Below are 45,860 nucleotides of genomic sequence, written 5' to 3' on the forward strand. Positions count from 1 at the left end.
CGATCGGGAGCGGGCCGTGGGACCGGTCGGGGCGGGACTCGTGGGTGGACGTGGACCGGGTGCTGCGGCTGCATGAGGCGGGGATGCGGAGGGAGGCGTGTGCCTTGGACCGGATGCGGTTCAACTCCGTGGTGCACAGGTTGCGGGAGCGGTACGGATGGGTTTAGGGCTGTTCGGAATGTGCGGGCCCGCTGAACGCACCCGCGCGGCGGAGCCGCATGTGTCGCGGCCCCGCGCCGGTCAGTAGCGCGTGAACGCCCGCTCGAAGGCGCTCCGGATCACTGCTCCCTGCGTGCGGTCCAGCACCCCGAACACCACGTGCTCGAAGTGCCCCTGGAAACGGCCCTCGACCAGCAACGCTCGAAACGCCTCCGCCACCTGCCCCGGATCGTTCCCGAACACCCCGCACCCCCACGCCCCCAGCACCAGCCGGCGGTAGCCGCACGCCGCGGCCGTCTCCAGAACCCGTTCGGCGCGGGCGGCGAGGGACCGGGGCAGCTCGGGGGCCCGATCCGGCGTCGTACGTCGTACCACCGACGCGTTCGGCGCGGCGGCGGTCAGGAATCCGGCGGTGTACGGCTCGTCCAGGAGCCGTCCCCGGTCGTCGCGGAAGACGGGCACGGCCGGTGAGTGGATGACACGGTCCGTGTAGAACGGGTCGCGGTGGTGGTCGTAGAACGCGCGCGCCTCACGGACGCACGCGTACAGCGCGGAGGCCCGGCACAGGGCCTCCTCCTGGGCCTGCGCGCCGTTCAGGAAACCACCCCCGGGGTTTCGCGCGGAGGCGAAGTTCAGGACGGCGACCGGCGGGGCGTCGGCCCGGACCAGCCGTCGCGCGGCCTCCAGGCTGCTCTCCCCGGTGACCTCGATCCGCGTGGGGGCGGGGGTGACCCGCGGCGTCTGGACCGGGTCCGGGCCGAACAGCCGCGTTCCGGCGCGCGCCGCCGCGACGGCCCCTGCGATGGACACCTCGTGCCCGTCGGCCGTGCGGTACACGCCCTTGGCGACGATCTCCTCCGTGTCCCGCGCCAACCCGCGCAGGCGCGCGCTCATGGCGCCTCCCCCGTGTGCGCCATGAGCGCGCCCCGAGTCGTCTCCCCCGCCGTGCTCATGCAGGCATCCTGAGCGATGCTGGTCCTACGCCGCAACGGAGTTTCCTGGTCCGGAACGGGCCGTGAAGGCTGCGGAAACGCGTCGCCGAGTCCCCTGGAGAAGGGGTTTTCGAATTCGGTTCGAATACGGAAAGACACGATGTGCACCCTTGTGCGAACCGGCGTGAGGGTCTTGGGTGAGACGAACCTTGCCGGTCCGGGCCCGTCCGGCACCGGACCGACGGCTGGGTGAAACCTCAGGAGGATCCCGACATGTCCGATTCACCTGGTGACTGTGCGAGGCGACGCCCCGCCGTCACCGAGGTCGAGGTCGAGGCGCTGGTCCGTGGCATCTGTTTCAAGACCGGCCCGCCCCGCACCCTCGGTGTCGAACTGGAATGGCTCGTCCACGAGCTGCGCGACCCGCGGCTCCCCGCATCACCCGAACGTCTCGAAGCGGCCTACGCCGCACTGCGGACCCTGCCCCTCTCCTCGGCGCTCACCGTCGAACCGGGCGGCCAGCTGGAGCTCAGCTCGGCGCCCGCCACCTCTCTGACGGAAGTCATCGGGTCCGTCTCCTTGGACCTGGCCGCCGTCCGCGCCGTACTGCGCGAGGCGGACCTCGCCCTGAGCGGCATCGGCCACGATCCCTGGAACCCTCCCCTCCGTTACCTTCACGAGCCCCGCTACGACGCGATGGAGCAGTGCCTCGACCGCTACGGACCCGAGGGCCGGGCCATGATGTGCTCCACCGCGTCCGTCCAGGTGTGCCTGGACGCCGGGTACGAGGAGCCGGGCCCGCTGGGCTACGGGCGGCGCTGGTGGCTGGCGCACCAGCTGGGCGCGGTGCTGCTGGCGGCGTTCGCCCACTCCCCGGTCGCCGGTGGCCGCGCCACCGGCTGGCGTTCCACGCGGCAGTCCATGTGGGCGGGGATGGACCCCGGCCGGACCAGCGCTCCCCCGCTCAACGGCGATCCGCGGGCGGCCTGGGCGCGGCACGTGCTGGACGCGCCGGTGATGTGCGTCCGGGCCGACGAGGGCCCCTGGGGCGTCCCGGAGGGCATGAGTTTCCGGGACTGGACCCGGGCACAGGATCCGCCAGGTCGTGGGGATCTCGACTATCACCTCACGACCCTCTTCCCACCCGTTCGGCCCCGCGGTCACCTCGAACTGCGCATGATCGACGCCCAGCCCGGCGAGGACGGGTGGATCGTGCCGCTCGCGGTGACGGCCGCCCTGTTCGAGGATCCAGGGGCGGCGGAGATCGCCTACCGGACCGTCAAACCCCTCGCCGAGCGGGCGGGGTCGCTGCCGGCTCCGTGCAATCCGCTGTGGATCGCGGCCGCCCGGTCGGGTCTTGCCGACCCCGAGCTGCACGAGGCGGCGGTCGTCTGCTTCGAGGCGGCCGCCGGGGCACTGCCCCGGCTGGGCGCGAGCACCGAGGTGTGCGCGGCCGTCGCCGCGTTCATCGACCGCTATGTGGCCCGGGGCCGCTGCCCCGCCGACGATCTGCTCGACCTGTTCCACGGGAAGGACATCCGCACATGACCGTCCCCGAGACCACCGAGACGACCGAGACGACCGATCCGGAGACGCTTCGCGAGCGCGCGCTTCAGGCGCTGACCACGGCCCGCGCCCGTACCGCGCTGCTCACCTCCTGCGTCGAGGACCCCGAGCTGACCGCACAGCACTCGCCACTGATGTCCCCACTGGTGTGGGACCTGGCGCACATCGGCAACCAGGAGGAGCTGTGGCTGCTGCGGACCGTCGCGGGGCGTGAGGCGATGCGGCCCGAGATCGACGGGATCTACGACGCGTTCGAGCACCCGCGGGCCGAGCGGCCCTCGCTGCCGCTGCTGCCGCCCGCCGAGGCCCGTCGGTACGCGGCCGAGGTGCGGGGCCGGGCGCTGGACGTGCTGGAGAGCACCGCGTTCCACGGCACCCGGCTCACCGAGGCGGGTTTCGCGTTCGGGATGATCGCCCAGCACGAACAGCAGCACGACGAGACGATGCTGATCACCCACCAGCTCCGCAAGGGCGGCGCGGCCCTGACCGCGCCGGATCCGGAGCCGGTGCCGCTGTTCACGGGACCCTCCGAGGTCCTCGTGCCCGGCGGCCCGTTCATGATGGGCACGTCGACCGAACCCTGGGCGCTGGACAACGAGCGGCCCGCGCACCGACGGCTGGTCCCGCCCTTCCACATCGACACCACGCCGGTCACGAACGGCGCCTACCGGGCGTTCATCGAGGACGGCGGCTACGACGACGAGCGCTGGTGGGCCCCTCAGGGCTGGAACCACATCAAGGCGCACGGCATCTCGGCGCCCCTGTTCTGGCGTCGCGACGGCGGGCAGTGGATGCGGCGGCACTTCGGCGTCACCGAGGCCATACCGCCGGACGAGCCCGTCCTGCACGTGTCCTGGTACGAGGCCGACGCGTACGCCCGCTGGGCGGGGCGCCGGCTGCCCACGGAGGCCGAGTGGGAGAAGGCGGCCCGCCACGACCCGGCCACCGGCCGCTCGACGCGCTACCCGTGGGGCGACGCCGACCCCACGCCGGTCCACGCCAACCTCGGCCAGCGCCATCTGCGCCCGGCACCGGCGGGCAGCTGTCCGGCGGGCGCGTCGCCGCTCGGGGTGCGGCAGCTGATCGGGGACGTGTGGGAGTGGACGTCGAGCGACTTCCTGCCCTATCCCGGATTCGCGGCGTTCCCGTACAAGGAGTACTCGGAGGTGTTCTTCGGTCCCGAGTACAAGGTGCTGCGCGGTGGTTCGTTCGCCGTGGACGCGGTGGCGTGCCGGGGGACGTTCCGCAACTGGGACTATCCGATCCGGCGGCAGATCTTCTCCGGTTTCCGCACGGCGCGGGACGCCTCCCCGGAGCTCGGCTGATGTGCCGCCATCTGGCGTTCCTGGGTCCCGAGGAGCCGCTCGGCGGGCTCCTCGTGGACCCGCCGCACAGCCTGTACCGGCAGTCGTGGGCGCCGCGGCGGCAGCGGTACGGGACGGTCAACGCCGACGGTTTCGGCGTCGGCTGGTACGCGGAGGGCGACCCGGTACCTGCGCGCTACCGGCGGGCCGGGCCGATCTGGGGCGACCAGAGCTTCGCGGACCTGGCCCGGGTCGTGCGGACCACCGGGCTGCTGGCCGCCGTGCGGGACGCGACCGTGGCGGGGGCGGACGGGGAGGCCGCGGCGGCGCCGTTCGCCGCGGGGACCTGGCTGTTCAGCCACAACGGTGCCGTCGCCGGCTGGCCGCACTCCCTCGCGTCCCTCGTACCTTCCCTGCCCCCGGTGGAGCTGCTGTCGCTGGAGGCCCGCTCCGACTCCGCGTTCGTCTGGGCGCTGGTGCTGAACCGGCTGCGTGGCGGTGACGGGGAGGGGCAGGCGCTCGCCGACACCGTCCTGGAGGTCGCCCGGGCGGCGCCCGGTTCCCGCCTCAATCTGCTGCTCACCAACGGCGAGATGATCGCCGCCACGGCCTGGGGCGACACCGTCTGGTACCTGTCCGAGCCCGGCCGTCGCACGGTCGTCGCGTCCGAGCCGTACGACGACGACCCGCACTGGCAGGAGGTACCCGACCGCACTCTGCTCGTGGCGAGCCGTACGGACGTCCTGCTCACCCCGCTGAAGGAACCCGACGACAAGGCGACGGACACCGCTGACACCACTGGCACGCCCGTTCCCCTACGCCACACGGCATCCGACGACAAGGCATCCGCACCACCCAAGGAGCCCATCGCGTGAGCCCGTTCCAGCTGACCCGCACCCTGCCCGAGGACGCCACGGACGCGGCCCTGCGCTCCGACGTCCTGCGCGGCCTCACCGTCCCCCAAGCTCTCGACTCCGCTCGACCAGGGGGGACCCCCATCCCCAAGACGCTGCCTCCGAAGTGGTTCTACGACGCGCACGGCAGCGACCTGTTCGAGCAGATCACCGAACTGCCCGAGTACTACCCGACGCGGGCCGAGCGCGAGATCCTTCTGGCCCGCGCCCCGGAGATCGCCGCCGCGACCGCCGCCCGCACCCTCGTCGAGCTGGGCTCCGGCTCCTCGGACAAGACCCGGCATCTCCTCGACGCCATGCCCGGCCTGCACACGTACGTGCCCGTCGACGTCAGCGAGAGCGCGCTGCGGCAGGCGGGCGAGGCGCTGATCGCCGAGCGGCCCGGCCTCCATGTGCACGCGCTGATCGCCGACTTCACCGCCGCGCTCACGCTGCCGGACACGCCCGAACCGCGGCTCGTGGCGTTCCTGGGCGGCACCGTCGGCAATCTGCTGCCCGCCGAACGCGCCGCTTTCCTGGCCTCCGTACGTGCCCTGATGTCACCCGGCGACGCGCTGCTGCTCGGCACGGACCTGGTCAAGGACGCGTCGGTGCTCGTGGCCGCGTACGACGACGCGGCCGGGGTGACCGCCGAGTTCAACAAGAACGTGCTGACGGTCGTGAACCGCGAGCTCGACGCGGACTTCGACCTCGACGCCTTCGACCACGTCGCCCGGTGGGACACCGAGAACGAGTGGATCGAGATGCGGCTGCGGTCGCGGCGGGCACAGACCGTGAAGATCACGGCGGTGGACCTCGCGGTGGACTTCGCGGCCGGGGAGGATCTGCGCACCGAGGTCTCGGCGAAGTTCCGCGAGAACGGAGTGCGGGGTGAACTGGCCGCCGCTGGGCTGAAGTTGACCCACTGGTGGACGGACCGGGAGGCCCGGTTCGCACTGTCGTTGAGCATGGCGCGGTGACGACGGGGCGTCGGGTTCGGGTCCGAGCGGGGTCCGGACCCGGCGCCGCTGGGCCGGTTGCCGCCGACGCCTCGCGGGCCGCCGCGCTCTGCGGCACCGTGGAGTGACGCGTGGCACACCGGCCACAGCGGAGAGGAGCACCGTATGTCCGACCACACCTACCGCGTCACCGAGATCGTCGGCAGCTCCGCGGAGGGCGTCGACCAGGCCGTCCGCAACGCCCTCTCGCGCGCCTCACAGACCCTGCGCCTGCTGGACTGGTTCGAGGTCACGCAGATCAGGGGCCACATCGAGAACGGCGAGATCAAGCACTTCCAGGTCGGCCTGAAGGTCGGCTTCCGGCTGGAGGACACGGGCTGACGGTCGGGGACCTGGCGCGCGGTGGTCCTCGCGCCGGGGGCGGCGTGAGCGGTCGCCGCCCCGGGGCACGGGCAGGGGTTCAGGCCAGGTTCGCCGCGGCGGCCTTCTCCTGCTCGACGAGCTCTTCGCCGTGGCGCAGGAAGTCGTCGACCATGCGGTGGAAGAGGGAGGCGAGCTGGCGCAGTTCCTCGGGCGACCAGTTGTCCAGGGCCAGTTGCATACCGCGGGCACCGGCGTCGCGGATGCGGTCGACGGCCTCCTGGCCGGTCTTGGTGAGCTTGATGCGCTGGGCGCGGCGGTCGTCGGGGTCGGGGATGCGGTCCACGTAGCCGGACTTCTGCAGCTGCTGCACCTGGCGGGTGACGTGCGAGGCCTCCACGCCCAGCCGGTTGGCGAGCTCCCCCGGACGCAGCGGCTCGGAGTCGGCCATCTGTCGCAGCAACGCCACTGCGGCCCGGTCGAGCGGCACTCCGGCCAGGGCCATCAGGCGTTCATGCTGCCGGGTACGGGTGCTCAGATAGGTGATGCGAGTGAGGGCACGCTCGATCTCGATCACTTCCGGCGAGGCGGGGACGCTGGGGAGCGGTGGTGTGGCCATACGGCAACTTTACCATCTTGTTGCCTTACTCAAGTAAATTCTCGGGCCGCTGTTCACGCGCGCGTGGGCAGCCTGAGGGTGAAGGTCGTCGCGCCGGGCCCGCTGCTCAGCTCGATCGTGCCGCCGTGCGCCGCGACGAGGGAGCGGGCGACCGAAAGGCCGAGGCCGCTGCCGCCGCGGTCACGGCTGCGGGCCTTGTCGACCCGGTAGAAGCGGTCGAAGACCCGGTCCCGGTCGGCGGCCGGGATGCCCGGCCCGGAGTCGGTGACCCTGACCACGGCCGCCGGTCCGGCGGGGCCGGACTCCTCCACGGCCACTTCCACGGCCACCTTCGTTCCGGCCGGGGTGTGCACGGCCGCGTTGGTGAGCAGGTTGTCCAGTACCTGCCGGATCCGCAGGGGGTCGATACGGAGCCGTAGGGGACCGGGGCCCGTCGTCACGGTCAGCGGGTGGTCCGGGCGGCCCGCGCGGAACGCGTCCGCGGCCTGGCGGACCAGTTCGACCAGGTCGGCATCCTGCGGCCGCAGCGGCGTCTCGACCTCGGCGGCGTCCAGCCGGGCGAGCAGCAGCAGGTCGTCCAGCAGGACACCCATCCGGGCAGCCTCGGCGCGCAGCCGGGCCAGGTGCCGGTCCCGCTCCTCGGGGGCGTTGGCCGCCGCGTACTGGAACAGGTCGGCATAGCCGCGCACCGACATCAGGGGTGTGCGCAGTTCGTGCGAGGCGTCCGCGACGAAGCGGCGCAGGCGCTGCTCGGCCTCGGTGCGCACGGCGAGCGCGTCGTCGATGTGCTCCAGCATCGTGTTGAACGCGGTGCGCAGTTCCTCGACCTCGGGGCCGCCCTTGCCGCCGTCGGCGCGCACCGGCAGCCGCGCCGAGTCCGTCGTCAGGTCGTGCGAGGTGATGCCGCGGGCCGTGCGCGCCATCTCACCGATCGGCTTCAGACCGCGCCGCAGCAGCGACCGCCCCAACACCACGAGCGCCAGCAGCGCCGGCGCGAAGGTGATCACCTGGACCGTGATCAGGCGCCCGACAGTGTCCTCGATGTCCTTCATGGGCGCGGCGCTGACGAGGACCACCCCGGGTTCCACCTCGCAGGCCCGCAGCCGGTACAGGCCGTCGCCCTTGAGGGACTCGGTGCGGATGACCTCCGTGTCCGCGGCGATCTGGGCCCGGGCCACCATGGTGAGGTCATCGACGTCCCCGGGTATGTCGGCGGGGTCCTCGGGCCTGCGCAGTGTGGGTATGCCGTCCGACACGTCGTAGACGGCGTAGTACCAGCGGTAGTACTTCTTGCCCTGGAGCGTGCCGCTGTCCGCGATGCTCTTGGACTGGGCGATCTGAGCGAGCTTCAGCTGCTCGTTGAGCTGGGCCGACAGATAGTCCCGCATGTACGTCGTGAGGGCCGTGCCGACGACGGCGAACACGGCCAGCGAGAGCACCCCCAGGCCCAGTGCCAGGCGGGTGCCGAGGGGCATCCTGCGGTAGGTCCGCTTCAGCCGGTCGATCACTCGGTGACCCGCCGCACCACGTAGCCGACGCCGCGGACGGTGTGGATGAGCGGCGCCCCGTCGTCAACAGTGTCGTCGGTGTAGTCGAGCTTGCGGCGCAGCCGGCTGACCACCAGCTCCACCACGTTGGAGCGCCCTCCGAAGCCGTACTCCCAGACGTGGTCGAGGATCTGCGCCTTGGTGAGCACGGTGGGCGACCTGCGCATCAGATAGCGGAGAACCTCGTACTCGGTGGGGGTGAGCGTGAGCAGCCTGTCGCCGCGCCGGACCTCGCGGGTGTCCTCGTCCATCGTCAGGTCGGCGACCTGGAGCAGGGACCGCTGGAAGCCGGGGCCGGCGCTGCGGCGCAGCACGGTGCGCAGCCGGGCCATGAGTTCCTCCACCGCGAACGGCTTCACCAGGTAGTCGTCACCGCCGCGGGTGAGGCCCGCGACCCGGTCGGCGACGCCGTCCCGCGCGGTCAGGAACACCACGGGCACCATGGTCCCGGAAGCCCGCAGCCGGTCGAGCACGCCGAAGCCGTCCAGGTCGGGGAGCATCAGGTCGAGCACCACGATGTCCGGATCGAACTCGGCGGCGTGACGCAGCGCCTCCTCGCCGGAGTTCGCCGTGACCGCGTCCCAGCCCTCGTAGCGGGCGACGGTCGCCACCAGGTCGGCGATGGGCGGGTCGTCGTCCACCACGAGGAGTCGCACTCTTTCCACATGCTCATACTGCTTCACGTCCTCCATGAGGCCACGGCTGCCCCCCGGTTGGACCGGCCGGGAGCACATCGCTAAGAACTTGAAAGTTGACCGACAGCGAAACGACAGCTCCCACCAGGCAGGCTCGGTGTTCCAGGAGCCGAGCGAGGAGTCTGTGTCCGTGACGACTGTCCCCAGCGTCCAGCCGCCGCCGACGGCGATACGTCCCAGGGTGGTGGCCCGCACGGGCCTGTACGCCGTGCTGGCCGCCAACGCGGCCGTGGTGGCCTACTTCTTCGGCCGGGCCGGGTTCGCCTCGAACGCCCTCATCGTGCTGGGCCGGCTGACCGGCCTGTACGGCGCACTCCTGATGGTCTTCCAGCTGCTGCTGGTGGCCCGGCTGCCGTGGCTCGACCGCCGCATCGGCATGGACCGGCTGACGTCCTGGCACCGCCGGGTCGGCTTCGGCATCCTGTGGACGCTGCTCGCACACGCCGTGTTCCTCACCTTCGGCTACGCCGAGTCGTCCTCCCTGGACCCGGTGAACCAGCTGGTCGACCTCGCCGAGACCGTCGAGGGCGTGCTGCGCGCGGTGGTCGCGCTGGGCATCATCCTCGTCGTGGGCGCCGTCTCGGGCCGCCTCGCCCGGCGCCGACTGTCCTACGAGACGTGGCACTTCATCCACCTGTACACGTACGTCGCCGTGGTGCTGGCCTTCACGCACCAGGTCGCGGCCGGTACGACCTTCACGTCGTCGTCCGCGGCCAGGACGTACTGGTACGCCGTGTGGGGCGTGGCCCTCGCGTCGGTGTTCGTGGGCCGGCTGGCGCTCCCGCTGTGGCGGAACTGGCGTCACCGGCTGCGTGTCACGGCCGTGGTGCCCGAGTCGGACAACGTCGTCTCGGTCTACATGACCGGCCGTGATCTCGACCGGCTGCCCGCGCGGGCCGGCCAGTTCTTCCTGTGGCGCTTCCTGACCCGGGACCGCTGGTGGCAGGCCAACCCGTTCTCGCTGTCGGCCGCGCCCGACGGCCGCACGCTGCGGCTCACCGCCAAGGCGGCCGGCGACGGCAGCGCCGCCCTGCGGCACGTGAAGGTCGGCACGCGCGTCTTCGCCGAGGGCCCCTACGGCGCCTTCACCGCGATGCACCGCATCCGGCCGGAGGCCCTGCTCATCGCCGGCGGCGTGGGCGTCACCCCCATCCGCGCGCTGCTGGAGGAGCTGCACGGCCATGCCGTGGTCATCTACCGGGTGGCCTCGGACCGGGACGCCGTCCTCTACGACGAGCTGCGGGAACTCGCCCACGCCAAGGGCGCCGAGCTGCACCTGGTGACCGGGCCGGTCAGCCCCGACAAGCTGGCGCCGGGCGAACTCCTGAAGCTCGTGCCGGACATCACGGACCGGGACGTCTTCCTGTGCGGACCGCCCCCGATGATGAACGCCGTCCTCGGCAGCCTGCGCGAGCTGGACGTGCCCAAACCACAGATTCACTTCGAGCGCTTCAGCCTGGCGGGCTGAGGGAGACGAGGAGAACACCGTGAAGCGAGCACTGTCTGTCCTGGCCCTGACCATCGCGGGCCTCGTCCCCGTGTGGCGTTACGCGCCCGCGGACGGCACGACGACCACGGGGTCCGCCGCCCCCGCCTCGACGCCTTCCGCGTCCACCGGCACCTCGGACTCCTCGGGCCAGGTGGTCGCGGGTTCCACCGTGAACACCGAGAAGGGCGCCGTACAGGTCGAGGTGACCTTCGCGGGTGACGAGATCAGCTCGGTGCGCATGCTGAAGCAGCCGAACCACCCGCAGACCACAGCCGCGGTGCCGAAGCTGATCGAGGAGACCCTGGAAGCGCAGAGCGCCGACATCGACACCGTCTCGGGCGCCACCGTCACCAGCGAGGGCTACAGGGAGTCGCTCCAGGCCACGCTCGACGCGATCGACGCGAAGGGCGCCTGACGTGCGGCGCGTCGAACACGTCATGGGGTTCCCGGTGTCGCTGCGGGTCGACGACGCGGACGTCCCCGAGGCGGCGGTGGACGCGGTGTTCGCCTGGCTGCACGAGGCCGACGCCCGGTTCAGCCCCTTCAGGCCCGACAGCGAGGTGTCCCGGCTGGACCGGGGCGAGCTGTCGGGCGAAGCCCTCAGCACGGACCTGCGGGAGGTCCTCGACCTGTGCGAGCACTACCGGACGGCGACCGGCGGCGCGTTCGACGTGCGGCTGCCCGGTCGCGGCCTCGACCCGTGCGCGGTGGTGAAGGGCTGGTCGGTGCAGCGGGCCGCGGAGCTGCTGACGGCGGCGGGCGCGGAGAGATTCTGCCTCAACGCCGGAGGTGACGTGGCCGCGGCCGACGGTCCGTGGCGGATCGGCGTACGGCACCCCGAACTGGCCGACCGGCTGTGCACGATGCTGGAGATCACCGACGGAGCGGTGGCGACCTCCGCGCGCTACGAGCGCGGCGACGGGCGCACCGGCCGTCCCGCCACCGGCCTGCTGAGCATGACCATCGTGGCGCCCACTCCGACCGAGGCGGACTCGGTCGCCACGGCGGCGTTCGCGATGGGTACGGAAGGCATCGAGTGGGCCGCCTCCCGCGAGGGCTGCGAGGTGTTCGCGGTGGACGCCGAGCGACGGGTGTTCCGTACTCCGGGGCTGCCCGTGGCGGCCTGAGGCTCCTGGGCTGTCCGTGGCGGTCTGAGACTCCGGGGCTGCCCGTGGTGGCCTGAGGTGATTGCCCGGCTCACCAATTCTTGACGCCATCAATCATCGGACAACAGAATGATTGACAATGGCAAGAAGGCCGGGTGTGCAGATCGGGCAACGCCGTGCGGCCGCGAAGTCAGCCCGCTCGAAGGAGTCGTATGTCCCTCCTGGCCCGGCCGGCGGTGGCCTCCTTCGCCGCCAGGATGATGCAGCGCGCCTTTTCGCTGGCCGGCCGACGGGCCGGCGGGCCCGGCTCCACGGCCTCCTGGCTCCAACGCCTCCCCGAGTTCCCGCGCCACACCCGCGAGTTGACGATCCCGACCTCCGTCGCCCCGGCCCCGGCCGTGGTCCACATGCCGGGCTCCCCCGAGGGCGCGCCCCCACCCGTCCACGTCAACTTCCACGGCGGCGGGTACGTCATGCCGGGGGCCGAGATGGACGACGCACTGTGCCGCTGCCTCACCGCGGAAGCGGGCGTCGCCGTGATCAACGTGGACTACGTCGTCGCCCCGCAGCATCCGTTCCCCGCCCCGCCCCGCCAGGCGTACGAGGTCGTCCGCTGGGTCGCCGAGCACGGCGCCGAGCAGGGCTGGGACGGCAGCCGGCTCACCGTGGGCGGCCAGAGCGCCGGAGGCGGCCTCGCGGCAGCGGTGGCCCGTCAGGCCTTCGAGGAGGGCGGACCCTCGATCGCGCTCCAGGTGCTGCACTATCCCCCGCTCGACCTCGCCACCGGCGCCCGCGACAAACGCGCCGCCATCGCCAGGCCGATGCTGCGCCCGTGGATGGCGGACGTCTTCGACAGCGCGTACGTGCCGGATCCACGGCGTCGTTCCGATCGCCTGGTCTCCCCGGCGGGCGCCGCGGACACCGTCGACCTCACGGGTATCGCCCCGGCGTTCGTCATCACGGCGGAGTACGACCTCCTCCGCGCGGAGGGCGGGCGCTACGCCGAGCGGCTCGACCGGGCCGGGGCCCTGGTCGCGCACCACGACGTCCCCAAGGCCGACCACGGCTACGACCTCAAGGACTCCGAGGCCGCCCGCCAGGTCTACGCCCTGATCGCGGACCACGTGCGGCGGGCCACCCGCGCGGGGGCCGACGCGGACGGGTGAGGCGGCGGCGAGCCGGCTTTCAGTGGTGCTCGCGTGCTTGTGCGGGCGCGTCTCGCGCCCAGCGGTCGGTGGTGACGTACAGCTCCGGCGAGGAGGCGGTGCACCGCAGATTCAGGAGCGTGCCGCCAGGACGCTGACCGCGTTCGCGGCGACGATCGCCGCGATGCTCGCCCACTCAGGGCCGCCCAGGCCCTGCCCGAGGACGACCCAGCCGACGGCGGCCGCGAGGACCGGGTTGACGCTCATGAAGAGACCGAAGGCACGGGCCGGTACGCGGCGCAGGGTGAACACGTCCGCGAGGTACGGCACGGCGGAGGAGAGGACACCGGCGGCGACGGCGTACACGACGGACCCGGCCGTGGGCGGGTGCTGGACCACGACGACGGCGCCGACCGGCAGGAACATCAGCGCGGAGACTCCGGCGGCGGCAGCCGGTCCCTGTGCCCCGGGGATCCTCCGGCCGACGGTGCGGTTGAGCAGGATGTACGAGGCCCAGCAGACGGCGGCCAGCAGGCCGAGCCCCATCCCCGGATAGTCGGTCGAGGGCTGGGGCCGCATGAGGGTGACGGCTCCCGCGCCCGCGACCACCGCGCAGCACGCGTCCAGCCGGCGCCGGGCCCCGGCGAGGGCGATGGTGAGCGGTCCCAGGAACTCCAGGGTCACCGCCAGGCCCAGGCCGACGCGGTCGATGGCGCTGTACAGGGACAGGTTCATCGTGCCGAACACCAGGGCCAGCAGCAGCACCGGACGCCACTGCCACCAGGTGAAGGCGCGCAACCGGGGGCGGCCGACGGCCACCAGGACGACGGCGGCGACGTACTGGCGTACCGCGACCACGCCGACCGGGCCGAGCACGGGGAAGGCGAGGGCCCCCGTCGCGGCGCCGACCTGGTTGGACAGACCGCTGGCGACCATGGTCACCACCCCGGCGAGTCGCTGCCGGTCGTGTTCCGGTTCCTGGGCCACGGCGGCGGTTGTGTGCGTGGGAGTCACCGGGCCTGCCGCTTTTGCATGCATGTCCCGATCGTGGCCGGCCTCACCGCTTGCGCAAAATGCATCCAGTACTCCATCCATACGCTGGAGTCATGGATGCTGAAGTGATGGATGTGGAACTGCGACAGTTGCGCTGTCTCGTCGCGATCGTCGAGGAGGGCACCTTCACGGACGCGGCCATCGCGCTCGGTGTCTCCCAGGCAGCCGTCTCCCGCACGCTGGCCTCGCTCGAACGGGCCCTCGGGGTACGGCTGCTGAGGCGGACCTCCCGCGAGGTGAACCCGACGACGACCGGTCTGCGCGTGCTGGCGCACGCCCGGCGGGTGCTCGGTGAGGTGGACGATCTGGTGCGGGAGGCCACGTCGGGCCACACCCGGCTGCGGATCGGGTACGCGTGGTCGGCCGTCGGCCGGCACACCCTGGCGTTCCAGCGCCGCTGGCGTGCCACGCACCCCGAGACGGACCTCCAGCTCGTACGCGTCAACTCCGCTACGGCCGGGCTGGCGGAGGGGGCCTGCGACCTCGCCGTGGTCCGCAGGCCGCTGGACGGACGCCGGTTCGACTCGGTCATCGTGGGGCTGGAGCGGCGGCTGTGCGCGATGGCCGCCGACGACCCGCTGGCCCGCCGCCGCGCCGTCCGGCTCGGCGACCTCGGCGGGCACACCCTGCTCGTCGACCGCAGGACCGGCACGACCACCGAGGAACTGTGGCCGCCCGACGCGCGCCCGGCGACCGAGGAGTCGCACGACGTCGACGACTGGCTCACCGTCATCTCCACCGGCCGCTGCTTCGGGGTCACCGCCGAGTCGACCGCCCACCAGTACCCCCGGCCCGGCGTCGTCTACCGGCCGGTGCGCGACGCCGAGCCGATCCCCGTGCTGCTCGGCTGGTGGCGGGACGACCCGCATCCCGCCACCCACTCCGCGATCGAACTGCTCACGGACCTCTATCGCTCCGCCTGAGCCCCGGCCCTACGGGGTGCTCACCGTGCTTCCGGCTGAGAGCCCAGGTCAGGTCGCCGTGGCGGCCCCGGTCCTGGTCAGCCGCAGCACCGTGCCCTCGCCGTTGGCCGAGAGGAGCAGCGCTCCGTCAGGGGTGGCGGCGAGGCCGGCGAAGCGGACGGCCACGCCGGGCATGCCGTCGGCGAACAGCGCGGGCTCGGTGCGGGGTACGACGCCCGGGGGCGGTCCGACCGGCAGGTCCTCCGCCTCGGTCCGGCTCTCCCCCGTGGTCAGGGAGATCGCCCGGAGGGTGCGGTGCCCGGTCTCCACCGTGAACAGTTCGTCGCCCAGGACCGCGAGGCCCTGCGGTGCGCCGAGGCCGTCCGCGACGACCGCCGTCGTGCCGTCCGCCTCGATCCTGAGCACCGCCCCGAGCCGGTCCTCGCTCACGTAACAGCGCCCCGCCCCGTCGAAGGCCACATCCACGGGGTGGTCGAGCCCCTCGGCGAGCACGGTGACGGTGTCGCTGTCGTCGACGGCCACGACCCGGCCGGCGTCCGTCTCGGCGACGACGAGCGAGCCGTCCGGTCCCACCGCGATGCCCAGGGGCCGCTGAAGCCCGGCCGCCCGTTCCCGTGTGGTCCCGCTCTCGGGGTCGTAGGTCTGGACGTTGCCGTACTGCGAGGTGAAGTGCAGCAGTTCGCCGTCGGCGGTGAGGCCGTGGTGGAAGTGCAGCAGGTTGTGCGTGGTCACACCGCCCGGCCCGGTGCCGTCCGGGCCGTCGTCCGGCTCGCCCTCGTGGGTGACCGCGGGGGTCGCCAGCCGGTAGTGGTCGGCCGCGTAGACCGTGCCGCCGAGGTCGATCGTCACCCCGTAGGGGCCGTCGAGCCCGCGGGGCACGATCTCGCGTATCCGGCCGTCGGGGTGCATCTCGGTGACGCCGCCACTGGAGTAGCTGGAGACGAACATCCGGTTCTCCGCGTCGAACGCCGCGTTGTCCAGCCCCACCACACCACTGGTGACGAGGGTGCGGGACCCGCTGCCGTGCAGGTCGATGCGGGTCACGATGCCTTCCACACCGCGCGACAGCACATGCAGGACACCGCCCTGGTCGAAGCGGACCGCGACCGGCTGGTGCACGTCGTCCGCGACCAGTTCGGGTGCGCCGCCGTCCGGGGGTATCCGCCAGACCTGGCCGGTCAGCAACGGGTTCTGCCCGCTCATCATGTGCGGGTAGTACAGGTGGCCGTCCGGGCCGAGCTGCATCGCGTTGCCGAGGGCCAGCCCCTCGGTGAGGACCACCGGGTCGCCGCCGTCCGGGAACAGCTCCAGCAGCCGGCCGCCCGGCTTCATCTCGTTGACGAAGAGCCGGTCGCCGACGCACGTGATGCCGTTCGGGTTCGCCACCTCGCCGGAGACGAGGGTGTACTCACCGCGCGGGCTGCGCCGCCACACCCGGCCGGGCACCAGGTCGGAGATGTACATCGAACCGTCCGCGCCGAAGGCCAGGTCGTCCGGAGACTGGACCGGGCTGTCCATCGGTACGACCACCTCGACGTCCCCGGTGGCGGGCTCCACGGCGCTGATCTGTCCGGCGAGGAACTGGGCGACGTACAGCCGCCCGTCGGGGCCGAACGCGACACCGTTGGAACCCCACAGCCGGTTGGGCGGGTTGAGCCGCATCGCCTCCCAGTGGGTGCTGACGGGCCGGCTGCTGCCGGTCTCGTCGAACCGGCTGGGGTGCGCTGCGGTTGTCTCTGCCATCGTCTCGTTTCCCTGCCGCTTCACTCGGCATCGACCAGGACGTCGCGCATACCGCCGTCGGCACGCCAGCGCCGCAGCAGTTCGTGGAAGGCGACCGGGCCATCACCGAACGACTCGCTGCGCTCCCTCGGCATGCCCTCGTTGTTGTAGTAGCCGGGGGTGCACTCGGCCTGGAACTTGTGCAGATCGGCGGCCTTCTCACGGATCGTGGCCACCCAGGCGTCCTCGGCCTCGGCGGTCGGCTCGACGTAGCGGACCCGCCGCTTGCGCGCCTCGGCGACGACCTCGGCGACGTGCGTGGCCTGCTCGTCGAGGATGTGCACGTAGTTCACGGCGGAGGCGTTCTGCAGCGGGCCGAGCTGGAACAGGTTGGGGAACCCGTGGCTGAAGAACCCGTGCAGCGTCTTCGGGCCGCCGTTCATCCAGGAGTGCAGCAGGTTGACGCCGCCCCGGCCGTGCACCGGCAGCCGCCCGGACAGGATCCCGGAGACGCCGACCTCGAAGCCGGTCGCGAAGATGACGCAGTCGACCTCGTACTCCACCCCGCCGACCACGACGGCGTTCTCGGTGATCTCGTCGACGCCGTGGCTGTCGGTCGTGTCGACCAGGGTGATGTTCGGCCGGTTGAAGGTCTGCAGGTAGGTGTCGCTGAACGTGGGCCGCTTGCACATGTAGCGGTACCAGGGCTTGAGGAGCTCGGCGGTCCCAGGGTCCTCGACCATCGCGTCCACCCGGTCGCGGATCTCGTTCATCTTCTGGAAGTCGGCGATCTCGTACAGCCGCTCCCGCTCCTCGGACGGGACGTCCGTGTACGCGTTGGTCGGGATCAGCTTCTCCTGCAGCCGGGCGCTGCTGGTCCACGAGTCGTCCACCAGGTCCTCGTCCACCCGGACGCCGGTGACGACCTTGAGGAAGTTCTCCATCCGCCGCTTCTGCCAGCCCGGCTCCAGCGTCTTGGCCCACTCCGGGTCCGTGGGGCGCTGGCCGCGGACGTCGACCGAGGACGGCGTGCGCTGGAACACGTACACCTGCTGCGCGTCGGCCCCGAGGTGCGGCACGACCTGGATGGCGGTGGCGCCGGTGCCGATGAGGGCGACGCGCTTGTCGGCGAGCCCCGCCAGGCCGCCGCCCGAGTCACCGCCGGTGTAGTCGTAGTCCCAGCGGCTGGTGTGGAACGTGTGCCCCTTGAAGGTCTCGATTCCGGGGATGCCGGGGAGTTTCGGCTGGCTGAGCGTGCCGCTGGAGATCACCACATGGCGCGCACGCATCTCGTCGCCGCGGTCGGTGGTGACGGTCCACTCCAACTCGGTGTCGTCCCAGCGCAGTTCGGTCACCTGGGTCTGGAAGCAGGCGTCCCGGTAGAGGCCGAAGTGCCGGCCGATCGCCCTCGCGTGCTGCCGGATCTCCTCGCCCGGCGCGTACTTCCACTTCGGGACGTAGCCGACCTCTTCGAGCAGCGGCAGGTAGACGTACGACTCGATGTCGCAGTGGATGCCCGGATACCGGTTCCAGTACCAGGTGCCGCCGAAGTCCCCGGCCTGTTCGATGACCCGGATCGACTCGACTCCGGCCTGGCGCAGCCGCGCGCCGGCGAGGAGGCCGCCGAAACCGCCCCCGATGACGATCACCTCGACGCGGTCGCGCAGCGGCTCCCGCTCGGCGAACTCGGTGTACGGGTCGTCGGCGTAGGAGCCGAACTCGCCGCCGGTGGTGCGCTGGTACTGCCGGTTGCCGTCGGGGCGGATCCGGCGGTCGCGCTCGGCGCGGTACTTCGCGCGCAGGGCATCCGGGTCGAAGCCCAGTTCCTCGGGGGTGAGGGGGGTGTCGGCGGACGGAGTGCGGGGGGTGGACATGCTGTCCTCTTCTCTTGTGTCCTGTGTCCTCGGCTGATCACGGGAATACGCCTGACCGGACGCCGGGCCCGGGCGTGGGCGCGGCGTCCGGTCGGCGTGATGGTTCAGTGCCGCATGTGCCGGCGTACCCAGGCGGCCTGCCCGCCGTCGACGAGGAGATCGGTGCCGGTGATGAACCGCGCCTGCGGACCGGTGAGGTACGCGACGGCCTCGGCGATCTCCCCGGGTGTGCCGGTGCGGCCGGCGCCGCAGTCGTCGAGCATCCTGAGCATGTGTTCGCCGCTGGGCGACTCGGCCTCGGCCTGCGACATCGCGGTGGAGATCACGCCGGGGCTGACGGTGTTGACCGTCGCCCCGCGCTGGTTCCAGGCGAGCGCGGCCGCTTCCACCCGTACGTGGTTGGCGCGCTTGGACACCATGTAGGCGGTGCCCGCGTCGTCTCCGACGGCGGCGACGGCGTCGAGCCCGAGGAGGTCCTCGGCCGGAGCCGTGGCGAGCCCGGCCTCGTCCTCCCGGCTCAGCGAGGCGTAGTGGCCCGCCATACTGGAGATCACCACGAGCGAGGTGCCGCGCGTGGCCACCTTCTCGAACGCGTCGATCACATGGACCGTGCCGAGGAGGTTGACCTCCAGGATCGTCCTCGCCGACGCGGTTGCCGGGGAGACGCCCGCGGTGTGCACGACGGCGGAGAGGCGGCCCTCGCCGGCGGCCTCCTCCGCGAGCTTCTCGACCGAGACGCGATCGGACACGTCGGTCAGTACCCCGTGTACGGCATAGCCCTCGGAGGTGAGCGCGGCCACGGCCAGGTCGAGCTGTGCGCGCGAGGCCTCGGCGAGGAACAGGGTCCGCCCGCTCCCCAGGCGGCGCGCGATGGCCGTGCCCATGCCTCCCGCGCCCGTGACCACGACCACGTCGCCGCGCTCGTCAGTGGGACGATCCGCCATGGCGGCCTCCTTGATGTCAGCGGTCATCGCCGGTGTCTCCTACGGGTACGGCCTCACGCCAGGTCGCGCCGGTCGCGATGGCCTGGCGCCACGACCGGATCGCCTTGGGCGGCATACCGACGGCGAGGGTGCCGGTGAGCCGGTCGCCGGTGCGGTAGGCGGCCACGAACCGGCGCTCCTCCAAGTCCCCTTCCACGACGGCGACTTCGTCGTGGCCACGCAGGTAGCCGTACGCCTGGATCTTCATGTCGTACTGGTCGGACCAGAAGTACGGCACCGGCGCGAACGGCTTACGGGCCTCGGGCCGCAGGAGGTTGCGGGCGGCGGCCATGCCCTGTTCGGCGGCGTTGGTGCGGTGCTCGATCCGCATGGGCACCCCGAACAACGGGTTGTACCAGCGGGCGACGTCACCGGCGGCGTACACGTTCCGGGCGGCCTCGCAGTACTCGTCGCAGTTCAGCCCGTCGCCGATGGACAGGCCGCTGTCGGCGAGCCACTCGGTGTTGGGCAGCGAGCCGATGGCGACCAGCACCTCGTCGGCGTCGACGAGTTCACCGCCGGCGAGCCGTACCCCGTCCTCGGTCACCGCGGTCACGGTGACTCCGGTGCGCAGGTTCACCCCGTGGTCCAGATGGGCCCGCGACAGCACCTGCCCGACCTCGTCGCCGATCGCGTGGGCGAGCGGCACGGGCGCCGGTTCCAGCAGGGTCACCTCGGCGCCGAGCCGCGACGCCACGGCGGCGGCCTCCGCCCCGAGGAACCCGGCGCCGACGACGACCACCCGTGCTCCGGGCTCCAGCCGGTCCCGCAGGGTGACGGCGTCGTCGAGGGTGCGCAGCACATGGGCGCCTTCACCGGGCAGCCGGCGCGGGCGCACCCCGGTGGCGACCACGAGACCGTCGTACGGCACCGTCGAACCGTCCGCCAGACGCAACCTTCGGCCCGGCACGTCCAGCCCGGTCGCGGCGATGCCGAGACGCAGGTCGAGATCGAGGGCGCCGAGGTCGGCCGAGTGGCGCAGCGCCAGCCGCTCGGGGCTCCACTCACCGGCCAGGAGCTGCTTGGACAGCGGCGGGCGGTCGTACGGGGCGTGCGGTTCGTCGCCGATGAGGGTGAGCGTGCCGTCGTAGCCCTCGCGGCGCAGCGTCTCGACCGCCGCGAGTCCTGCGGCCGAGGCGCCCACGACGACGATGCGCCTCACTCCTCCACCAGCCGGATCGCCGCCGCCGGGCAGATGGCCACGGCCTCCCGGACACCGTCGAGGAGTTCCTCGCCGGGCCTCTCCTCCAGCAGGATCGCGACGCCGTCGTCTTCCCGCTGGTCGAACACCTCAGGGGATGCCATGACGCACTGCCCCGACGCCACGCATTTCGGCTCGTCCAGTTCCACACGCATGGTCTGCTCCTCGGTCATCTGTGGGGGGGGTTGGTTTCGTTCCGGGGGTACGTCACCAGCGGACGGGAAGGCACTTGACGCCGTAGGTGGTACCCGTGTGGTTGAACGGCAGTTGTTCTATCGGAGCGGCCAGGCTCAGCGTGGGAACGCGCTTGTAGAGCGTGCCGTAGACGACCTGGAGCTCCAGGCGGGCCAGGTTCTGGCCGAGGCACTGGTGGGGTCCGTAGCCGAACGCGTTGTGCTGACGCGCGGGGCGGCTCAGGTCCAGTCGCTCGCTCTCGGGGAACGCCTGCGGGTCCCAGTTGGCGGCGTGCAGGTCGAAGAGGATGCCGTCGCCCTCGCGGATGACCTGGCCGCCGATCTCGATGTCCTCCTTGGCGACCCGGCGCAGCCCCGAGTGGACGATGGACAGGTAGCGCAGCAGTTCCTCCACGGCGCCCGCGATGAACTTCGGGTCGTCGCTCTCGCGCAGCAGCGCGAGTTGGTCGGGGTGCTGCAGCAGGGCGAGGGTGCCGAGACTGATCATCGTGGCGGTGGTCTCGTGACCGGCGATCAGCATGGCGACGCCCATGTTGACGGCCTCCTGGTGGGCCATCTCGCCGGCCTTGACCCGGCCGGCCATCTCGGACAGCACGTCGTCGCCCGGGTTGTCGAGCTTCTCCCGGAACAACGTGTCCATGTACTGGCCCAGCGCCCGGCTCGCGGCCGACGCCTCCTCGGCCGTGAGGGAGCTGTCGAGGGCGCGGTTGCTGTTCTCCTGGAAGAACCCGTGGTCCTTGTACGGCACGCCGAGCAGGTCGGCGATGACGAGGGAGGGCAGGGGCAGCGCCAACGCCGTGAGCAGGTCGGCGGGGTTGGGCCCGGCGAGCATGGTGTCGATCAGGTCGTCGACGGTCTTCTGGATGGCGGGCCGCATGGCCTCGATCCGCTTGACGAGGAACGGGGCGTTGACCGACCGGCGCAGCCGGGTGTGTTCCGGGGCGTCGGTGTTGGTGATGAGCTTCGGCGTGTGCGGCGCGATCGCGGCCCGATGGGCGTTGACGTGGGGGAAGTCGGGCTCGTGGTCGTCGTTGCTGACGCGGGGGTCGGTGAGCAGTGCCCGCTGGTCGGCGTGACGGGTGATCAGCCAGGGCGTACTGCCGTTCCAGATGCGGACCTTGGCGATGGGTTGCTCGTCCCGCAGGGGTTCCAGGGCCGGCGGCGGAGCGAGCGGGCAGCGCAAGTCCCGGGGCATCGGGTACTCGGGAACCTCCGGGGCCGCGTCGGGCGTGGCGCCGGCCAGGGTGTCGGCCATGTCTCTCCTCGGTGGTGGGGGCTCCGGTCCAAGCGGAGCGCCGGGTGAAGTCGAGGCCTCGATGAACACATGCAAACAGAGTTGCCTGACGCCCCCCGGACCGTTTCCTGACAGAAAGCTGACGTGACCCGGATCACGTCCGCCACCTCGCCGCCGAACCAGCAGAACAGGACAGAAGTACCCAACCAGCCATCCTGACAGGGCAGTTCATACGGCACCCCCGCGCACCCGAGCAGACACCGAAGCCCGCAAGAAGGACCTCCACGAGACCGCCCCCGCCACCCGCCCCGGGACACCGAAGGGCGTACCGCAGGCCACCCCCGCAGTGACGCGTTTGCTACTTGATTAACTTCACACAAGACTCACTTCACGCCTTGCTTCCCGGGCGACCGAGCCAGTAGCCGAATCCGCGGCGGGTGTGGATCAGCGCCGGACCGCCCTGGTTCACCTTGCGCCGCAGCCGGGAGACGAGCTGCTCGATCGCGTTGTCCCCGCGGTACTCGCCCCAGACGTACCGGGCGATCTGCTCCTTGGACAGCACCTTGTGGGCGTTGCCCAGCAGATGGCGCAACAGCCGGAACTCCGCGGGCGTGAGGTCCAGCACCCGCTGTCCGCGCCGTGCCTGACAGGTGACGTCGTCCAGCACCAGATCGCCGTACTCCAGCACGCCCTCCCACCGTGAGAGCACCCTGCCGCGCAGTAACACCTGGACGCGCGCCAGGACTTCGGCGATCCGAAGGGGTTTGGTGACGTAGTCCAGCTCCCCCAGCCCGAGTTCCGGAAGGATCTTGCCCAGTTCGTCGTAGGCGGTCAGGAGGAGCACCGGCGGGCGGTGGGCGACCACGGGGCGGTGCCCCCCGTCGAACGTCTCCAGGTCCGGCAACGTCGTGTCGACGATCACGAGGTCGACCGATTCGTCGGCCAGCTGTGCCACCACCTCGCCGACCGTCGTCGTCGTGCCGGTCCGATAGCCCGCCAGTTCCAGCGTCGTCGAGAGCAGTTCGGACGTACCCGGATCGTCGGCGAGGATCAGAACGCGCTGGCCCTCTCCACGAGCGACCGAGGATTTCTCACTGCTGCTGCCGTACATGGGAAGACCATTCATCCAGGGCTCGTGCCACACACCGGGACGGCGGCGGCCGGCACACACGGGCGTCACTGAAGGCCCCATGGGGGCGCGAGAGAGTGGAAGAGCGAGGGGTACGGCGGCGGTCTCGGAGGGGACGCGGCACGCAGCGCGCCGGAGCGGGGACCTCGACCCCAAAAGCCCGGACCACGACGGCCGTACCAGCCGTCACCGCCCCTCAGAAGCGGCGGCACAGCACCGCGCGCGCCCGAACGTCGACGGGCAACGGGCAGCCGCTCGCATGGTGCGGTACCCCGGCCGTCAGGCGGGAGGCGCGGCCAGGACCGGCGCTTCAGCCGCGGTCGATTCGACATGGGCCAGGAAATCGTCGACCAGGCGGTGGACGAGGGCCGCGAGGTCCTGAAGCTCTTCGGGCGACCAGTCGGCCAGCGACATCTGCATGCCACGCCTGCACACCTCCTGTATGCGGTCGACGGCGTACCGCCCCGTCGGAGTCAGCTCGATGCGCTGGGCACGGCGGTCGTCGCGGTCGACGGCGCGCGTGACGTAGCCGGCCTTCTGGAGCTGCTGCACCTGCCGGGTGACATGGGACGCCTCGACCACCAGCCGGTCGGCCAACTCCCCCGGCCGCAGCGGCTTGGAGTCGGCGATCTGGCGCAGCACCGTCACGGCGGCCCGGTCCAGCGACACCCCGGCCGACGCCATGAGGCGCTCGTGCTGCCGGGCCCGGCCGGTCAGATAGGCGGCGCGGGTCAGGGCCCGCTCGATCTCGATCACTTCCGGCGCGGGGGCATCTGCCAGCGGTGGTGTGGGCATGGACCTCACCTTACTGACATTTGCCTAAGTCAAGCAACAGCTTGCGATTGCTTGACTCAAGTAACTCTCATATGCTTGCCTGACGCAATTAAGAAGCCGGTCGGTCGGCACCGGCAAGCGGCGCGGTGCGGCCCCGTCCGCCCGTACACCGAAATGACCCGTACACCGAAATGAGGAGACAGCATGAACACCACCGGGCTTCAGGACCGCAGTGTCGTCGTCACCGGCGCCGGAGGCGGCATCGGCCGGGCCGCGGCTCTGAGGTTCGCCGAGGAGGGCGCGAAGGTCCTCGTCGCGGACCTGAACCCGGAGGGCGCCCAGGAGACCGTCAAGTCGATCGAGAGCGCCGGGGGCACCGCTCTCGCCGTCATAGGTGACCTGAGCGACCAGACGGTGGTGGACACGGTCGTCGAGCGGGCCGTCGAGGCCTTCGGCGGGCTGGACGTCCTGGTGAACAACGCCGGGGTCATGGACCGCATGTCCGCCCTCGCGGACGTCGACGACGCCGAGTGGGAGCGCGTCCTCAGGGTCAACCTGACCGCCCCCTTCCTGCTGACCCGGGCCGCCCTGCCGCACATGCTGGCCGCGGAGCGCGGCTGCATCGTCTTCACCGCCTCCGAGGCGGGTCTGCGGGGCAGCGCCGCCGGTGCCGCTTACACCGCCTCCAAGCACGGTGTGATCGGCCTGGTGAAGAACCTCGCCGTCATGTACCGCAAGCAGGGCATCCGCGCCAACGCCATCGCCCCCGGCCCCACCATGACCGGCATCCAGGTCGACGCCGACAACGAGGCCCACGGGCCCGCGGTCGTGGGGCAGTTCATCGGCGCCAACATCGGCAGGCTCGGCAGCGCCGAGGAGCAGGCCGCCGCGATCGTCTTCCTCGCCTCCGACGCCGCCGCGTTCATCAACGGCGCGGTCCTGCCCGTCGACGACGGCTGGGCCGCCGTCTGACGCACTCCCCTGCCCTGGACACTCCGCCGATGCCGCTGTCGGCTGCGCGGCCACGGCAGTGAGGGTCCCGCCGCCGGCCCAGGCCGGTGACGGGACCCTCCTCATGGAGCGGTCACCAGGCCACCGGTAGTTCGTAGACGCCGTAGACCGCACCGTCGTGCTTGTAGGGCAACTTCTCCGCCTCGGTGGCCAGCCGCAGCGTGGGGACGCGCCGGTAGAGGGTGCTGTAGACGACCTGGAGCTCCAGCCGGGCCAGCGGCTGGCCCAGGCACTGGTGCACCCCGAAGCCGAAAGCCACGTGACGGCGGGCGTCGCGTCCCAGGTCGAGGTGGTCCGGGTCGGTGAAGACCTCGGCGTCCCGGTTGGCGATCTCGTTGGGGAAGACGATCCCTTCGCCCGCGCGGATCACCTCCCCGGCCACCTCGATGTCCTCCAGCGCGACCCGGCGCCGCCCGCTGTGCGTGACGTTGAGGTAGCGCAGCAGTTCCTCCACGGCCGCGGCGATCGCCTTCGGGTCGTCCGTGTCGCGCAGCCGCGCGAGCTGGTCGGGGTGCTCCAGCAGGGCGACCGTGCCGAGGGCGATCATGTTGGCCGTGGTCTCGTGCCCGGCGAGGAGCAGGAGCACGCCCATCTGGGCCGCCTCGTTGCGGGACAGCTCACCGTCCTTGACCCGGGTCACCAGGCTGGACAGCAGATCGTCGGCGGGGTGGGCCAGCTTCTCGCCCATCAGGTCGTCGAGGTAGGTGAGGAGTGCGCCGTGGGCGGCCGTCCGCTCTTCGACGGACAGGCTCTGCTTGACCAGGGCGCTGCTGTTGCGCTGGAAGAAGTCGTGATCGTCGTACGGCACTCCGAGCAGTTCGCAGATGACCAGTGAGGGCACGGGCAGCGCGAACGCCTGGACCAGGTCGACCGGGTTGGGGCCGGCCAGCATCTCCTCGATCAGATCGTCCACGATCTTCTGCACGGCCGGGCGCATCGCCTGCACCCGCTTGACGGCGAACGAACCCGTCACCATCCGGCGCAGCCGGGCGTGTTCGGGATCGTCCATGAGGATGAAGCTGATGTTGTTCCGGCCGTTGCTGGGGGCCGACCTCGGGTAGCCGGGCCGCGTGGCGTCGGCGCTGACCCGGGGGTCGCCCAGCAGGGCGCGCTGATCGGCGTGCCGGGTGACGAACCAGGGCGTGCTGCCGTCCCAGATGCGGACCCTGGAGAGCGGCTCCTCCTGCTGCTGGGCCTGGAGCCGGGGCGGCGGATCGAACGGGCAGCCCGCCGCCCGGTCCATCGGAAACGACAGGATCCCGGAGTCGGCCGCGCGGTCTTCCGCCGGGTTCGACGTGATGGTCATCGGTTCACCCATTCCTTGAGCCCCTGCGGGCTCGTGACGTGTGGTGGGGGGCATGGGGTACGGAGGGGTCGAAAGGCGTCGAGAGGGGTCGGAGCGTGCGCCCGGGACGGCTCAGGTGTCCTCGTGCACGGCGATGGCACTGGCGGGGCACATGTCGGAGGCCTCACGGACCGCCGCCCGCAGGTGCTCCGGGGGTTCCTCGTCGAGGAGGACGACGATGCCGTCCTCCTCCCGCTGATCGAACACTTCCGGTACGAGCAGCACGCAATTGCCGGCGCCGCAGCATTTGTTCTGGTCGGCGGTTACTTTCATGGTCGCTTCTCCCTGTCCGCGGGCTTTCTTTCGGGGCCGCAACGGGTCGAGTCGCGTGTGAGGAAGTGTCAGGAATTCGGTTCAGGGATGGGGTCGGGTCCGGTCGGGACTCCGGGACTCCGGGGCGGCGGAGCCCCGGACGTCGTCATGGGCGGTGCGTCACCGGGGCCAGCCACAGGCCCAGGATGGCGTCGACGAGGCCGGTGGCGGTGTCCTGCCAGCTGGCCCGGGGCGTAGGAGTGCCTTCGGCGAGGGCCCGTTCGCGTTCGGCGCACATGTGCACTATGAGCTGGCGGGCCATGGCGCCGCGCTCGGCGTGAACCTCGGGAGGCAGGTCGGGCAGCCGCCGGTTCACCTCGTCGACGATCTGCCGCAGGGACGCGGAGGCGAGGGACTCCTCGACGAGGATCCGGTGGAGCGCCGGGTCGGTCATCACCTGGGCGCAGAACCGCGCGTACCACGTGGGGCTGCCGAGGGCCGCCAGGTGCTCGGGTATCGGCCGCACCAGACAGTCCACCCAGTCCCGTACGTCGCTGGAGTCGCGGGTCGCGGTCAGCAGCCGCGCGCGGATCTCCTCGATCTGCTCGGCATGTCTTCGTGCGACGGCGCGGACCAGGTCGGCCTTGGTGCCGAAGTGGTAGCCGACCGCGGCGTTGTTGCCCTGGCCGGCGGCCTCGCTGACCTGACGGTTCGACACGGCGTACACACCGTGCTCGGCGAACAGCCGCTCCGCCGCGGTGAGGATGAGCTCCCGCGTGACACCGGCCCGCTCCGCCCGTACCGTCCTGTCCGCCCTCACCGTCCGGTCCGCCACGGTCACCACCGCACCGGGACTTCGCTCAGGCCCCCGACGGCGAGTCCCTCGAGCCGCCGCAGGTCCTCGGCCGGGACGGCGAGGTCCAGCGAGGGAAGACGGCGCAACAGCACATCGAGGGTGGTCTGCAGTTCCGTGCGGGCCAGGGCCTGACCGAGGCAGGAGTGCGGGCCGACGCCGAACGCCAGATGGGGGTTCGGGCTGCGGCCGAGCGTCATCTCCTCGGCGCCGTCGAAGGCGGTCTCGTCCCGGTTGGCGGCGGCCATGCTGCACACCACGGTCGTGCCGGCCGGCAGGACCGTGCCGGAGACCTCGATGTCCTCGCCGATGTACCGGGGCATCCCGACGCCGGCGTTGGCGTCGAAGCGCAGGGCCTCCTCCACCGCGGACCGGACCAGCAACGGGTCGGCCAGCAGGCTCTCCCAGCGCTGCCGGTCGGACAGCAGCATGGCCACCATCTTCCCGATCATGTTCGCGGTGGTCTCGTGCCCGGCGACCAGCAGGCCCTGGCCGGTGGCCACGAGTTCGCGGTCGCTGAGCCGGTAGCCGTCGGGCGCGGTGGCGGTGGTGAGTTCACTGAGCAGGTCGTCGCTCGGGGCCTTCCGCTTCGCGGCCACATGGGTGGCCATGTAGTCGGTGAACTCCGCCTGGGCCGCGTCGACCTCGTCCTGCCGGTAGCGGGTCAGGTTGAGCATGGTGTCGGACCAGTACGAGAACCGGTCGCGGTCGGAGTCCGGTACGCCGAGCAGGTCGCAGATCACCCACACCGGCAGCGGGAAGGCCAGGTGCGCCTTGAGGTCCGCGGGACGGCCGTGCTCCAGCATGCCGTCGATGAGCTGGTCGGCCATGGCGTCGATCCTGGGGCGCAGGGCGGCCATGCGCTTGGCGGTGAACCACTTGCTCACCATCCGGCGCCACCGCTGGTGTTCCTCACCGCTCTGCGGGAGCGCCGTGGACAGCTCGCTGTTGAACACGCCGCCCGAGTCACTGTCCGAGAACCGCGCCGCGCCCTCTGCGTTCAGCTGCCTGCTGAAGCGGGCGTCGGCCAGCACCTGTCTGACGTCCTCGTAGCGCGTCAGCAGCGAGGCCTCGTCCCCGCTGGGCAGTGTCACCCGCGCGACGGGGCACTGCCCGCGCAGTTCGGCCCATTCCGCGGGGGCGGCCAGGGCCGTCGCCCCGGTCATGGGGTAGCTGGGCGGCTGGTCGCCGTCGCTCGGACTCATCGCGTCCTCCTGTGATCCGGTGGTCGCTACGAGCCCAGGCAATCCCACCCGCCTCAGCCAAGTCAAGCAACTGACTTAAAACGTGCCGAGTTCCAGCCAAGGGGGCGAGGTACGGCGACCAGCCGCACTGCGCACTGTTCAGACACGTCCCCACCTCCGACACAGATCGCCCACGACAGACGCCGAGATCCCGCAGTACACCGAATCAACCGGAACAGAACTCGCCGGAAGCGTTGACGTGGTCGCACTCCAAATCTATCTTCTGGTCGATCTTCCGTACGGCGTTCGACATTTCGAACGATCTGTGACCCTGCCCGGCACCGCCCGTCCCCACCCCCGCGCAGAGACGAGGAACGCATGGCACCGGCCCTCCCCAGACGAACCCTCCTCCAGGCCGCGCTGCTCGGCACGGCGGCACCGGCGATGACGTACGCCGCCACCGGACGGGCAGCCGCGGCCACGGTGCCGGCGCCGTCCGCCTGGACCCTGCGGCCGTTCGAACTGAAGGACGTCGAGCTGGGCCCGGGCGTCTTCGCCGCCAAGCGCCGGCTGATGCTCGACCACGGGCGTGGTTACGACGTGAACCGGCTGCTCCAGGTCTTCCGCGCGGGCGCCGGGCTCTCCACGGGCGGCGCCGTGGCCCCCGGCGGCTGGGAAGGGCTGGACGGCGAGGCCAACGGCAATCTGCGCGGCCACTACACCGGCCACTTCCTCACCATGCTGTCGCAGTCCTACGCGTCCACGGGGGACCAGGCGTACGCCGACAAGATCCGGACCATGGTCGGTGCCCTGACCGAGGTACGTGACGCGCTGCGCCGCGACCCACGCGTGCTCAGCGTGACCGGACGGTTCGGTACCGCCCACGAGAACGTCCGGGGCTCGTACCAGTACATCGACCTGCGGGCCGCGGTGCTCGGCGGTGCGCCGGCGATCACCCTGTCTGCCTGGGTGAAGCCCACGCACGACGCCAACTGGACCCGGGTCTTCGACTTCGGCGACAACACCACCCGCTACCTGTATCTGGCCGCCCGCAACGGCAGTGGCGTACCGCGCTTCGCCATCACGACCGGCGGACCCGGCGGCGAGCAGGCACTCAACGGCACCGCCGCACTCCCGCTCGACCGGTGGAGCCATCTGGCGGTGACGATCAGCGGCAGCACCGGCACGCTGTACGTCAACGGCGCGGCCGTCGCCCGGAACACGTCGATGACCCTCAACCCGGCGGCGCTGGGCACCCTGAGAAACAACTGGCTGGGCCGCTCCAACTTCTCGGCCGACCCGGTGTTCGCGGGCGCCCTCGACGAGTTCAACATCTGGTCACGAGCCCTGACCGCCGCCGAGATCACGGCGCTCCAGAACGACCCGGCCTCCGCGACCCCGGCCGGCCGGGGCGACCTGGCGTCGTACGACTTCTCCGAGACCACCGGCGGCACCTTCGCGGACGCCTCCGGCCGAGGCCTCACCGCCACCCTGCGCCGCACCTGGGGCGGGCCGAGCCATCCCGGGTTCCTCGCCGCGTACCCGGAGACCCAGTTCATCGAGCTGGAGTCGATGACCAGCGGCGACTACACCAAGGTGTGGGCGCCGTACTACACCGCGCACAAGATCCTCAAGGGCCTGCTGGACGCCCACCTCGCCACGGACGACGACCGGGCGCTCGACCTCGCGTCCGGCATGTGCGACTGGATGCACTCCCAGCTGTCCAAGCTGCCCGACGCCACCCTGCAGCGGATGTGGGGCATCTTCTCCAGCGGCGAGTTCGGCGGCATCGTCGAGACGATCGTCGACCTGCACTCGATCACCGGCAGGGCCGAACACCTCGCGCTGGCCAAGCTGTTCGACCTCGACAGGCTCATCGACGCCTGCGCCGCGAACACCGACACGCTCGACGGCCTGCACGCCAACCAGCACATCCCGATCTTCACCGGCTACGTCCGGTTGTACGACGCGACGGGCGAGACCCGCTATCTCACCGCCGCGAAGAACTTCTGGGGCATGGTCGTCCCGCACCGCATGTACGGCATCGGCGGGACGAGCACGGCCGAGTTCTGGAAGGCCCGCGGGGTCATCGCGGGCACGATCAGCGACACCAACGCCGAGTCCTGCTGCGCGTACAACATGCTCAAGCTGAGCCGGATGCTGTTCTTCCACGACCAGGACCCGAAGTACATGGACTACTACGAGCGGGCCCTGTACAACCAGGTCCTCGGCTCGAAGCAGGACAAGGCGGACGCGGAGAAGCCGCTCGTCACGTACTTCATCGGCCTCAGGCCCGGGCACGTGCGCGACTACACCCCCAAGCAGGGCACGACCTGCTGCGAGGGCACCGGCATGGAAAGCGCCACGAAGTACCAGGACTCGGTGTACTTCAAGAAGGCCGACAGCAGCGCGCTGTACGTCAACCTGTACAGCCCCTCCACCCTGACCTGGTCCGAGAAGGGCGTCACCGTCACACAGACCACGGACTACCCGAGGGAACAGGGCTCCACGCTCACCGTCGGCGGCGGCAGCGCGGCCTTCGAGCTGAAGCTGCGCGTGCCGTCGTGGGCGACGAGCGGCTTCCGGGTGACCGTCAACGGCAGCGCGGTCAGCGGCACTCCGGCCGCGGGCAGCTACTTCACCGTCCCCTCCCGGACCTGGCGCAGCGGCGACACCATACGCGTCACCGTCCCGTTCCGGCTGCGGGTCGAGAAGGCGCTCGACGACCCGTCCCTGCAGACGCTGTTCTACGGTCCGGTCAACCTGGTCGGCCGCGACGCGAGCACCAGCCATCTCCAGGTCGGGCTGTACGGCAACGCGGCGCTCTCCGGCGACCTGCTGCCCTCGCTCACCCCCGTGCCGGGCAGGCCGCTCCACTACACGCTGAACGGTGTCGAGTTCGCCCCCTTCCACGAGGGCACCGAGGACCCGACGCACGCGTACGTCCGGCGCTCCGAGCCCAAGGTCGTCTTCGGGAACACCGACTCCGAGGTCGCCAACCCGGCGAAGCCCGACGGTACGACGCTCCTGGACGAGATCTGGGCGGGGGCGCCGTTCGCCAACAAGGGGGCACTGGTGACACGGGTGCGGTCGACGGTGAACTCGTGGGTGTCGGCGGGCCTGCTCTCCCAGGTCGACGGACAGAAGGTGGTCACCACGGCGCAGAACGCGAGGTACGTGGACTGACGGCGGATCGTGGGGGATCGGGCGCGCGTGCTGCTCCGGGGGGGCCGGTGCACTCGGCGCCCGTGGCTCCCTGTAATGATTCGCCTGCCCATTCCGATCACCTGCAGGGCAGGGGGGCTCCTCCGGCAGCTCAGGCACCGGAACCGGCTGCGAAGACGGGTACTGACAGGCCCCCCACCTTCGCCGTCCAGTTCCTGAACCCGGCAGGCCGCGACTTCTTCCCCGAGTGGGACGCGTTGCCGACATCTGGACTGTGCCTGACCCTTCCGGGTCGGGCACACCCTGGGATTGCCGCCCCGCCGGACGCTGAGCCGGTCACCTCGGCTTAGCGTCTCTGGAACTCTTAAGGATCCTGGGTTACCGCCGGGCTGATCGGCGAACTGGTCACCCGCAGCGACGAGTTCCGTACGGCCTGGGCCAAGCACAATGTGCGCCTGCACCTCACCGGCAGCAAGTCCTTCCGCCACCCGGAAGTCGGTGACATCACCCTCGACTTCGACGCGATGGCGCTGCCCGCGCATCCGGGGCTGACCCTCACCGCCTACAGCGCGGAACCCGGCACGCCCGCCCACGACGCCCTTCAGCTGCTGTCCGCCTGGGCCGCCACCGAGGACGCCGGGACGGCGACCGTCACTGACGGCCACCGCTGAAGCATGCGTCTCCACCCGGTGAGCGCGAGAAACGACCGTGCGACCGTGCGTGCGACCGGAAGTACGATTACCCATGCCCATCCGTGTCCTGCTCGCCGACGACCAGGCCCTCCTGCGGGCCACCTTCCGCATCCTGATCGACTCCTGCGACGACATGGAGGTGGTCGACGAGGCCACGGACGGCACCGAAGCCGTCGACCTGGCGCGCGTGCACCGTCCCGATGTCGTCCTCATGGACATCCGGATGCCGGGCACCGACGGTCTGTCCGCCACGACCACGATCTGCGCCGACCCGGAGCTGTCGGGCACCCGGGTCCTCATCCTGACCACGTTCGAGATCGACGAGTACGTCGCCCGGGCGCTGCGCGCGGGTGCGAGCGGCTTCCTCGGCAAGGACGTCAGCGCCGACGCACTCCTGGACGGCATCCGCACCGTGGCGTCCGGCGAATCACTCCTCTCCCCCGTCGCCACCCGCACCCTCATCACCCGCTTCCTCAGCACCCTCGCGCCCAGCACCCGGCTGGGCCCGCCCGACGCCCTCTCCGCCCTCACCACCCGCGAGCGCGAGGTCATGGCGCTGGCCGCCGAGGGGCACTCCAACGACGAGATCGCCGGCAAGCTGGTCGTCAGCCCGCTGACCGTACGCACCCACGTCCACCGCGCCATGGCGAAACTGGGCGCCCGCGACCGCGCCCAACTGGTCGTCATCGCCTACCAGTCGGGCCTCGTCCGGGCGGCACCGCCGGACTGACCGCCGACCTAACTAGCCGTTCCGCGGGCCCGCCGTGGTGCTGCGTATGACGAGGTGGGGTGCGATCACCGTCTCGTTGCCGGAGGTCTCGCCGTCGGATGCCGCCTCGCCCTCCAGCCGTGCGACGGCCCGGCCCACCGCCAGGTCGGCGAGGCGGCGGACGTCCTGGCCGACGGTGGTGAGGTCGATGTGCGCGAGACGGGCGAGGTGACTGTCGTCGAAGCCGACCACGGAGATCTCGTCGGGCACGGGGACGCGGGCGCGCAGGAACGCGTCGAGGACTCCGGTGGCACAGCGGTCGTTGAAGGCGACGACGGCGGTGGGCCGGGGGTCGTCGCCGAGGAGGGTGCGCGCGGCCGCGGCGCCGTCCTCCTCGGTCAGACCACCGGGCAGGACGCGGGCACGGTCGGCGAGGCCGTGACGGTTCATGGCGGTGCGGTAGCCGCGGCGCCGGTCCGCGGCACCGGGTGCCCTGCCGCCGTCGATGTGGACGATGTCGCGGTGCCCGAGGGAGACGAGGTGGTCGACGGCCCGGCGGGCGCCCTCGTCGTCGGCGGTGCGGACCACGTCCACGCCGGGCACGGCCGGACGCAGCCGCCGGGCCACGGACACCACCGGCAACTGGGCCGCCAGTTCCGCGAGGAGTGCGGCGGGGGCCTGCGGGCCGAGCAGGATCAGCGCCTCGCAGCGGTCGCCCAGCAGGGTCTCCACGGCGTGGCGCTCACCGCGGCTGGGGGCGACGGCGCTGAGGGCGATCTGGTAACCGGCGGGCTCGGCGGCGGCGTAGACGCCCTCCACCAGGTCGGTATGGAAGGGCTGTTGCAGGCCGAACTGCACGCCGAGCAGCCGTGAGCGGTTGCTGCGCAGCAGCCGCGCGCGGGCGTCGGGCCGGTAGCCGATCTCCCGCGCCGCCTCCAGGACCCGCTCCCGGGTGGCTGCGCCGGCGCCCTTGGCCCCGCGCATCACGATGGAGACCAGCGCGACGGACACGCCGGCCCGCGCCGCCACGTCGGCGAGCGTGGGGCGCTTCCCCTCCGGGACCCCTGGGGTCGGTGGCACCGCCTGCCTCCCTGCTCGGTCCTGCTCGGTCCACTCCTCCAGCCGTCGATCGTAGACCAGACGGGAAGCGGAGAACACGCTGGCCGGAACTACTGCAACGTTCTAGTCATCAGGCTCCACGAAGCCTTGACAGGACGTCCGGCGAGTGGCGTACTGCTGCTCGATCCCTAGAACGTTCTAGTCATTTCCAGTCCGGGTCAATCCCCGGGTGTATCCCAGAGAGAGGGAGCGTCGTGACGTACACACTGGCGGTCTGCGCCGAGATGGTCTTCCGGGACCTACCCGTGGAGGAGCGGGCCCGGCGCATCCACGACGCCGGTTTCCAGGTCGAGATCTGGGACTGGACCCGGCACGACCTGACCGCGCTGGAGCACTCCGGGGCGACCTTCTCCTCCATGACCGGCTACATCCGCGGCAGCCTCACCGACGAGGACGGCGCGGCCGAACTCCTGCGCACCGCCGAGGAGTCGGTCAAGGCTGCCCAGCGGATCGGCTGCCCCCGGCTGAACCTGCACGGCACCGGTCTGGACGGCGAGGGCCTGCCGCTGGTGCCGGTGCCGGGCGAGCCCACCGGCCCGATGTGGATCGCGGCCCACCGGACGCTCACCCGTGTCGCCGAACTGGGCGAAAGCGCCGGCGTCACCTTCACCCTGGAGAACCTGAACACGGCCGTGGACCACCCCGGGGTGCCGTTCGCGAAGGCCGCCGACACGCTGGCGCTGGTAGCCGCCGTGGACCGCCCCGGCCTGCGCATGAACCTGGACCTGTACCACGCCCAGATCGGCGAGGGGAACCTGATCGAGCTGGTCCGCCGGGCCCACGGGCTGGGTCTGATCGGAGAGATCCAGGTGGCCGACGTACCCGGCCGCTGCGAGCCGGGCACCGGCGAGATCAACTACCCGGCCGTCGCCCGCGCCCTCACCGATCTCGGCTACGACGGCACGGTCGCCATGGAGGCCTGGGCCTCCCAGGACAGCGAAAGCGCACTGGAGCGCTTCCGCACCGCGTTCACCCCCGCCTGACCCACAGCGACAATCCACCGGCTTCCCACCCACGTACGGAGAACCCGCATGACCACCCACCAGCCCCTCGCCGTCGGTCTCATCGGCGCCGGACGGATGGGCTCCTTCCACGCCGAGACCCTCGCCCACCGCCTCCCCGGCGTACGGCTCGCCGCTCTGGCCGACCCGGCTCCGGGTGCGGCGCAGCGCCTCGGTGACCGGCTCGGCTGCCCGACGGCGTACACCGAGATCGGGGACCTGTTCGCCGATCCGCAGGTGGACGCCGTGGTGATCGCCACCCCGGCCCGTACCCACGCCGGTCTCGTGGAGGCGGCGGCCCGGGCGGGCAAGGCGGTGTACTGCGAGAAGCCCATGGCCGTCACCCTGTCGGAGGCCGACCGCGCCATCGCCGCGGCACGCGAGGCGGGTGTTCCGCTCCAGGTGGGCTTCAACCGCCGCTACGACACCGGGTTCCGGGCCGCCCACGACAAGATCGCCGCCGGCGGTATCGGCACCCCGCAGCTGCTGCGCTCGCTCACCCGCGATCCGAAGCTGCACGACCCGGCGCCGATCCCGCCGTGGACGATCTTCCTGGAGACCCTGATCCACGACTTCGACACCCTGCGCTTCCTCAACCCGGGCGCCGAGCCGGTCGAGGTCTTCGCCTGGGCCGACGCCCTGGTCCGCCCCGACTTCAAGGACCGCGGCCTGCTCGACACCGCCGTGGTCACCATCCGCTTCGACAACGGCGCCCTCGCCACCGCCGAGGCCAACTTCCAGGCCGTGTACGGCTACGACGTGCGCGGCGAGGTCTTCGGCTCGGCCGGCATGCTCACCATGGGCGACATCCGGCGCAGCCACCTCACGTCGTACGGCGCGGACGGCGTCGCCGCCGACTGCGTCACCTACGACCAGGATCTGTTCCACGACGCGTACGTCGCCGAACTGGCCGACTTCACCGACAGTGTGCGCACCGGCCGGGCCCCGGCCGTCACCGGTGAGGACGCCCGCGCCGCCCTGTCGATCGCCCTCGCCGCCATCCAGTCGGTCACGACGGGCGGCCCCGTCCGCGTGGACGAGCTCAAGAACGAGTGACGCGACGCGTGACGCGGCACCCGCCCCGCCCGGGAATCCCGGTGCGCTCCAGGCGTTGAACTCCATGTGAGCTCAAGCATCGCGCAGACCCGGTTCTCGGTCCTCGACCGCTCCCGCACCCGTGAGGGGCACGAGGCCGCCGAGGCGTTGCGGGACACGGTCGGGCTGGCGCGGGAGCTGGAGGAGCTGGGGTATCACCGGATCTGGGTGTCGGAGCACCACGGTGTACCCGGAGTCGCCGGTTCCGCGCCCACCGTACTGGCGGCGGCCGTCGCGGCGGCCACGCGACGTATCCGGGTGGGCACCGGGGGTGTGATGCTGCCCAACCACCAGCCGTTCGTCGTGGCCGAACAGTTCGGGGTCCTGGAGTCCCTCTTCCCGGGGCGGATCGACATGGGCCTGGGCCGGTCCGTCGGCTTCACCGACGGGGTGCGCAGGGCCCTGGGGAGGGACAAGTCAGACGCGGACGACTTCGCCGGGCAGCTCGACGAACTGCTCGGCTGGTTCCGCGGCACGTCTCCCACCCGTGCGCACGCGCGCCCGGCGGAGGGACTGGCCGTGCCGCCGTTCGTGCTCGCGATGGGCGAGGGTGCCGGCATCGCCGCCCGTGCGGGCCTGCCGATGGTCATCGGCGACCTGAGGAACCGCGAGAAGATGCAGCGCGGCATCGACCACTACCGCGCGGCCTTCCGGCCCTCCCCCTGGGCGCGGGAGCCGTACGTCGTGATCTCCGGCACGGTCGCGGTGGCCGCCACGCCCGAGGAGGCCCGGCGTCTGCTGCTCCCGGAGTCCTGGTCGATGGCGCACGCGCGCACGCACGGCACGTTCCCTCCCCTGCCGCCGGCCGGGGAGGTCGAGAACCGCACGATGACCGACAGGGAACGCGGCTTCTACGAGTCCGGCCTCACCGGCCATATCGCCGGTACCGAGGAGCAGGTCGCCCACGAACTGGAGACGGTGCTGAAGGAGACGGGTGCGCAGGAACTCCTCGTCACCACGAGCACGTACGACCGTGAGGCCCTGCTGGACTCCTACCGGAGGCTTGCCCGGATCATCGAGGCCGGCTGACGGCGTCGAGCAAGTGCACCGTCCGGAGCAGGTCCAACGGACTCAGGCGAGCCAGTCCGCGTAGTGGGTCGAGGCGATGCGGGCATCACCGTGGGCGATCAGGAAGTCGCCCGGGACGGCCGCGAACATGCCGGCGGTGTCATCGGTGACGACCGAGCGCCCGTCGCCCTTGACCGTGACGGTGATCCGGCCCAGATCATCGAGGGTGTAGACGTCGGGGCCGGCGATGTTGAGGATGCCGTTCAGCGGAGGGCCGGCGGCGACTTCGGCGACGGTGCCGGCGACCTCCGCCGCGGCGATGGGCTGGATCGGCGTGTGCGGCAGGCGGACCGTGCTGCCTTCGGCCGTCTCCGACATCACCGCGTCCATGAACTCCATGAACTGCGTGGCGCGGACGATGGAGTACGGGATCGGACCGGCGGTGAGGATCTCCTCCTGGAGCGTTTTGGCCCGGTAGTAGTCCAGTTGGGGCACCTGATCCACACCGACGATGGACAGCACGACGAAGTGGCCGACACCGGCCCTCTCGGCCGCGGCCAGGAGGTTGTTCATGGACGTGCGGAAGAAATCGATCGAGGCCTCGTCGAACGTCGGGGAGTTGCTCAGGTTGACGACGACGTCAGCCCCTGCGACGGCTTCCTCCAGGCCCTGGCCCGTGATGATGTCGAGGCCGGTGGACAGGGAGTGCGGCACGGCCTGGTGCCCGGCTGCCCTCAGGCTCTTCACGACCTGCGACCCGATCAGTCCGGTTCCTCCGACAACTGCGATCTTCATGACCACTCCTTGATCTTCAGCGACTCTTGCCCGATTTACGCCCCATGGGCTACATGTGCCTTTTGGAGGCCACGGGTCCCGGTGTACCCAGAAATCAAACCCGGACATCATTTATCCGGGATAATACTCGGACAACACATGTCCGAGTCAAGCGGGGCGTTGTTAGGATGACGGCGTGAAGATGTCCGGCGGTGTGGAGTGGGCACTGCACTGCTGCGTCGTGCTGACATCCGTGCAAGTGCCTGTGCCTGCCGCACGGCTCGCGGAGTTGCACGATATTTCGCCCACATACCTCGCCAAACAGCTCCAGGCCCTCTCACGGGCCGGGCTCGTGCGATCAGTACAGGGAAAGTCGGGCGGCTACGTCCTCACCCGATCCCCCGCGCAGATCACGGTGCTGGACGTCGTCGAAGCGGTGGACGGGCCCGGCGACGCATTCGTCTGCACGGAGATACGCCGGCGCGGCCCGCTGGCGACCCCGCCCGAGTCGTGCACCGCGCCCTGCGCGATCGCCCGCGCCATGGCCGCCGCGGAGTCGGCACGCAGGGAGGCCCTGCGGGCTGTCACCATCGCCGACCTGGCCACCGACGTGGAGTCCGACTCCGGGGACGGCACCTTGGCCGGTGTCGGCACCTGGTTGACCTCAGTCGACTGACGCAGGCCCGGACACCCGACGCCCGCTGAAGGCGCGCGGCCTGACGGACGCGGGCCGCACTGTGCCTTCGCTGCGAAGCACGTTGCGCGCGCCTGGACTTGACGAACAGGGTCACCGCCGAACGAGAGACCGGCATCGGCCCAGACAGCGGTGGCCGACACGAGATCGTCCGTTCCGGGCAAGCCGACGGAGGTGTGGCGCAGTGTCGGAGAAGGACTCAGTGGACGTGGCGGCCGGGCAGGAGAGCCCGGCGGCGTTCGGACCCAGGATGCCGGCGGACGTCAAACCGCCCTTCTTTCCCGAGGGTGCGTCGGGATGACCGTCCTCGTCGAGTGGCCCCCCTCCCCGGTCACCCCGGGGCAGCTCCGCACCGCCACTCGGGGCCGGCTTTCGGTTATGTGATCGAGGGGGCGGTCCGGTTCGAGCTCGAGGGTGAATCGGAGCGCGTGGTCCAGGCCGGTGAGACGTTCTGGGAGCCGGGTGGCGACGTGATCCACAACCAGGACGGCAACGCCCTGTCGGACACGCCGAGCAAGTTCGTCGTGTTCATGCTGTGCGCGCCGGGTCAGGAGATGTTCACGTTCGTCGACGAGGCGGAGCAGAAGGAGCGGGCGCACCTGCGTGCCCCGCGCCCCTCCGCGGGCTGACCCGCGAGTTCGATACGGGAAGCCGGGGACCGGGCCGCGGGTCGGGGCCGTCGTAGGGGCCCGGCCCATCGGACCGGGCCCCTCGTTCACGTGCGGTGGGGCTCCTGGTGCGCTCCCAGTCCCGCCGACAGCTCGGCGGCACGGGCCAGTGCGCGGCGGTCGGGGCGGCTGCCCGGCGGGATCGCGTCCCGTACCTCGACCTCGGCCACCAGACCGCGGGCCGTCGCCACCCGCCACAGGGAGGCGAGCAGGGTGTCCTCGCCGACGAAGGCGGGGACCGTACTGGCGGCGCCGTCGCCGCGGCGGTAGTGGATGCGCACGGGCTGAACGGGCACGCCGGCGTCGAGGGCGGCCTGGAAAACGGCGCGGCGGAAGGTGCCCCGGGCGCGTCCGCACCAGGTGCTGCCCTCGGGGAAGGCCGTGACCGCGGCACCGGCGCGCAGGGCTCCGGCGATGCGGGCGACCGTCTCCGGGAGCGCCCGCAGCCGGTCCCGTTCGATGAACAGGACACCGCTCCGCGCCACCAGCGGACCCGCCACGGGCCACTGCCGGATCTCGGTCTTGGCGAGCATCCGGGCCGGACGCACGGCGGCGAGCAGCGGGATGTCCAGCCAGGAGATGTGGTTGGCGACGAGGAGCACACCGCCGGCGGGCGCGGTGGCGCCGACGACGCGGACCCGGACACCCGCGGCCCGCACGATCGCCCGGCACCACCACCGCACCGGTCCGGCCGGGATCCGCCGGCCGAACGGCAACAGCACGATGCCCCCGAGCACAAGGACCGCCACCGCTGTCAGCCGCAGCACCGCCCGGGGCACGGCCGCGGCGGGTCCCGTCGGCTCCACACACGCCCCCGGAGTGCACGGCGCGCTGGGCAGCCAGACGCTCATCAGGCTGGTACGAGCGACAGGAAGTGCCGCAGATAGCGCGAGTTGACCCGGCTCATCGGCAGCAGCACGTACAGGTCGGCGACGCCGAAGTCCGGGTCGTGCGCGGGCTCGCCGCACACCCAGGCGCCGAGGCGGAGATAACCGCGCAGGAGCGGGGGCAGTTCGGTTCGCTGCTGGGGCCGGGCCACGCCGTCCGAGTCCCACGGGAGCAGGGGCCGTACCCGGTACTCCTCGGGAGCGAGGTGCTTGGCCCGCACCCGGTCCCACGTGGCCGCGGCGAGCGCGCCGCCGTCGGCGAGCGGAAGGGAGCAGCAGCCGGCCAGCCACTCATGGCCGCCGTCGACCATGTACCGCGCGATCCCGGCCCAGATCAGGCCTATGACCGCGCCGTCGCGGTGGTCGGGGTGCACGCAGGAGCGGCCGACCTCGACGAGCCCGGGGCGGATCGCGCCCAGCGGCGTGAGGTCGAACTCGCCCTCCGAGTACAGCCGCCCCGCGACCGCGGCCCGCTCGGGCGGCAGCAGCCGGTAGGTACCGACGACCTGGTCGGTGACGGTGTCGCGGACGAGCAGGTGGTCGCAGTACGCGTCGAAGGCGTCGACGTCGAGGCCGGGCTGCGGGGTGGACAGCAGCGCGCCCATCTCGCCCGCGAAGACGTCGTGACGCAGCCGCTGGGCGGCCCGGACGTCGGCCTCGGTGCGGGCGAGGGTGACGGTGTAGCGGGTGGGCGCGACCGCCTGCGACGGGCTGTCGAGCGTGGATACGCCGGTCATGGCTGGCTCTCTCCTGGGGACGGGGCCGGATTTCGGCGGGAGCTGAGCGGGCCGCCGGTTGGCTACGGCGTGCTCGCTCCTGTTTTCCCGACGCCAACTGACCGGCGCGTAACCTTCGCAGAGAGACGGGGTGTGGGGTTGTTGAATGGCAGGGGGCGGCTGCGCGAAAGAGCTTGGCGGGGCCGGGGAGCACCACCCCCGGCCCCGCCCGTCCGCACCTGACCGGCGAACGTCTTGAGGGGCCCGTGCCCCGAAGGGGCGCGGGCCGTCAGGGGCGCGGGGCTGTGTCCATGTGCGGCTCCGCCGCGTGGGCGCGACCAGCCACAAAGGACCCGCAGCCCGAAACCAACAACGCCCCTATGGCGCTACCGCTTCGCCGCCTTCCGGGCCGCCCGCAGCCACTCCTTGTTCATGCTGGTGATAGAGACCAAGGGGATCCCCTTGGGACAAGCCGTGGCGCATTCCCCCGTCAAGGTGCACCCTCCGAACCCCTCGTCATCCATCTGCGCCACCATGTCCAGCACCCGCGTCTCCCGCTCGGGAGCACCCTGCGGCAACACGTTCAGATGGTTGACCTTGGCCGAGGTGAAGAGCATGGCCGCCCCGTTCGGGCAGGCGGCCACACACGCCCCGCACCCGATGCACTCGGCGTGCTCGAACGCGAAGTCCGCGTCCGGCTTCGGCACCGGCGTCGCATGGGCCTCGGGTGCGGCACCGGTCGGCGCGGTGATGTAGCCGCCGGCCTGGATGATCCGGTCGAAGGCCGACCGGTCGACCACCAGATCCTTGATCACCGGGAAGGCCGACGCCCGCCAGGGCTCGATGTCGATCGTGTCGCCGTCCTTGAAGGACCGCATGTGCAGCTGGCAGGTCGTCGTGCGCTCGGGTCCGTGCGCCTCGCCGTTGATCACCAGACTGCACGCGCCGCAGATGCCCTCGCGGCAGTCGTGGTCGAAGGCGACGGGGTCCTCGCCCTTGAGGGTGAGTTCCTCGTTGAGGGTGTCCAGCATCTCCAGGAAGGACATGTCGGACGAGATGCCGTCCACCTCGTACGTGGACATCGCTCCGTCGGCGTCGGCGTTCTTCTGCCGCCAGACGCGCAGGGTGAGCTTCATGCGTAGCTCCGCTGGGTGGGGTGGACGTACTCGAAGACGAGGTCTTCCTTGTGCAGGGTGGGCGCCGTGCCCGTGTCGGTGAACTCCCAGGCGGCCGCGTACGTGAACTCGTCGTCCTTGCGGGCGGCCTCGCCGTCGGCCGTCTGGGACTCCTCGCGGAAGTGGCCGCCGCAGGACTCGGTGCGGTGCAGCGCGTCGAGGCACATCAGCTCGGCGAGTTCGAGGTAGTCGACGACGCGGTTGGCCTTCTCCAGCGACTGGTTGAACTCCTCGCCGGTGCCGGGCACCTTGATGCGCCGCCAGAACTCCTCGCGGATCTGCGGGATGCGTTCGAGCGCCTTGCGCAGCCCCGTGTCGGTACGGGCCATGCCGCAGAACTCCCACATCAGCTCGCCGAGTTCGCGGTGGAAGGAGTCGGGGGTGCGGTCGCCGTCGACGGACAGCAGCAGGCTGAGGCGGTCCTCCGTCTCGGCCAGTACCTCCTGGACGTCGGGGTGGTCGACCGTGACCGCGCAGTCGTCGTGATGCGGATTGCGCGCCAGGTAGTCGTTGATGGTCGACGGGAGCACGAAGTAGCCGTCGGCGAGCCCCTGCATCAGGGCGGAGGCGCCGAGTCGGTTCGCGCCGTGGTCGGAGAAGTTGGCCTCGCCGATCGCGAACAGGCCGGGGATGGTGGTCTGCAGGTCGTAGTCCACCCACAGTCCGCCCATCGTGTAGTGCACGGCGGGGTAGATCCGCATCGGTACCTCGTACGGATCCTCGTCGGTGATCCGCTGGTACATGTCGAAGAGGTTGCCGTACTTGGCCTCGACGGCCTTCCGCCCCATGCGCCTTATGGCGTCGGCGAAGTCCAGGTACACGCCCTGCCCGCCGGGACCGACCCCCCTCCCCTCGTCGCAGACGTTCTTCGCGGCGCGGGAGGCGATGTCGCGGGGGACGAGGTTGCCGAACGACGGGTAGATGCGCTCCAGGTAGTAGTCGCGCTCGTCCTCGGGGATCTCGTTCGGGAGGCGCCGGTCGCCCTTCGCCTTCGGCACCCAGATGCGTCCGTCGTTGCGCAGCGACTCGCTCATCAGCGTCAGCTTGGACTGGTGGTCGCCGGTGCGCGGGATGCAGGTGGGGTGGATCTGGGTGAAACACGGGTTGGCGAAGTACGCGCCGCGCCGGTGCGCCCGCCAGATCGCGGTGGCGTTGGAGTTCATGGCGTTCGTCGACAGGTAGAAGACGTTGCCGTAGCCGCCGCTCGCCAGGACGACGGCGTCCGCGAAGTACGTGTCGATCTTCCCGGTGACGAGGTCACGGGCCACGATCCCGCGCGCCCGCCCGTCGATCACGATCAGGTCGAGCATCTCGGTGCGCGGATGCATCTCCACGTTCCCGGCGGCGATCTGCCTGCTCAGCGCCTGGTAGGCGCCGAGCAGCAGTTGCTGTCCCGTCTGGCCGCGGGCGTAGAAGGTCCGCGACACCTGGACACCGCCGAAGGAACGGGTGTCGAGCAGGCCGCCGTACTCACGCGCGAACGGCACGCCCTGCGCCACGCACTGGTCGATGATCTCGACGGAGATCTGTGCCAGCCGGTGGACGTTGGACTCACGCGCCCGGAAGTCGCCGCCCTTGACGGTGTCGTAGAAGAGCCGGTGGATGGAGTCGCCGTCGTTGCGGTAGTTCTTCGCCGCGTTGATGCCGCCCTGCGCGGCGATCGAGTGGGCGCGGCGTGGGGAGTCCTGGTAGCAGAACTGCACGACGTGGTAGCCCTGTTCGGCGAGTGTGGCGCCCGCGGAGCCTCCGGCGAGGCCGGTGCCGACGACGATCACCGTGTGCTTGCGGCGGTTTGCGGGGTTGACCAGCTTGGCCTCGAAACGGCGCTTGTCCCAGCGCTCGCCCACGGGCCCGGACGGGGCCTTGGCATCGACGACCGGCTCACCGGTCGCGTAATCCACGTACTCAGCAGTCATGTTCAGCTCACCACTCCGGTCATGACGCCCACGGGTACGGCGATGAAACCGGCCGTGAGCAGCAACGCGAGGACGCCTGCAACGGTCTTGAGGGCGCGGTCGCGGGTGCGGCTGCCCGCACCGAGGGTCTGGGCCGCGCTCCAGAAGCCGTGCCGGATGTGCAGGCCGAGCGCGAGCATCGCGACGATGTAGATGACGTTGCCGTACCAGGTGGAGAAGGTGTCCACGACGTTCTGGTAAGGGCGGCCCTCCTGGAAACCGCCCGGGTGCACGGTGCCGGTCGTCAGGTCCAGGACGTGCCAGACGATGAACAGGCCGAGGATCACCCCGCCCCAGCGCATGGTGCGCGTGGCGTAGCTCGCCCGCGGCTTCTTGTGCACGTACTTGTCGGGGCGCGCCTTGATGTCGCGGCGGCTGAGCTGGTACGCGGAGACGGCGTGGGCGACGACCGCGACGACCAGCACGACGCGGATGAGCCACAGCGTCCACTCGTAGTGCATGAAGGGTTCGCCGACGGTCCGCAGCCAGTGCGCGTAGCGGTTGAACTCCTCCACCCCGAAGAAGATCTTCAGATTGCCGATCATGTGGGCGACCAGGTACAGCAGCATGATCAGGCCGCTGACCGCCATGACGGTCTTCTTGCCGACGGAGCTGTCCCACACCGTGCGCGCCATGGACGGCCGTCGGTCCGTCCGCGTTGCGAGAGCCATGCGCACGACGCTAGAGCGGGAACAGGCGATCGGTCCAAGACATGGTACGGCTTGATTCGATAGGACTGGCCTATCGTGAAGGGATGCAGTTCCAACAGCTCCAGTACTTCGTGGCCGTCGCCGAGACCCGGCACTTCACCCGGGCCGCGGAGCTCGTCCATGTCGCCCAGCCCTCACTGTCCCAGCAGATCCGGGCGCTGGAGCGGGAGCTGGGGGCCGACCTGTTCCGGCGGGCGCGCGGCAACATCACGCTGACCGACGCGGGCGAGGCGCTGCTGCCGCTGGCCCGGCGGATCCTGGCGGACGCGGACACCGCCCGGCAGGAGGTGGCCGAGCTGGCCCAGCTGCGACGCGGACGGGTGCGGCTCGGCGCGACCCCGAGCCTGTGCACGGGCCTGCTCCCGGACGTGCTGCGCGCCTTCCACGACCGCTATCCCGGGATCCGGCTGCTGATCGAGGAGAGCGGCTCGCACGATCTGGTACGGGAACTCGCGCGAGGTGAGCTGGATCTGGCGCTGGTCGTCCTTCCTCTGCCCACCCCTTCGCCCGCGCTGACCACGGTGGAGGTGCTGCGTGAGGACCTGGTGGTGGTGTCGTCGCCGGAGGCCCGGACACCTGGGCGGGGGCGGCGTACGGTGCGGATCTCCGACCTGGAGGGTGAGCGTCTGGTGATGTTCCGGCACGGGTACGACCTGCGCGAGCTGACTGTCGCCGCGTGCCGCGCGGAGGGCTTCGAGCCCGACTTCGCGGTCGAGGGCGGTGAGATGGACGCGGTGCTGGGGTTCGTGCGGGCCGGGCTGGGGGTGGCCGTGGTGCCGCGGATGGTGGCCACGCGGTCGGGGCGGGGGCTGCGGGTGACGCCGTTGGCGCGGCCGGGACTGCATCGGACGATTGCGCTGGCCCATCGGACTGATGTGGCTCCGCCCCGGGCCGCGCGGGAGTTGCAGCGGATGTTGCTCTCGACGACGTCCGTGCCGTGAGGAGGACGGGATTTTCGCCCCCGCCGCCCCTACCCATTCCCCCTG

The 45,860-nt window shown here is 71.2% G+C and carries 42 protein-coding genes and 3 pseudogenes; 21 read left to right on the forward strand and 24 right to left on the reverse strand.

Going from position 1 to position 45,860, the window contains the following annotated elements; all coding sequences use genetic code 11:
- Positions 1-167 (forward strand): annotated as a pseudogene (locus tag FPZ41_RS48295) (type II toxin-antitoxin system PemK/MazF family toxin); the annotation flags it as partial.
- A 73-nt stretch (positions 168-240) separates the two neighbouring features.
- On the opposite strand, the gene FPZ41_RS15945 reads toward FPZ41_RS48295, so the two are convergent.
- A complete protein-coding gene (locus tag FPZ41_RS15945; RefSeq protein WP_152863176.1) occupies positions 241-1,053 on the reverse strand; it encodes a TIGR02452 family protein in 813 nt (270 codons plus the stop codon).
- Between the two features lie 311 nt (positions 1,054-1,364).
- Between FPZ41_RS15945 and egtA the strand changes: the two genes are divergently transcribed.
- The 5 genes from egtA (at position 1,365) to FPZ41_RS15970 (ending at position 6,194) form a co-directional block, all read left to right on the forward strand.
- Positions 1,365-2,639, forward strand: a complete 1,275-nt coding sequence (egtA, locus tag FPZ41_RS15950; RefSeq protein WP_152863179.1) for an ergothioneine biosynthesis glutamate--cysteine ligase EgtA — start codon at positions 1,365-1,367, stop codon at positions 2,637-2,639.
- On the forward strand, positions 2,636-3,982 hold the full coding sequence (gene egtB / locus FPZ41_RS15955; protein WP_152863180.1) for an ergothioneine biosynthesis protein EgtB: 1,347 nt from the start codon (positions 2,636-2,638) through the stop codon (positions 3,980-3,982). The genes egtA and egtB overlap by 4 nt, the downstream gene beginning before the upstream one ends.
- On the forward strand, positions 3,982-4,836 hold the full coding sequence (gene egtC / locus FPZ41_RS15960; protein WP_152863182.1) for an ergothioneine biosynthesis protein EgtC: 855 nt from the start codon (positions 3,982-3,984) through the stop codon (positions 4,834-4,836). Before egtB ends, egtC begins: the two co-directional genes overlap by 1 nt.
- Positions 4,833-5,834 carry an L-histidine N(alpha)-methyltransferase gene (gene egtD / locus FPZ41_RS15965; protein WP_322620290.1) on the forward strand — a complete coding sequence of 334 codons (1,002 nt, stop codon included), beginning with the start codon at positions 4,833-4,835 and terminating at the stop codon, positions 5,832-5,834. The genes egtC and egtD overlap by 4 nt, the downstream gene beginning before the upstream one ends.
- Before the next feature lie 144 nt (positions 5,835-5,978).
- On the forward strand, positions 5,979-6,194 hold the full coding sequence (locus FPZ41_RS15970; protein ID WP_152863184.1) for a dodecin: 216 nt from the start codon (positions 5,979-5,981) through the stop codon (positions 6,192-6,194).
- A gap of 79 nt (positions 6,195-6,273) precedes the next feature.
- Here the strand turns inward: FPZ41_RS15970 and FPZ41_RS15975 are convergent, their stop codons facing one another.
- Genes FPZ41_RS15975 through FPZ41_RS15985 form a run of 3 tightly spaced genes read right to left on the reverse strand, consistent with a single transcriptional unit; the run spans position 6,274 to position 9,004 of the window.
- Positions 6,274-6,792 (reverse strand): MarR family winged helix-turn-helix transcriptional regulator, encoded by a 519-nt coding sequence (locus FPZ41_RS15975; RefSeq protein WP_152863186.1) that lies wholly within the window; start codon positions 6,790-6,792, stop codon positions 6,274-6,276.
- A 53-nt stretch (positions 6,793-6,845) separates the two neighbouring features.
- Positions 6,846-8,300, reverse strand: a complete 1,455-nt coding sequence (locus FPZ41_RS15980) for a sensor histidine kinase (RefSeq protein ID WP_322620291.1) — start codon at positions 8,298-8,300, stop codon at positions 6,846-6,848.
- Positions 8,297-9,004 carry a response regulator transcription factor gene (locus tag FPZ41_RS15985; RefSeq protein ID WP_322620292.1) on the reverse strand — a complete coding sequence of 236 codons (708 nt, stop codon included), beginning with the start codon at positions 9,002-9,004 and terminating at the stop codon, positions 8,297-8,299. Before FPZ41_RS15985 ends, FPZ41_RS15980 begins: the two co-directional genes overlap by 4 nt.
- Before the next feature lie 160 nt (positions 9,005-9,164).
- Here FPZ41_RS15985 and FPZ41_RS15990 point away from each other — a divergent pair, with 160 nt between their 5' ends.
- The 4 genes from FPZ41_RS15990 to FPZ41_RS16005 all read left to right on the forward strand — a co-directional run bounded on the left by FPZ41_RS15990 (position 9,165) and on the right by FPZ41_RS16005 (position 12,795).
- Positions 9,165-10,502, forward strand: coding sequence for a ferredoxin reductase family protein (locus FPZ41_RS15990; RefSeq protein WP_322620293.1), 1,338 nt, complete (start codon positions 9,165-9,167; stop codon positions 10,500-10,502).
- 19 nt (positions 10,503-10,521) lie between these two features.
- Positions 10,522-10,938 carry an FMN-binding protein gene (locus FPZ41_RS15995; protein WP_322620294.1) on the forward strand — a complete coding sequence of 139 codons (417 nt, stop codon included), beginning with the start codon at positions 10,522-10,524 and terminating at the stop codon, positions 10,936-10,938.
- 1 nt (position 10,939) lies between these two features.
- Positions 10,940-11,650 (forward strand): FAD:protein FMN transferase, encoded by a 711-nt coding sequence (locus FPZ41_RS16000; protein ID WP_322620295.1) that lies wholly within the window; start codon positions 10,940-10,942, stop codon positions 11,648-11,650.
- Between the two features lie 191 nt (positions 11,651-11,841).
- Positions 11,842-12,795, forward strand: coding sequence for an alpha/beta hydrolase (locus FPZ41_RS16005; protein ID WP_152863190.1), 954 nt, complete (start codon positions 11,842-11,844; stop codon positions 12,793-12,795).
- Positions 12,796-12,906: 111 nt separating this feature from the next.
- On the opposite strand, the gene FPZ41_RS16010 is transcribed toward FPZ41_RS16005, so the two are convergent.
- A complete protein-coding gene (locus FPZ41_RS16010; RefSeq protein WP_228022771.1) occupies positions 12,907-13,710 on the reverse strand; it encodes an EamA family transporter in 804 nt (267 codons plus the stop codon).
- 185 nt (positions 13,711-13,895) lie between these two features.
- On the opposite strand from FPZ41_RS16010, the gene FPZ41_RS16015 reads away from it, so the two are divergent.
- On the forward strand, positions 13,896-14,750 hold the full coding sequence (locus FPZ41_RS16015; RefSeq protein ID WP_152863244.1) for a LysR family transcriptional regulator: 855 nt from the start codon (positions 13,896-13,898) through the stop codon (positions 14,748-14,750).
- Positions 14,751-14,798: 48 nt separating this feature from the next.
- Here FPZ41_RS16015 and FPZ41_RS16020 read toward each other — a convergent pair whose 3' ends face one another.
- The 8 genes from FPZ41_RS16020 to FPZ41_RS16055 all read right to left on the reverse strand — a co-directional run bounded on the left by FPZ41_RS16020 (position 14,799) and on the right by FPZ41_RS16055 (position 23,882).
- The gene (locus tag FPZ41_RS16020; protein WP_152863193.1) at positions 14,799-16,493 is read right to left on the reverse strand and encodes an SMP-30/gluconolactonase/LRE family protein; all 1,695 of its coding nucleotides are present in this window, start codon (positions 16,491-16,493) and stop codon (positions 14,799-14,801) included.
- Positions 16,494-16,513: 20 nt separating this feature from the next.
- Positions 16,514-18,346, reverse strand: coding sequence for a flavin-containing monooxygenase (locus FPZ41_RS16025; protein WP_152863195.1), 1,833 nt, complete (start codon positions 18,344-18,346; stop codon positions 16,514-16,516).
- Between the two features lie 104 nt (positions 18,347-18,450).
- Positions 18,451-19,317 carry an SDR family oxidoreductase gene (locus FPZ41_RS16030; RefSeq protein ID WP_322620296.1) on the reverse strand — a complete coding sequence of 289 codons (867 nt, stop codon included), beginning with the start codon at positions 19,315-19,317 and terminating at the stop codon, positions 18,451-18,453.
- Positions 19,307-20,491 carry an NAD(P)/FAD-dependent oxidoreductase gene (locus FPZ41_RS16035; RefSeq protein WP_322620297.1) on the reverse strand — a complete coding sequence of 395 codons (1,185 nt, stop codon included), beginning with the start codon at positions 20,489-20,491 and terminating at the stop codon, positions 19,307-19,309. Before FPZ41_RS16035 ends, FPZ41_RS16030 begins: the two co-directional genes overlap by 11 nt.
- Complete coding sequence (locus FPZ41_RS16040; protein WP_152863199.1) at positions 20,488-20,685, reverse strand: ferredoxin; 198 nt, start codon at positions 20,683-20,685, stop codon at positions 20,488-20,490. The genes FPZ41_RS16035 and FPZ41_RS16040 overlap by 4 nt, the downstream gene beginning before the upstream one ends.
- Positions 20,686-20,737: 52 nt before the next feature.
- Entirely contained in the window at positions 20,738-21,979 is a 1,242-nt protein-coding gene (locus tag FPZ41_RS16045; RefSeq protein WP_152863201.1) for a cytochrome P450, read from the reverse strand.
- A 367-nt stretch (positions 21,980-22,346) separates the two neighbouring features.
- The gene (locus tag FPZ41_RS16050; protein WP_152863203.1) at positions 22,347-23,069 is read right to left on the reverse strand and encodes a response regulator transcription factor; all 723 of its coding nucleotides are present in this window, start codon (positions 23,067-23,069) and stop codon (positions 22,347-22,349) included.
- Between the two features lie 297 nt (positions 23,070-23,366).
- On the reverse strand, positions 23,367-23,882 hold the full coding sequence (locus FPZ41_RS16055; protein WP_152863205.1) for a MarR family winged helix-turn-helix transcriptional regulator: 516 nt from the start codon (positions 23,880-23,882) through the stop codon (positions 23,367-23,369).
- A 183-nt stretch (positions 23,883-24,065) separates the two neighbouring features.
- Between FPZ41_RS16055 and FPZ41_RS16060 the strand changes: the two genes are divergently transcribed.
- Positions 24,066-24,833: an SDR family NAD(P)-dependent oxidoreductase gene (locus tag FPZ41_RS16060; protein ID WP_131560344.1), complete on the forward strand. Its 768-nt coding sequence runs from the start codon at positions 24,066-24,068 to the stop codon at positions 24,831-24,833.
- Between the two features lie 112 nt (positions 24,834-24,945).
- On the opposite strand, the gene FPZ41_RS16065 is transcribed toward FPZ41_RS16060, so the two are convergent.
- From FPZ41_RS16065 to FPZ41_RS16080, 4 genes are all read right to left on the reverse strand, one after another.
- Positions 24,946-26,178, reverse strand: a complete 1,233-nt coding sequence (locus FPZ41_RS16065; RefSeq protein WP_152863207.1) for a cytochrome P450 — start codon at positions 26,176-26,178, stop codon at positions 24,946-24,948.
- 111 nt (positions 26,179-26,289) lie between these two features.
- Positions 26,290-26,490, reverse strand: a complete 201-nt coding sequence (locus FPZ41_RS16070) for a ferredoxin (protein WP_152863209.1) — start codon at positions 26,488-26,490, stop codon at positions 26,290-26,292.
- A gap of 145 nt (positions 26,491-26,635) precedes the next feature.
- Positions 26,636-27,304, reverse strand: a complete 669-nt coding sequence (locus FPZ41_RS16075) for a TetR/AcrR family transcriptional regulator (RefSeq protein WP_322620298.1) — start codon at positions 27,302-27,304, stop codon at positions 26,636-26,638.
- A 2-nt stretch (positions 27,305-27,306) separates the two neighbouring features.
- Entirely contained in the window at positions 27,307-28,527 is a 1,221-nt protein-coding gene (locus FPZ41_RS16080; RefSeq protein WP_152863211.1) for a cytochrome P450, read from the reverse strand.
- A gap of 357 nt (positions 28,528-28,884) precedes the next feature.
- On the opposite strand from FPZ41_RS16080, the gene FPZ41_RS16085 reads away from it, so the two are divergent.
- From FPZ41_RS16085 to FPZ41_RS16095, 3 genes and pseudogenes are all read left to right on the forward strand, one after another.
- Positions 28,885-31,692 carry a beta-L-arabinofuranosidase domain-containing protein gene (locus FPZ41_RS16085; protein WP_152863213.1) on the forward strand — a complete coding sequence of 936 codons (2,808 nt, stop codon included), beginning with the start codon at positions 28,885-28,887 and terminating at the stop codon, positions 31,690-31,692.
- Between the two features lie 362 nt (positions 31,693-32,054).
- Positions 32,055-32,342 (forward strand): annotated as a pseudogene (locus FPZ41_RS50245) (MmyB family transcriptional regulator); the annotation flags it as partial.
- 73 nt (positions 32,343-32,415) lie between these two features.
- Positions 32,416-33,093, forward strand: coding sequence for a response regulator transcription factor (locus FPZ41_RS16095; protein ID WP_152863215.1), 678 nt, complete (start codon positions 32,416-32,418; stop codon positions 33,091-33,093).
- 12 nt (positions 33,094-33,105) lie between these two features.
- Here FPZ41_RS16095 and FPZ41_RS16100 read toward each other — a convergent pair whose 3' ends face one another.
- A complete protein-coding gene (locus FPZ41_RS16100; protein WP_322620299.1) occupies positions 33,106-34,152 on the reverse strand; it encodes a LacI family DNA-binding transcriptional regulator in 1,047 nt (348 codons plus the stop codon).
- A gap of 233 nt (positions 34,153-34,385) precedes the next feature.
- Between FPZ41_RS16100 and FPZ41_RS16105 the strand changes: the two genes are divergently transcribed.
- The 3 genes from FPZ41_RS16105 (at position 34,386) to FPZ41_RS16115 (ending at position 37,316) form a co-directional block, all read left to right on the forward strand.
- Entirely contained in the window at positions 34,386-35,174 is a 789-nt protein-coding gene (locus FPZ41_RS16105) for a TIM barrel protein (protein WP_322620300.1), read from the forward strand.
- A gap of 48 nt (positions 35,175-35,222) precedes the next feature.
- Positions 35,223-36,248 carry a Gfo/Idh/MocA family oxidoreductase gene (locus FPZ41_RS16110; RefSeq protein WP_152863217.1) on the forward strand — a complete coding sequence of 342 codons (1,026 nt, stop codon included), beginning with the start codon at positions 35,223-35,225 and terminating at the stop codon, positions 36,246-36,248.
- 66 nt (positions 36,249-36,314) lie between these two features.
- Positions 36,315-37,316: an LLM class flavin-dependent oxidoreductase gene (locus FPZ41_RS16115; RefSeq protein WP_322620301.1), complete on the forward strand. Its 1,002-nt coding sequence runs from the start codon at positions 36,315-36,317 to the stop codon at positions 37,314-37,316.
- Positions 37,317-37,358: 42 nt separating this feature from the next.
- Here the strand turns inward: FPZ41_RS16115 and FPZ41_RS16120 are convergent, their stop codons facing one another.
- The gene (locus FPZ41_RS16120; protein ID WP_152863219.1) at positions 37,359-38,090 is read right to left on the reverse strand and encodes an SDR family oxidoreductase; all 732 of its coding nucleotides are present in this window, start codon (positions 38,088-38,090) and stop codon (positions 37,359-37,361) included.
- Positions 38,091-38,271: 181 nt separating this feature from the next.
- On the opposite strand from FPZ41_RS16120, the gene FPZ41_RS16125 reads away from it, so the two are divergent.
- Both FPZ41_RS16125 and FPZ41_RS16130 read left to right on the forward strand, forming a co-directional pair.
- Positions 38,272-38,745, forward strand: a complete 474-nt coding sequence (locus tag FPZ41_RS16125) for an RrF2 family transcriptional regulator (RefSeq protein WP_152863254.1) — start codon at positions 38,272-38,274, stop codon at positions 38,743-38,745.
- A gap of 268 nt (positions 38,746-39,013) precedes the next feature.
- A pseudogene (locus FPZ41_RS16130) lies at positions 39,014-39,392 on the forward strand (cupin domain-containing protein).
- A gap of 86 nt (positions 39,393-39,478) precedes the next feature.
- Here the strand turns inward: FPZ41_RS16130 and FPZ41_RS16135 are convergent.
- The 5 genes from FPZ41_RS16135 to FPZ41_RS16155 all read right to left on the reverse strand — a co-directional run bounded on the left by FPZ41_RS16135 (position 39,479) and on the right by FPZ41_RS16155 (position 44,799).
- On the reverse strand, positions 39,479-40,282 hold the full coding sequence (locus FPZ41_RS16135; protein ID WP_152863221.1) for a lysophospholipid acyltransferase family protein: 804 nt from the start codon (positions 40,280-40,282) through the stop codon (positions 39,479-39,481).
- Positions 40,282-41,055, reverse strand: a complete 774-nt coding sequence (locus FPZ41_RS16140) for a GNAT family N-acetyltransferase (RefSeq protein ID WP_152863223.1) — start codon at positions 41,053-41,055, stop codon at positions 40,282-40,284. Before FPZ41_RS16140 ends, FPZ41_RS16135 begins: the two co-directional genes overlap by 1 nt.
- Before the next feature lie 365 nt (positions 41,056-41,420).
- A complete protein-coding gene (locus FPZ41_RS16145) occupies positions 41,421-42,170 on the reverse strand; it encodes a succinate dehydrogenase/fumarate reductase iron-sulfur subunit (RefSeq protein WP_152863225.1) in 750 nt (249 codons plus the stop codon).
- Positions 42,167-44,125 (reverse strand): fumarate reductase/succinate dehydrogenase flavoprotein subunit, encoded by a 1,959-nt coding sequence (locus FPZ41_RS16150; RefSeq protein ID WP_152863228.1) that lies wholly within the window; start codon positions 44,123-44,125, stop codon positions 42,167-42,169. Before FPZ41_RS16150 ends, FPZ41_RS16145 begins: the two co-directional genes overlap by 4 nt.
- A gap of 2 nt (positions 44,126-44,127) precedes the next feature.
- A complete protein-coding gene (locus FPZ41_RS16155; RefSeq protein WP_152863256.1) occupies positions 44,128-44,799 on the reverse strand; it encodes a succinate dehydrogenase in 672 nt (223 codons plus the stop codon).
- A gap of 119 nt (positions 44,800-44,918) precedes the next feature.
- On the opposite strand from FPZ41_RS16155, the gene FPZ41_RS16160 reads away from it, so the two are divergent.
- Entirely contained in the window at positions 44,919-45,815 is an 897-nt protein-coding gene (locus FPZ41_RS16160; RefSeq protein ID WP_152863230.1) for a LysR family transcriptional regulator, read from the forward strand.
- Positions 45,816-45,860 lie beyond the last annotated feature (45 nt).

Source organism: Streptomyces acidicola (assembly GCF_009377235.1).
GTDB classification, from domain to species: Bacteria; Actinomycetota; Actinomycetes; order Streptomycetales; family Streptomycetaceae; genus Streptomyces; species Streptomyces acidicola.

Bases quoted from the DNA above. Each gene is read 5' to 3' on its own strand.
- FPZ41_RS15945 (WP_152863176.1), bottom strand. From the start codon at position 1,053: ATGAGCGCGCGCCTGCGCGGGTTGGCGCGGGACACGGAGGAGATCGTC.
- egtA (WP_152863179.1), top strand. From the start codon at position 1,365: ATGTCCGATTCACCTGGTGACTGTGCGAGGCGACGCCCCGCCGTCACC.
- egtB (WP_152863180.1), top strand. From the start codon at position 2,636: ATGACCGTCCCCGAGACCACCGAGACGACCGAGACGACCGATCCGGAG.
- egtC (WP_152863182.1), top strand. From the start codon at position 3,982: ATGTGCCGCCATCTGGCGTTCCTGGGTCCCGAGGAGCCGCTCGGCGGG.
- FPZ41_RS15970 (WP_152863184.1), top strand. From the start codon at position 5,979: ATGTCCGACCACACCTACCGCGTCACCGAGATCGTCGGCAGCTCCGCG.
- FPZ41_RS15975 (WP_152863186.1), bottom strand. From the start codon at position 6,792: ATGGCCACACCACCGCTCCCCAGCGTCCCCGCCTCGCCGGAAGTGATC.
- FPZ41_RS16005 (WP_152863190.1), top strand. From the start codon at position 11,842: ATGTCCCTCCTGGCCCGGCCGGCGGTGGCCTCCTTCGCCGCCAGGATG.
- FPZ41_RS16010 (WP_228022771.1), bottom strand. From the start codon at position 13,710: ATGGTCGCCAGCGGTCTGTCCAACCAGGTCGGCGCCGCGACGGGGGCC.
- FPZ41_RS16015 (WP_152863244.1), top strand. From the start codon at position 13,896: ATGGATGTGGAACTGCGACAGTTGCGCTGTCTCGTCGCGATCGTCGAG.
- FPZ41_RS16020 (WP_152863193.1), bottom strand. From the start codon at position 16,493: ATGGCAGAGACAACCGCAGCGCACCCCAGCCGGTTCGACGAGACCGGC.
- FPZ41_RS16025 (WP_152863195.1), bottom strand. From the start codon at position 18,346: ATGTCCACCCCCCGCACTCCGTCCGCCGACACCCCCCTCACCCCCGAG.
- FPZ41_RS16030 (WP_322620296.1), bottom strand. From the start codon at position 19,317: ATGACCGCTGACATCAAGGAGGCCGCCATGGCGGATCGTCCCACTGAC.
- FPZ41_RS16040 (WP_152863199.1), bottom strand. From the start codon at position 20,685: ATGCGTGTGGAACTGGACGAGCCGAAATGCGTGGCGTCGGGGCAGTGC.
- FPZ41_RS16045 (WP_152863201.1), bottom strand. From the start codon at position 21,979: ATGGCCGACACCCTGGCCGGCGCCACGCCCGACGCGGCCCCGGAGGTT.
- FPZ41_RS16050 (WP_152863203.1), bottom strand. From the start codon at position 23,069: ATGTACGGCAGCAGCAGTGAGAAATCCTCGGTCGCTCGTGGAGAGGGC.
- FPZ41_RS16055 (WP_152863205.1), bottom strand. From the start codon at position 23,882: ATGCCCACACCACCGCTGGCAGATGCCCCCGCGCCGGAAGTGATCGAG.
- FPZ41_RS16060 (WP_131560344.1), top strand. From the start codon at position 24,066: ATGAACACCACCGGGCTTCAGGACCGCAGTGTCGTCGTCACCGGCGCC.
- FPZ41_RS16065 (WP_152863207.1), bottom strand. From the start codon at position 26,178: ATGACCATCACGTCGAACCCGGCGGAAGACCGCGCGGCCGACTCCGGG.
- FPZ41_RS16070 (WP_152863209.1), bottom strand. From the start codon at position 26,490: ATGAAAGTAACCGCCGACCAGAACAAATGCTGCGGCGCCGGCAATTGC.
- FPZ41_RS16080 (WP_152863211.1), bottom strand. From the start codon at position 28,527: ATGAGTCCGAGCGACGGCGACCAGCCGCCCAGCTACCCCATGACCGGG.
- FPZ41_RS16085 (WP_152863213.1), top strand. From the start codon at position 28,885: ATGGCACCGGCCCTCCCCAGACGAACCCTCCTCCAGGCCGCGCTGCTC.
- FPZ41_RS16095 (WP_152863215.1), top strand. From the start codon at position 32,416: ATGCCCATCCGTGTCCTGCTCGCCGACGACCAGGCCCTCCTGCGGGCC.
- FPZ41_RS16110 (WP_152863217.1), top strand. From the start codon at position 35,223: ATGACCACCCACCAGCCCCTCGCCGTCGGTCTCATCGGCGCCGGACGG.
- FPZ41_RS16120 (WP_152863219.1), bottom strand. From the start codon at position 38,090: ATGAAGATCGCAGTTGTCGGAGGAACCGGACTGATCGGGTCGCAGGTC.
- FPZ41_RS16125 (WP_152863254.1), top strand. From the start codon at position 38,272: ATGTCCGGCGGTGTGGAGTGGGCACTGCACTGCTGCGTCGTGCTGACA.
- FPZ41_RS16135 (WP_152863221.1), bottom strand. From the start codon at position 40,282: ATGAGCGTCTGGCTGCCCAGCGCGCCGTGCACTCCGGGGGCGTGTGTG.
- FPZ41_RS16140 (WP_152863223.1), bottom strand. From the start codon at position 41,055: ATGACCGGCGTATCCACGCTCGACAGCCCGTCGCAGGCGGTCGCGCCC.
- FPZ41_RS16145 (WP_152863225.1), bottom strand. From the start codon at position 42,170: ATGAAGCTCACCCTGCGCGTCTGGCGGCAGAAGAACGCCGACGCCGAC.
- FPZ41_RS16150 (WP_152863228.1), bottom strand. From the start codon at position 44,125: ATGACTGCTGAGTACGTGGATTACGCGACCGGTGAGCCGGTCGTCGAT.
- FPZ41_RS16155 (WP_152863256.1), bottom strand. From the start codon at position 44,799: ATGGCGCGCACGGTGTGGGACAGCTCCGTCGGCAAGAAGACCGTCATG.
- FPZ41_RS16160 (WP_152863230.1), top strand. From the start codon at position 44,919: ATGCAGTTCCAACAGCTCCAGTACTTCGTGGCCGTCGCCGAGACCCGG.